This window comes from Ruegeria sp. AA6 (genome assembly GCF_056542865.1).
This window is the reverse complement of the sequence record NZ_JBQGAN010000025.1, coordinates 1-50,560: the sequence shown is the minus strand read 5'-3', so window position 1 is coordinate 50,560 and position 50,560 is coordinate 1. Positions and strand designations below refer to the sequence as shown.

At 56.9% G+C, this 50,560-nt stretch carries 44 protein-coding genes; 16 read left to right on the top strand and 28 right to left on the bottom strand.

Annotated features, from left to right (window positions below; translation table 11 throughout):
* Positions 1–106: 106 nt before the first annotated feature.
* Complete coding sequence (locus ACR0LN_RS20165) at positions 107–1,084, top strand: HpcH/HpaI aldolase/citrate lyase family protein (RefSeq protein WP_480432187.1); 978 nt, start codon at positions 107–109, stop codon at positions 1,082–1,084.
* A gap of 123 nt (positions 1,085–1,207) precedes the next feature.
* Here the strand turns inward: ACR0LN_RS20165 and ACR0LN_RS20160 are convergent, their stop codons facing one another.
* Positions 1,208–3,643, bottom strand: a complete 2,436-nt coding sequence (locus ACR0LN_RS20160) for a GcvT family protein (RefSeq protein ID WP_480432186.1) — start codon at positions 3,641–3,643, stop codon at positions 1,208–1,210.
* A 190-nt stretch (positions 3,644–3,833) separates the two neighbouring features.
* On the opposite strand from ACR0LN_RS20160, the gene ACR0LN_RS20155 reads away from it, so the two are divergent.
* Positions 3,834–5,357 (top strand): trimethylamine methyltransferase family protein, encoded by a 1,524-nt coding sequence (locus ACR0LN_RS20155; RefSeq protein ID WP_480432184.1) that lies wholly within the window; start codon positions 3,834–3,836, stop codon positions 5,355–5,357.
* A gap of 28 nt (positions 5,358–5,385) precedes the next feature.
* On the opposite strand, the gene ACR0LN_RS20150 is transcribed toward ACR0LN_RS20155, so the two are convergent.
* The 6 genes from ACR0LN_RS20150 to ACR0LN_RS20125 all read right to left on the bottom strand — a co-directional run bounded on the left by ACR0LN_RS20150 (position 5,386) and on the right by ACR0LN_RS20125 (position 12,554).
* A complete protein-coding gene (locus tag ACR0LN_RS20150; protein WP_480432182.1) occupies positions 5,386–6,360 on the bottom strand; it encodes a LysR family transcriptional regulator in 975 nt (324 codons plus the stop codon).
* A gap of 161 nt (positions 6,361–6,521) precedes the next feature.
* Positions 6,522–7,529 carry an Ldh family oxidoreductase gene (locus tag ACR0LN_RS20145; protein WP_480432181.1) on the bottom strand — a complete coding sequence of 336 codons (1,008 nt, stop codon included), beginning with the start codon at positions 7,527–7,529 and terminating at the stop codon, positions 6,522–6,524.
* Between the two features lie 52 nt (positions 7,530–7,581).
* Complete coding sequence (locus ACR0LN_RS20140; protein ID WP_480432180.1) at positions 7,582–8,232, bottom strand: DUF3726 domain-containing protein; 651 nt, start codon at positions 8,230–8,232, stop codon at positions 7,582–7,584.
* Positions 8,229–9,920 (bottom strand): hypothetical protein, encoded by a 1,692-nt coding sequence (locus ACR0LN_RS20135; RefSeq protein WP_480432178.1) that lies wholly within the window; start codon positions 9,918–9,920, stop codon positions 8,229–8,231. Before ACR0LN_RS20135 ends, ACR0LN_RS20140 begins: the two co-directional genes overlap by 4 nt.
* Positions 9,921–10,131: 211 nt before the next feature.
* Positions 10,132–11,106, bottom strand: a complete 975-nt coding sequence (locus ACR0LN_RS20130) for a membrane dipeptidase (RefSeq protein WP_480432176.1) — start codon at positions 11,104–11,106, stop codon at positions 10,132–10,134.
* Positions 11,106–12,554, bottom strand: a complete 1,449-nt coding sequence (locus ACR0LN_RS20125) for an aldehyde dehydrogenase family protein (protein ID WP_480432174.1) — start codon at positions 12,552–12,554, stop codon at positions 11,106–11,108. Before ACR0LN_RS20125 ends, ACR0LN_RS20130 begins: the two co-directional genes overlap by 1 nt.
* 106 nt (positions 12,555–12,660) lie before the next feature.
* Here ACR0LN_RS20125 and ACR0LN_RS20120 point away from each other — a divergent pair, with 106 nt between their 5' ends.
* Both ACR0LN_RS20120 and ACR0LN_RS20115 read left to right on the top strand, forming a co-directional pair.
* A complete protein-coding gene (locus ACR0LN_RS20120; RefSeq protein ID WP_480432172.1) occupies positions 12,661–13,557 on the top strand; it encodes a LysR family transcriptional regulator in 897 nt (298 codons plus the stop codon).
* Positions 13,554–14,561 (top strand): GlxA family transcriptional regulator, encoded by a 1,008-nt coding sequence (locus ACR0LN_RS20115; protein WP_480432170.1) that lies wholly within the window; start codon positions 13,554–13,556, stop codon positions 14,559–14,561. Before ACR0LN_RS20120 ends, ACR0LN_RS20115 begins: the two co-directional genes overlap by 4 nt.
* A gap of 3 nt (positions 14,562–14,564) precedes the next feature.
* Here ACR0LN_RS20115 and ACR0LN_RS20110 read toward each other — a convergent pair whose 3' ends face one another.
* The 5 genes from ACR0LN_RS20110 to ACR0LN_RS20090 are packed head-to-tail and all read right to left on the bottom strand — an operon-like array spanning position 14,565 to position 20,104.
* Positions 14,565–15,128: a sarcosine oxidase subunit gamma gene (locus ACR0LN_RS20110; protein ID WP_480432169.1), complete on the bottom strand. Its 564-nt coding sequence runs from the start codon at positions 15,126–15,128 to the stop codon at positions 14,565–14,567.
* Positions 15,121–18,075, bottom strand: a complete 2,955-nt coding sequence (locus ACR0LN_RS20105; protein WP_480432167.1) for a sarcosine oxidase subunit alpha family protein — start codon at positions 18,073–18,075, stop codon at positions 15,121–15,123. The genes ACR0LN_RS20110 and ACR0LN_RS20105 overlap by 8 nt, the downstream gene beginning before the upstream one ends.
* On the bottom strand, positions 18,072–18,362 hold the full coding sequence (locus ACR0LN_RS20100; RefSeq protein ID WP_480432165.1) for a sarcosine oxidase subunit delta: 291 nt from the start codon (positions 18,360–18,362) through the stop codon (positions 18,072–18,074). Before ACR0LN_RS20100 ends, ACR0LN_RS20105 begins: the two co-directional genes overlap by 4 nt.
* Positions 18,356–18,841: a pyridoxamine 5'-phosphate oxidase family protein gene (locus tag ACR0LN_RS20095; RefSeq protein WP_480432163.1), complete on the bottom strand. Its 486-nt coding sequence runs from the start codon at positions 18,839–18,841 to the stop codon at positions 18,356–18,358. Before ACR0LN_RS20095 ends, ACR0LN_RS20100 begins: the two co-directional genes overlap by 7 nt.
* Positions 18,842–18,853: 12 nt before the next feature.
* On the bottom strand, positions 18,854–20,104 hold the full coding sequence (locus tag ACR0LN_RS20090; RefSeq protein ID WP_480432161.1) for a sarcosine oxidase subunit beta family protein: 1,251 nt from the start codon (positions 20,102–20,104) through the stop codon (positions 18,854–18,856).
* 264 nt (positions 20,105–20,368) lie between these two features.
* On the opposite strand from ACR0LN_RS20090, the gene glmS reads away from it, so the two are divergent.
* Genes glmS through ACR0LN_RS20065 form a run of 5 tightly spaced genes read left to right on the top strand, consistent with a single transcriptional unit; the run spans position 20,369 to position 25,609 of the window.
* Positions 20,369–20,860 (top strand): methylaspartate mutase subunit S, encoded by a 492-nt coding sequence (gene glmS / locus ACR0LN_RS20085; protein ID WP_480432160.1) that lies wholly within the window; start codon positions 20,369–20,371, stop codon positions 20,858–20,860.
* A gap of 17 nt (positions 20,861–20,877) precedes the next feature.
* Positions 20,878–22,344, top strand: a complete 1,467-nt coding sequence (locus ACR0LN_RS20080; RefSeq protein WP_480432158.1) for a methylaspartate mutase subunit E — start codon at positions 20,878–20,880, stop codon at positions 22,342–22,344.
* Between the two features lie 15 nt (positions 22,345–22,359).
* On the top strand, positions 22,360–23,607 hold the full coding sequence (locus ACR0LN_RS20075; RefSeq protein ID WP_480432156.1) for a methylaspartate ammonia-lyase: 1,248 nt from the start codon (positions 22,360–22,362) through the stop codon (positions 23,605–23,607).
* The gene (locus ACR0LN_RS20070; protein ID WP_480432154.1) at positions 23,604–24,761 is read left to right on the top strand and encodes a CaiB/BaiF CoA transferase family protein; all 1,158 of its coding nucleotides are present in this window, start codon (positions 23,604–23,606) and stop codon (positions 24,759–24,761) included. Before ACR0LN_RS20075 ends, ACR0LN_RS20070 begins: the two co-directional genes overlap by 4 nt.
* Complete coding sequence (locus ACR0LN_RS20065; RefSeq protein WP_480432153.1) at positions 24,758–25,609, top strand: HpcH/HpaI aldolase/citrate lyase family protein; 852 nt, start codon at positions 24,758–24,760, stop codon at positions 25,607–25,609. Before ACR0LN_RS20070 ends, ACR0LN_RS20065 begins: the two co-directional genes overlap by 4 nt.
* Here ACR0LN_RS20065 and ACR0LN_RS20060 read toward each other — a convergent pair.
* The 7 genes from ACR0LN_RS20060 to ACR0LN_RS20030 form a co-directional block, all read right to left on the bottom strand.
* On the bottom strand, positions 25,584–26,528 hold the full coding sequence (locus ACR0LN_RS20060; protein ID WP_480432151.1) for a LysR family transcriptional regulator: 945 nt from the start codon (positions 26,526–26,528) through the stop codon (positions 25,584–25,586). The two genes, ACR0LN_RS20065 and ACR0LN_RS20060, sit on opposite strands and share 26 nt — an antisense overlap.
* A 15-nt stretch (positions 26,529–26,543) precedes the next feature.
* Positions 26,544–28,139, bottom strand: a complete 1,596-nt coding sequence (locus ACR0LN_RS20055) for a FumA C-terminus/TtdB family hydratase beta subunit (RefSeq protein WP_480432149.1) — start codon at positions 28,137–28,139, stop codon at positions 26,544–26,546.
* A gap of 233 nt (positions 28,140–28,372) precedes the next feature.
* Positions 28,373–29,461 (bottom strand): ABC transporter ATP-binding protein, encoded by a 1,089-nt coding sequence (locus tag ACR0LN_RS20050; RefSeq protein WP_480432147.1) that lies wholly within the window; start codon positions 29,459–29,461, stop codon positions 28,373–28,375.
* A gap of 3 nt (positions 29,462–29,464) precedes the next feature.
* Entirely contained in the window at positions 29,465–31,120 is a 1,656-nt protein-coding gene (locus ACR0LN_RS20045) for an alpha-amylase family glycosyl hydrolase (protein ID WP_480432145.1), read from the bottom strand.
* Between the two features lie 9 nt (positions 31,121–31,129).
* Positions 31,130–32,278 carry a carbohydrate ABC transporter permease gene (locus tag ACR0LN_RS20040; protein WP_480432143.1) on the bottom strand — a complete coding sequence of 383 codons (1,149 nt, stop codon included), beginning with the start codon at positions 32,276–32,278 and terminating at the stop codon, positions 31,130–31,132.
* A gap of 3 nt (positions 32,279–32,281) precedes the next feature.
* Entirely contained in the window at positions 32,282–33,289 is a 1,008-nt protein-coding gene (locus ACR0LN_RS20035; protein ID WP_480432140.1) for a carbohydrate ABC transporter permease, read from the bottom strand.
* A gap of 55 nt (positions 33,290–33,344) precedes the next feature.
* On the bottom strand, positions 33,345–34,703 hold the full coding sequence (locus tag ACR0LN_RS20030; RefSeq protein ID WP_480432138.1) for an ABC transporter substrate-binding protein: 1,359 nt from the start codon (positions 34,701–34,703) through the stop codon (positions 33,345–33,347).
* A gap of 208 nt (positions 34,704–34,911) precedes the next feature.
* Here ACR0LN_RS20030 and ACR0LN_RS20025 point away from each other — a divergent pair, with 208 nt between their 5' ends.
* Together ACR0LN_RS20025 and ACR0LN_RS20020 are read left to right on the top strand one after the other, a co-directional pair.
* A complete protein-coding gene (locus ACR0LN_RS20025; RefSeq protein WP_480432136.1) occupies positions 34,912–35,943 on the top strand; it encodes a LacI family DNA-binding transcriptional regulator in 1,032 nt (343 codons plus the stop codon).
* A 2-nt stretch (positions 35,944–35,945) separates the two neighbouring features.
* Positions 35,946–37,250 carry a GH1 family beta-glucosidase gene (locus ACR0LN_RS20020; RefSeq protein WP_480432134.1) on the top strand — a complete coding sequence of 435 codons (1,305 nt, stop codon included), beginning with the start codon at positions 35,946–35,948 and terminating at the stop codon, positions 37,248–37,250.
* Between the two features lie 52 nt (positions 37,251–37,302).
* Here the strand turns inward: ACR0LN_RS20020 and ACR0LN_RS20015 are convergent, their stop codons facing one another.
* The 5 genes from ACR0LN_RS20015 to ACR0LN_RS19995 all read right to left on the bottom strand — a co-directional run bounded on the left by ACR0LN_RS20015 (position 37,303) and on the right by ACR0LN_RS19995 (position 41,784).
* On the bottom strand, positions 37,303–38,448 hold the full coding sequence (locus ACR0LN_RS20015) for an ABC transporter permease (protein WP_480432131.1): 1,146 nt from the start codon (positions 38,446–38,448) through the stop codon (positions 37,303–37,305).
* On the bottom strand, positions 38,445–39,371 hold the full coding sequence (locus ACR0LN_RS20010; RefSeq protein WP_480432129.1) for an ABC transporter ATP-binding protein: 927 nt from the start codon (positions 39,369–39,371) through the stop codon (positions 38,445–38,447). The genes ACR0LN_RS20015 and ACR0LN_RS20010 overlap by 4 nt, the downstream gene beginning before the upstream one ends.
* Complete coding sequence (locus tag ACR0LN_RS20005) at positions 39,368–40,243, bottom strand: HlyD family secretion protein (protein ID WP_480432127.1); 876 nt, start codon at positions 40,241–40,243, stop codon at positions 39,368–39,370. Before ACR0LN_RS20005 ends, ACR0LN_RS20010 begins: the two co-directional genes overlap by 4 nt.
* A gap of 198 nt (positions 40,244–40,441) precedes the next feature.
* Entirely contained in the window at positions 40,442–41,332 is an 891-nt protein-coding gene (locus tag ACR0LN_RS20000; RefSeq protein ID WP_480432125.1) for a haloalkane dehalogenase, read from the bottom strand.
* A gap of 74 nt (positions 41,333–41,406) precedes the next feature.
* Positions 41,407–41,784 (bottom strand): hypothetical protein, encoded by a 378-nt coding sequence (locus ACR0LN_RS19995; protein WP_480432124.1) that lies wholly within the window; start codon positions 41,782–41,784, stop codon positions 41,407–41,409.
* A 126-nt stretch (positions 41,785–41,910) separates the two neighbouring features.
* On the opposite strand from ACR0LN_RS19995, the gene ACR0LN_RS19990 reads away from it, so the two are divergent.
* Positions 41,911–42,504, top strand: coding sequence for a TetR/AcrR family transcriptional regulator (locus tag ACR0LN_RS19990; protein ID WP_480432122.1), 594 nt, complete (start codon positions 41,911–41,913; stop codon positions 42,502–42,504).
* 245 nt (positions 42,505–42,749) lie between these two features.
* On the opposite strand, the gene ACR0LN_RS19985 is transcribed toward ACR0LN_RS19990, so the two are convergent.
* The 3 genes from ACR0LN_RS19985 to ACR0LN_RS19975 all read right to left on the bottom strand — a co-directional run bounded on the left by ACR0LN_RS19985 (position 42,750) and on the right by ACR0LN_RS19975 (position 46,523).
* A complete protein-coding gene (locus tag ACR0LN_RS19985; RefSeq protein WP_480432120.1) occupies positions 42,750–44,426 on the bottom strand; it encodes a BCCT family transporter in 1,677 nt (558 codons plus the stop codon).
* An 84-nt stretch (positions 44,427–44,510) separates the two neighbouring features.
* Positions 44,511–45,569, bottom strand: a complete 1,059-nt coding sequence (locus ACR0LN_RS19980) for an FAD-binding oxidoreductase (protein ID WP_480432118.1) — start codon at positions 45,567–45,569, stop codon at positions 44,511–44,513.
* A gap of 78 nt (positions 45,570–45,647) precedes the next feature.
* On the bottom strand, positions 45,648–46,523 hold the full coding sequence (locus ACR0LN_RS19975; RefSeq protein WP_480432116.1) for a LysR family transcriptional regulator: 876 nt from the start codon (positions 46,521–46,523) through the stop codon (positions 45,648–45,650).
* A gap of 126 nt (positions 46,524–46,649) precedes the next feature.
* On the opposite strand from ACR0LN_RS19975, the gene ACR0LN_RS19970 reads away from it, so the two are divergent.
* The 4 genes from ACR0LN_RS19970 to speB all read left to right on the top strand — a co-directional run bounded on the left by ACR0LN_RS19970 (position 46,650) and on the right by speB (position 50,314).
* Positions 46,650–47,732, top strand: coding sequence for an amidohydrolase family protein (locus tag ACR0LN_RS19970; protein WP_480432115.1), 1,083 nt, complete (start codon positions 46,650–46,652; stop codon positions 47,730–47,732).
* Positions 47,733–47,749: 17 nt separating this feature from the next.
* On the top strand, positions 47,750–48,103 hold the full coding sequence (locus ACR0LN_RS19965) for a Rieske (2Fe-2S) protein (protein ID WP_480432113.1): 354 nt from the start codon (positions 47,750–47,752) through the stop codon (positions 48,101–48,103).
* A 205-nt stretch (positions 48,104–48,308) separates the two neighbouring features.
* Positions 48,309–49,151, top strand: a complete 843-nt coding sequence (locus ACR0LN_RS19960) for a Rossmann-like and DUF2520 domain-containing protein (protein ID WP_480432110.1) — start codon at positions 48,309–48,311, stop codon at positions 49,149–49,151.
* Between the two features lie 197 nt (positions 49,152–49,348).
* On the top strand, positions 49,349–50,314 hold the full coding sequence (gene speB, locus ACR0LN_RS19955) for an agmatinase (RefSeq protein ID WP_480432108.1): 966 nt from the start codon (positions 49,349–49,351) through the stop codon (positions 50,312–50,314).
* Here speB and ACR0LN_RS19950 read toward each other — a convergent pair.
* A partial coding sequence (locus tag ACR0LN_RS19950) for a hypothetical protein (RefSeq protein WP_480432106.1) occupies positions 50,292–50,560 on the bottom strand: 269 nt, incomplete at its 5' end. The two genes, speB and ACR0LN_RS19950, sit on opposite strands and share 23 nt — an antisense overlap.

The window sequence follows — 50,560 nt, the reverse complement described above, 5'->3', positions numbered from 1 at the left end:
GGCGAAGACGGCAACGGCGAAGTCGAAGCCAAGGTCAAAGCCGAAGTCGCAGACCTCTGCGCCAAGTTTCCAATCTATCCGAACCTGTAAGTTGAAGGACAAACCTATGAGCTTTCATTCTATCGACCAAGCCCCTGCCCGCCTGAACCGCAGCGAGCTGGCCGTTCCCGGCAGCCAGCCCGGAATGTTCGAGAAGGCCGCCGCGTCTGACGTGGATGTCATCTTCCTCGATCTGGAAGATGCCGTCGCACCCGACGAAAAGGAACAGGCGCGCAAGAATATCATCGAGGCACTGAACGACATCGACTGGGGCAACAAGACCATGTCGGTGCGGATCAACGGTCTGGACACCCACTATATGTATCGCGATGTTGTGGATGTGGTCGAACAGGCTGGTGAGCGGCTGGACCTGATCATGATCCCCAAAGTCGGCACCGCCGCTGACGTCTATGCCGTCGATATGCTGGTCACCCAGATCGAGGACGCCAAGGGCTACAAGAAAAAGATCGGGTTCGAACACATCATCGAAACTGCACTGGGCATGCAGAACGTTAGTGAGATCGCAGCAGCCTCGAAACGCAATGAAAGCCTGCACTTTGGTGTTGCCGACTATGCCGCATCCACCCGCGCTCGGACAACAATCATCGGTGGCGTGAACCCGGACTATTCGGTTCTGACTGATGCGGATTTCGAAGGTGGGCGCATGACACATTGGGGCGATATGTGGCATTACGCGCTGGCTCGCATGGTGGTTGCAGCCCGCGCAAACGGCTTGCGCCCAATTGACGGACCGTTCGGCGATTTTCAGGACCCCGACGGTTATCGCGCCGCCGCCAAACGCGCTGCTGTTCTGGGCTGTGAAGGCAAATGGGCCATCCACCCCAGCCAGATTGCGCTGGCGAACGAAGTCATGTCCCCGTCCGAAGCCGAAGTCACCAAGGCCCAGCGTATTCTGGTCGCGATGTCCGAGGCTGAAGCTGCGGGTAAAGGCGCGGTTTCTCTGGACGGTCGCCTGATCGACTATGCGTCTATCCGTCAGGCAGAAGTGCTGGTGGAAAAAGCAACCCAAATTGCTGCCGCGTAACGGCGTCACAAAACATATATTGAAGTTCCCCCGCCATCACCGAATGCAATCCATTCAACGTGGCGGGGATTAGGGCATCATCATTACTTTCCCTGCAACGCGATAGTGATGGATATAGCCTTCTCAGCCACGCATGAGAGAGTGGCTCGGATCGTAGGGGGACGGCGCGATGACCTCAGCTGTGACCAGATCTCCGTACATATCCAGCTGCATCCTGGTGCCCTCAGCCGCCAGATCGGGGTTCACGAAGGCATAGGCGAGGTTCCTGCCTACCCGGTGCCCCCAATCGCCCGAAGTGATAGTGCCGACCACCCTATCGCCCCGCATCAGCGAGGCACCGCCATGCGCCGGGGCGTGGGTAGCATCAACCTGCAGCGTCACCAGTTTCTTCGTAGGGCCGTTGGCATGGCGTCTTTGCAGCGCCGCCTTGCCGATGAAGTCGCCTTTGTCCAGCTTGACGAAACGGTCCAGCGCGGTTTCGAACGGGTCGAACTCGGTCAGCAGATCGGCCTTCCAGTGCAGGAAGCCTTTCTCCATCCGCATCGATTCCACCGCGCGGGCTCCAAAGAGTTTCAGGCCGTGGGCCTCACCGGCGGCGCGCAGTGCCAGGTAAGCGGCATAGAGCGAGGCGTTAGGCACGTGAATCTCATAGGCCAGCTCGCCCGAGAAGCTGACGCCCATCACTGTGGCTGGGGCAAACCCGACAAAGCACTCGCGGACCGACAGCCATGGGAAGGCCTCTTTCGACCAGTCGCCGCGCGCACAGGTCGACAGCACGGCGCGCGCCTTGGGTCCGGCCAGAACCAGAATCGTCTGTTCGTTGGCCAGGCTACGGATTTGCACGTCTTCGTCGTCGTGCAAATGCTGGGTTAACCAGTCCATGTCGTGATATTCACTGGCAGCTGCCGAACCGTACCAGACCCGCTCGGGTCCACGGTCACTAGCGGGCAAGTTGGCGATGGTGGCCTCGCCCTTAATCATGCCGAAATGGTTCAGCAGATAACCCAAACCGACCCGGCCCGCGCGTTTGGTGACGTTGCCGCAGAACATGCGGTCGAGGAAGGCATGACGGTCGGCGCCAGTGATCTCGAACCGGTTAAAACCGTTGACCTCGCACAGGCCGACATTTTCTTGCACATTCCTGATCTCGTTCGCGACCACGTCGAAGGCTTCGTCAAAGTCGAAAGTGAGGCTGGGGTGGAAGTCGGGCGACGGCTTGATGTAGTCGACCCGTTCCCAGCCGTTCACCACGGTGAACTCGGCACCCTCGGCGGCCAAAACCGGGGTCAGTGGCGTGGTCTTGGCCAGCCGGCCTGCAGGGCGGTGTTCGTGTGGGAAGTGGAAGCGGAATTCGTTCTGATAATCCTCGATGGCCTTCAGCGAGGTCAGTTCCACATTGGCATGTCCGGTAAAGCGGCGCGGATCGAGGCACCAGGTGTCATAGCACGCCTCGCCATGTACGATCTGTTGCGCCAGCAGCCAGCCGTGGCCGCCACCTTCACCCAGACCGGCGCGCAGGCCGATGATACAGAACGCGTTACGCTTGCCAGGGATCGGCCCGACCAGCGGCGCGCCGTCAATCGTGTAGGTAATCGGGCCGTTGACGATGGAGCGAATGCCCGTCTCTTCCAGTGCGGGCATGCGTTCAAAAGCACCGGCCAGCACATCCATCACGCGGTCCAGATCATCCGGGCACAGCGCGTTAACAAAGTTCGGGTCAATCCCGTCCATGCCCCAAGGCTTACAATCCTGTTCATAAAATCCGACCAGAAGCCCACCCTTTTCCTGACGGCTGTAGTAATCGCTGATCGGGCAGCGAAGCAGCGGCATGCGGTGGCCGGCCTCGGCAATGCCAGGAATGTCTTCGGTCAGGAAATATTGATGCTCCATTGAGGCGACCGGGTGATGCACCCCCATCATCGCTCCTACTTCGTTGACACGGTAACCGCAGGCGTTGACCACGATGTCACAGCCGATGTCGCCGTGTTCAGTATGCACGGTCCAGGTGTCATCTTTGTGCTGGGTCAGCGCCGTCACCGGCGTGTTGCGATAGACTTCGGCCCCGGCTTTGCGCGCGTGATAGGCCAGCGCCTGACACAACTGCGCCGGGTCGATATCTCCATCCAGCGGGTCCCATAGTCCCCCTAGCAGGTTGGTGGTTGAGATCAGCGGGTGACGGCGGGCGCATTCCTCGGCGTCGATCACCTCGAATTCGACCCCCATGCCGCGCGCCATCGAGGCAAAATGGCGGTAGCCCTGCATCTGTGCTTCGGTATTGGCAAGGCGAATGCCGCCATCCGCGTGGTGGTAATTGATCGGGTATTCGAGGTTTTCCGACAGTTCTTTATACAGATTGATCGAATGCGTTTTCAGCCCGACCATGGTCTGGTTCATGCCAAAATTGGTGACTTGCGCAGCCGAATGCCATGTTGTGCCACTGGTCAGCTCATTGCGCTCTACCAGAACAACATCGCTCCACCCCTCTTGGGTCAGATGATAGAGCGTCGAGCATCCGGCAATACCACCGCCGATGACGACAACTTTGGTGCGGGATTTCATGTGAAGCGTGCCTCCGACAGTGCTTTGGTCGAGATTGACCTGCACATTGGCTTGGTTCGCAATGAATTGCTTATTAGTCTCATGAAATCGAACTCTAATTTCGAATTTTTCGACCTAAGGTAGAGAGCCGTTGAAATTGTGTCGTCCAGGCTTCTTCAATCACGCCAAAATCTGAACAAAAGGAACGCAGATGACTGGGCAGCGTGGAAAAAGGGGAGGGCGCCGCGAGCGGCTGGCACAGCGCGCTGCAAAGCCTGTCTTTGACCCTTGTCCACCTGGTCAGATTGGCGGCACATACAAACCGCTCAGCGATGCCGACTTGAGACGAATTTATGATACTGCGCTGGATCTGCTGGAAAAGTTGGGTGTGGGTGAAGTGCCCGAGCGTCTGCAAAAGGATCTGCTGGGCATTGGAGCCATCGACAATGGCAATGGACGCGTCCTGTTCCCACCTGCACTGGTGGAAGAGGCAATCGATCAAGCGGCCAAAACCTTTACGCTGCACGGTCGAGACCCTGCGCGTTCGATAGAGGTTGGGGGGAACAAGGTTTATTTCGGCACCGGCGGAGCCGCGGTACAGACGTTGGATATGGACAGCGGAGTTTACCGGCCCTCGACGCTGGACGACCTGCACAACCTGACCCGGCTTCAGGATACGCTTGCCAATGTCAGTTGGTATACGCGCTGTTGTGTCGCCACTGATGTAGAGGATAATTACGATCTGGACGTCAATACCGTCTTTGCGTTGCTTAAAAACACGACTAAACCAACGGCAACCTCGTTCACACTGGCCGAATACGTAGCCCCGATTGTCGAAATGCTGGACATTGCCGCCGGTGGGCCGGGCGAGTTTTCCAAACGTCCCTTCATGAAGGCGCATATCAGTCCGATGATCTCGCCCATGCGCTATGGCGAAGACGCGGTGGACGTCGTTTATGAATGCATCCGGCACAACATTCCGATCTCGTGCATTACCGCCGCGCAGGCTGGGGCCACCGCACCAGCCACGCTTGCCGGGTTTCTGGCGCAATCACTGGCCGAGACTCTGGCCAGTCTGCTGATGGTTCACGCTATCCAACCGGGCTTTCCAATGGTTTTTTCAAACTGGCCACTGGTGATTGACCTGCGCACCGGAGCGTTTTCCGGCGGCAGCGGAGAAACCGCGGTGCTCAATGCCGCGTCGGCGCAATTGTCGAACTGGCTCGGGCTGCCCTCAGGGGTTGCCTGTTCAATGACAGACGCCAAAGCAATTGATGCGCAATACGGTATGGAAAAAGGCATCACCTCAATGGCGGCGGCACTGGCCGGAGGCAACCTGATCTACGAAAGTTCGGGCATGACCGCCTCACTCTTGGGTGTAAGTTTCGAAGGCTTTGTGCTGGATGACGAAATGCACTCGAACACCTACCGCGCCTTGCGAGGGATTGAGGTGACGGAAGAGAACCTCGGTTTCGATGCCATCTGCGATGCGGTATTGGGCGAGGGGCATTTTCTGGGCGGTCAGCATACTTATGCCGCGATGGAGCGGGATTATTTCTACCCCACACTCGCCGACCGGGATGAACCACACACATGGGCGCAAAAAGGGGCGCAAGACGCTTGGGGCCGGGCGCGGGCCCGGGCGCAGGAAATATTGGCCGAACACAAGCCGCAATACCTGACGCCCGAGCAGGAAAAGGAAATTCGCGCGCGGTTCAATATCCTTCAACCGTAAGGGCATCAGCGTGCCCGGCAACGGTCGTTCAGGTGATCAGCTGAAAGCTTTCCCCAAGCCAGGGGTTGCTTTGCGTTTGCTGTGAAATCGCATGTTGCGTGATCAGAACGCGCATCTTGCCTTCTACCAGCTCCAGGATGGACCGGGAGCAATCCGGTGTCGCGACAATGGCCAATGTGCGTGAAAAACTCTTGCCCGGAAAGCGATGCATCCTGAGCTTGCTTTGAAAACGCTGTGCGCGGGAAAACAGCAATGGGGTCGTTATGGTCCATCCAGCCCCTGACGCAACCATAGCCATCAAGGTCTGGTTGTTGCTGCATTCGAAATTGGACAGGGGCGACAGGCCCAGTCGGCGCATCTGTGACTCGATCTGCCGGGCAATGATCAGATTGCCTGAGAATTTCAGGAACGGCAGATTGCTGCGGCCCTCGACGATATCGGCCAGAGGATGCTCGCAGCCGCGCGGCAGAACCACAACGAAAGGGTCGCGCAGCAACGGGCGCTCTTGCAGATCGCGCATTCGCTCACTTGGTGTGGTCGTGATCCCCAGATCAAGGTGTCGACTGCGCAGCATGTCGATGATCGTATGGCTCGAATCCGTCTGGTACATGAAATCGCAACTTGGCATGTACTGTGACAGGAAAACGGCCAGCTCGGGTATGATATCGCTGTCAAAATCTTCTATCGTCCCCACACGCAGCAGGCTCGCCTCAGAGATGCTTCCGGCTGAAGCCTCGGCTTTGGCTTTGCGGATCGCGAAAAGTGCATCATCAATGTTGCGCAGAAAGACCTGCCCTTTGGGGGTCAGCACCATTGGCCTGCGTGAATGGTTGAAAAGCTCGATCCCCAGATGATCTTCGAGGTTACGTAAATGATGCGACACAGTGCTAATTGTCAGACCCGTTTCTTTGGACGCCGCCTGAAGTGATCCCTTGTGAGCGCAGATCTGAAAAAGCTCCAACCACTTGAGGCTCAGGTCCTTCGCATTCGAGTGTCGAGGCATTGGTTTCTTTCATTTCCTTGAGGCTGGAAGCACGTTAATTCGAAAGAATGAAAGTTTTAATGCCAATTTGTCGAATAAAGAGACTAAGTGTCAGGTGATGGAAAAACCGTTCAAACCCTCACCCGCATCTCAGTTCACTAATTGGTAACGCGCTTCTTGTTTCAAAGAAGCGCGCGGACCTTTTCAAGAACGGCCGCGTTAACCGCGACCCCCTCAGTAGCCGCGCGCTCACGGCATTTCTGACGACCGTCGCCCGGCAGACGAGCACCATCCTGCGAGCGGAACGACTCGATCAATTCGGCAAGCTTGTCCCGGAAAACCCCGCCAGCTGTTGCCTGCGGGTCAATTGCAATAAAGAACTGACCGGTTTTGGGCGGACCACCCGCAGTCCCTGAAAACGGACTGGCAACGGAGCCAAGCGTGGCACCAGTCATAGCTGCGGCCATCAACTCAACAGTCAGGGCAATACCTACGCCCTTGTACCCGCCCGACGGCACCATCGAACCTTTCAGGCCAGCCTCGGGGTCTGTGGTGGGTTGACCGTCGGCATCCAGCACCCAGCCTTCGGGCACAGACTTACCCTCGCGCGCGTGTTTCATGACTTCGCTTTTAGCGATTGTGCTGGCGGACTGATCAATTAACAGTGCTGCATTCCCGTCTGTATCAGGTGCGGAAATCGAAAACGGGTTGGTTCCAAGGACCGGCTTCGCTCCACCCGATGGCGCGATCGACGCAGGGGCGTTGGTAAATCCGATTCCTAGCAAACCAGCTTGCGCCAGACGCTGAGTATGCACGCCCAGAACACCGCAGTTATACGAGTTGTTGATGGCCAGAACCGCAACGCCTTGCTCGCGGGCAAGTGGGATCAGTTTCTCAAAACCCAGATCAATCGCGCTGTGGGCAAAGCCGGTGGCTGCGTCTACTGTCACGACCGCTGGGCGTGGTTGCGCCACCACCGGTTTGGCCGCGCCGTCCACTTTGCCGCATTCAACGTGCTGCGCGTAGATCGGGATATAAGCCAGCCCGTGCGACGCCACGCCGTCCGCTTCGGTCATCGCCGTAGCAACGGCCAGAGGTCGAGCGTTTTCCTCGGATGTTCCGGCTTTAACAAGCACGCGAAAGGACAGATCTTCGATCTCGGACAGAGACAGAACTTCAGTGGCGGTCATAGTATGTTCCCGTTCGTACTTTTTATGCGCCCCTACAAACGGGGGCAGCGTTTCAGTCGTTGTCGCTCAGGCCTGCGCCCGCACCACGAAGGCGACTTTCTTCGGTTGCGGGTGCGAATGTGCGGTGGGCAAAGACGCCGAGCCTGTTCCAGTTCTCATCAGAAACATCGGCACGCATGACCGGTTCACGGCGGCCAGTCATATTGGCAGGCGCGCTAAACACCAGCTTGTCCGCGTGGCGTGCCTCAAGAGCCTCGGGCGAGGCTTGGACGCAAACTTGCTGCCCGTCGGTTGCCAACCGCGCGCCTTCCCATTCGGCTGCAACCGGTACACCCAGACGCAATGCTGCGCCCCCCATGAAAGGCACGGCCAATAACGGGAGGCTCACGTTTTCCATGGTGATTGACCCCCGATCCATCAAACGCACAGCGCAATCGCTGAGAGACGCCCCCGCGATCAGCGGGCTCATACGACGCGTGGGGGCGTGCCAGACTTCGGCGCTGAGCGAGACGGGCGCGACGTCAATCGATGGGATGCGGTCGTTCATTTCCAGCAGGTCGGCCAGCAACCCGGCCCCTGAAAACCCAAACGCCGACAACCATCGCGTGCCTTTGGCGGCCTCTTCGGCCAGACCCCACGACAGGCCCGCACCGCGTGCGGCGCGTTTGCTCATGGCCTCGATTTCATTCAGCGAATGGCTCATGTAGCGGCCTCTTCAAGTTCGGGGAAGACCCAGTAATCTGCGTTCTCGGAATTCAGTTCGTGCGGCAGAGGCGCATTTCCATACATGCAGATCCGAACCCAGCGATCCGAACGGGGATCGAATTTGGTCGCGCCAAAGAACGACAATTTGCAACGCAACATGTCGATGGGCAGCACCCGGTCCGAGATCGTATTGTCTCGGATTTCGGCATAAGGCGCGCGACCTACGATCTGAACGCGGCGCAGGGCGTGGCGGTGTTCGGGGTGACGCAGCAGGAAATCCGCAACCTGCGCCTCGTCCGACCAATGGGCCAAAGCCTGAAATAACAACGCTGCGTCCCGACCGGGGGCCAGAGGTTGCTCGTACTCCTCGATGGGTTCCTCAAAGCGTTCGCCCAAACGCGGCTCCAGCTTCTCTTCCGAGACATACCAAGCGCGTGCATTGCTGGCTGGCGTTGACCAGTCCGTTTCCAGCGCCCAGCCATAGATATCTTTCAACAGTACCCTTAGATCGCCAATCTTCATCGCGCCAGAGATGCGGAAAGTGGCGGTATTGTCCGCCGCCATACCTTCGGCAAACGTATCAACCAGCGCCCCGTATGGTTCAAGCATCAACGAGGCAATCCACTCCTGCCCTTCAAGGGTCAGGTTCTGCTCGGCCCAGGAATAAAGCGTATCCCATGGGTGATCTGCGCCAAGGTCGGCGGTTGCCAGATAGTCATTAACCTTGGCGATATCTGCCCTCAGGGCAGCAAGTTTCTCAACCTGGATTGGGTGTTCGGAATGCCAAGTTTCGACAATCAGCAGATTACGCGACAGCACGTCCCGGAACAGAGCTATTTCCTCTTCGCTTGCCTTCTCGACCCCGCGCACAGCTTGAATTGCGCTTTCGCGTGCCGCCATCCAGTTGTTGAACAAAACCGGGTGGTTCAGCAAAAACGGCGCCATACCCAAACCCGTCGAATTGCCGATCCCCATCGAGCGAGCAATCCCAGCATCCAATTTGGCGGCTTGGGTCCCGTCGCTCGCCGCGCGCGCATTGGCCATGTGTTGCACCAACTCGGTTACGAACCAACGTGTCAGGTAGACCGACAGCATCTCAACCTGGAACGGTGCGCGGAATTCGGGGCGGTCGGCAATCATCTCACGGTCAGCCGCACCCAACTTGCCCGAGCCGTAAACGGCCGTGGTGCGCATCAGATAGCCCACGGCGTCGATTTTTTCAGCCGACGGCTGGCGGCCATCGGCGAGTTCGATGACAACATGTTCCCAAAGACGTACAGAGCGGTTGGCGCGAGATACCGATAATTCCCTTCCGGTCACTCGTCCGGCTTCCTGCACCGGGATGTTATGCGACAGGCGTTCGATGTCATCTGCGGTTGGGACACCATCAAACAGGGTAAAGGTAGCATCCCACGCCTCGGCGATTACCCGATCCGAGCGTTGCTCGGGTGGCAGGTCATGAGCGTATGCGATCAGGGAGTAGGACCGTTCGGGTCCGTGGGCAGTAAAGACCGCATGGCCTACGCCGTTGGCATCAATCTCAAACGCGGTTTTCTCGAACCGCCAGTTCTCCCGGGCCAGCCGTCGCGTAAGGATGCGCATGAATGAAAGGCGCGATTGATGCATTGAGCCAAGACGAGCAAGGCGCATTACCAAGTTTGGGTCACGACGGGGAACGTCAATCATTCGGTGCCTCCTCCTCAGGTCTTTTTCAGTATTACCTGAAATCGTCAGACGTTTTGATGATCCGGTCAGGCCAGCCCAACTTGGCGCATTCAGCTTCCCTTGCCTTTTGTGCGGTGTTTAAAGATGCTTCAGACATCTCTCCTCCGATCAAAGTAGTTGAGCCGTACCATAAGGGAAGGCGGTGATCGCATTCTTGTTTTGCTGGCCTGCCTCAGCCGAGCGGTTTGAAGTTGTGGTCAAAGAAACGGTACCAGTTGCCACCCATTATCCCGGCGACCTCGTCGTCATTCATGCCTGTGGCGCGCAGGCCAGCTTTGATGTTTCCGAAATCGCGGTTGTCCTGAAACCAATGCGGCATAGGCGGAAAACCGGGGGCCGAGGCCGAGCCTTCGCCATAGTCGATCTCTTTCGTCCAGCGCCCCACACGCATCCATTCCACGATGCTGTCCGGTTGATCCTGACACAGGTCCGTGCCGATCCCCAGATGCTGCGCGCCATATTTGTCTGCCGTGCGGGCAATCATCTCGCAGAAGCTTTCCAGAGTGCAATCGGACTTGTCTTTCAGGTGGTGGGGATAGACTGAAAAACCCAACATCCCGCCGTTTTCAGTCACCGCGCGGATCACCGCTTCGCGCTTATTGCGCAGGGCTGGCGACCATTCGTGCGGGTTGGCATGTGTGATCGCGATGGGTCGTTCGGAAATCTCAGCCGCCTCGATGGTCGAACGGTCCGCCGAATGGCTCATGTCTACGACAAGGCCCACCCTGTTCATTTCCTTGATGACCTGTTTGCCCATACGGGTGATGCCGGTGTCTTCGGCCTCATAACAGCCGGTCGCCAGCAGCGACTGGTTGTTATAGGTCAACTGCATAAACCGGGCGCCCAGATCGTGCAGAATCTCGACTAGGCCGATGTCGTCCTCGATCGGAGACGGGTTCTGGAACCCAAAAAACACAGCCGTCCTGCCCGTTTCCCGCGCGATATCGATGTCACCGGCCCACCGGCCTTTCATGATCAGGTCCGGGTATTGCTCAAACCACCGGTTCCATTTCTCGAAATTCAGAACCGTTTCGCGGAAGTTCTCATGATAGGCGATGGTGACATGGATCGCGTCCACGCCCCCTTCGCGCAACTGGCGGAACACCTTTTCCGACCAGTTGACGTATTGCAGGCAATCGATCAACATCAGACAGGACCCGCGCTGATATAGGCGGTTTTGACCGTGGTGTAGAACTCGGCCGCGGCCTTGCCCTGTTCACGCGGACCATACGAGCTGTCGCCGCGACCGCCAAAGGGCACGTGATAGTCGGTGCCCGCGGTGGGCAGATTGACGGTGACAACACCGGTGCGCGCATTGCGACGGAAATGGGTGGCGCGTGCCAGTGATTTGGTCACGATGCCCGACGTGAGGCCAAAGTTGGTGTCGTTGACGACGCTCAGTGCTTCGTCATAGCTGCCGACCTTGATGACGCTGGTAAGCGGCGCGAACATTTCCTCGCGGTTGATGCGCATGTCGTTGGTGGTGTTCAGGAACACGCCGGGCGACATGTAGAAGCCTTCATGCGGCATCTCCAGACGCTGACCACCGCAGGCCAGTTCTGCGCCTTCGGATTTGCCCAGATCGACATAGGCAAGGTTTTCGGTCAGCTGTTGCTGGCTGACGACTGGGCCCATCTGAACGCCCTCTTCCAAAGCGTGGCCAACTTTCATCGCCTGCGCACCCGCGACCAGCTTTTCTACGAAAGCGTCGTGAATACCCGCGTGCACCACGAGCCGCGAGGATGCCGTACATTTCTGACCGGTGCCACCAAACGCGCCACCCAGTGCCAACGTCACCGCCAGATCCAGATCAGCGTCGTCCATAACAGCCAGAGCGTTTTTAGACCCCATTTCCATCTGAACCTTGGTCAGATTCTGGATCGCGGCGGACGCGATGCCTTTGCCCACCGGAACCGATCCGGTGAACGAAATCGCGTTGACCTTGGGGCTTTCCACGAGGCGTTGTCCGATGGAACGCCCCGAGCCCATGACAAGGCTGAACAGCCCTTTGGGGATGTCCTGACGGTTGATGATCTCGGTCAGAGCGACAGCCGACGCCGGAGTGATGTTGGCAGGCTTCCAGACCACCGCGTTGCCATAGCACAGGGCGGGCGCAATCTTCCACGAGGCGGTCGCCGTCGGGAAGTTCCAAGGGCTGATGATGGCGACAACACCCACAGCTTCGCGGCGCACGTCAATTTCGATGTCAGGGCGCACAGAGTCCGCGTTCTCACCGATCTGACGCAAGCACTCGGCGGCGTAATAGGTGAAGAACTGACCAGCGCGGTAGACCTCGCCCTTGCCTTCGGCCAGCGGTTTGCCCTCTTCCCGGCTGAGCAGCGTGCCCAGTTCTTCGGCGCGGGCCATCAATTTGTTACCGATAGCGTTCAGAACGGCCTGCTTACGCTCTAGCCCGTAAGCCGCCCACTCGCGCTGTGCCATGCGTGCCTGATCCAGCGTTGCTTCAAGCTGATCCGCGCTCGCTTGGGCAAACATACCGACGAGGTCGCTCAAATCCGACGGGTTGCGGTTTTCGATCTCACCTTCACCGGTGACCCACTCACCAGCAATCAGGTTCTTTTGAATGTCAGCCATAGCCGTCGCCCCATATAGAATATTCTTGTCGGATATGGACTCTTTCCCAGCAATCAATCAAACTAAAATTATTGAATAGTATTTCAGTTAAATTGAAGCTCTCACGATGACACTCAAGATCGAAATGCTTCGTGGTTTTGTCGCGGTCGCCCGCAGTGGCAATCTGACTGACGCGGCCATGGTCCTGAAACGAACTCCTTCGGCCGTGTCAATGATGCTGAAGCAACTCGAAACGCATCTTGGCGAACCACTGTTTGAAACAGATCGAAAAAACAAACTTACCGCACTGGGAGAGTTCGTTTTCGAGCAATCGGAACAGGAATTACAGCATTTCGATAACACGGTTCGCGCCATCGAAAATTTTGCTGATGCCAGCATGGGGCACGTCAGAATCGCGACGGTTCCTTCGATCGCCGGGACGATAATTCCACGCGTTATTTCAAAAAATTTAACAACTTACGACAAAGTTCGAATTGATCTGCGGGACATGGACTCAAAGTCAGTCCTGCACGAGTTATCGCGGGGTCGAATTGATATCGGCATTGCAACATTGGGTGTCGCGGTTCCTAGCCTGCACAGCCAACTGTTGCTGACCGACAGGTTTGGCGTTCTGCTCACACCTGAGCATCCATTGGCACACGACGTTGGTCCCATCGGGTGGAACGCGCTGCAAAACGAGAACCTGATCGCCAACAGCCTGTCCGAGAGCATACCCGGAACAGAGGCAGAAGAACTGCATGCAGCATCCCGCTTTTCAGCGCACAATCTCACCTCTATTCTCGGGATGGTTCGGGCTGGAATCGGCATCACGATCCTGCCGGAAATGGCCGCTATTTCTGCTGGACACTCCGATCTGGTGTTTCGCCCACTGGCAGATGAGACCGCTAAACGGCAAATTCATCTATTGCGAAGGGCCGATTCGGCGCTTTCGCCGGCAGCACGAAAGCTAGAGAATGATATCCTTGAAACAGTCGGCGAACTCATGAAAGAGCAGCGACAATGACGGATCAGCTAGACCAGATATCGCTTGGGATTTTGATCTTCCCCGGCTTCCCCATGGCGTGCCTGACCTCTTGTATCGAGCCTTTGCGCGCGGCAAACGAGATCTCAGGTCAGGACGCCTTCAGTTGGCTCGTCGTTGCTGAACATGACGAACCGGTTCAATCCTCGGCTGGCGTAACCTTTTTTCCCGACAGTACATTGGCGCAAACCAAGGCGTTGACGCATCTTCTGTTCGCATCCAGTCCAAACAGTGTATTCGATAACCCGTCAAAGGCGAATGCCGCACTTCAGCGTCTGATGCGTTCCAAGACACGGATCGGCGCGATTAGCGGTGGAGTCTTTCCGCTGGCCCGAACACGGTTGACTGGCGAAAATCCATTGTCGGTGCACTGGTGTTACGAGGCCGCATTTCAGGCCGAGTTTCCCGAAATACCGATACACGGGACCGTCATTTGCGAAGAAGGGTCTATTACCACGATCTCAGGCGCATCAGCCGTGTTCGATCACATGCTGGCCCTTATCGAAAATCGATTGGGTGGCGACGTCATGACCGAAGTGGCCTGTTGGTTTCAGCACCCGTTCATTCGCAGCGGGACCGTGACCCAAAAGGTGCCTGCGATCTCGACCGCGCAAAGCCAGGACCTGTTGCCGAAACAGGTTGCAAAGGCCATTCAGCATTTTGCCGAGCATATAGAAAACCCGATCCAGATCAGCGAAGTGGCCGAAGCCGTGGGTCTTTCAGCAAGGTCTCTGGAACGCAGTTTCAAAAAGGCCACCGGGCACAGCCCACTGACCTATTACCGCAGGATGCGAATGAATCAGGCCCGGCAGTTGGTGCTTTATACAAATGACCCCATCGCCGAGGTTGCCTATATGGTCGGCTACGCTACGCCCGGTGCGTTCATGCGACACTACCGTGAGACATTTGGCCTCACGCCGATCAGTGACCGGCGTGCCAAAAATTCGATGCGCGTGAGTAGCGACGATGTGCTGCCATCGGGCTGACGCTCAGGCAACGGATTTCGCTGCTGCCACCAAACCGTGATGCAGTGATCCGGCCGAAGACCGGGGGCCGATAACGGCCATGCGATCCTCGGCCAACCGCCACAGGAAGACACCCAGATGTTCAGCTGTGGTCCGGATTGCTGCGCCCGGCTGCATCGCTCTAACTGGGGCATTGCTCAGCCGTTCGAACAGATCGCACAGGGCCAGCCCCTGTACGTCGAACCGGCACCAACCGTCGGTCTGTTCGGCAACAGACGCTGCATCTCCTACAATCTGTTTCAGTTCAGCGGCCAGCAGCTCGTGGCTGTCATGTGGCGCTGTGATCATCCACTGATCCGGCCCTGTCCAAAACGCGGCAAAGGGCGCGGCCTCGGCGGATTGACCAGCCTCGGGCAAGGCCAGACCGATCTTGCCAGCCAGTGCTGTTCGCACGGCGTCCGACTGATCCGTCCGCGCCGCGATCGAGGCCAGCGCCTTATCCACGACTTCGGTGATGGTAATCGTGCCGATGGTGTCGGTACGGGGTGCGTCGCCGCCCAGCGGGGTGGTGGGTTTCAGTTTATGCACGAAGCTTCTCCCCTTCCGGGTCCACGAAATGAGCGCTGACGATTTCGACCAAGATCTCCTGACCTTCCAACGGGTTCACCAGACGCAACTTTTCACCCTTGCGGTCGAACCCGCCTTTGACAAAGCCAAGCCCGATCGAACTTTCGAGGATCGGTGAGTAAGCCGCCGAGGTGACGTAGCCCTGATCATGAGCCGCATCGACAGGCCCGTTGGCGTTCATAAGATGGCCGCCTGCAGTAACTGTATCTTTGGCGTCTACCGGCTTCAGCCCGACCAGCGCCAGCGCATCCGGGCTGTTCAGCCCCTCGCGGCAGCTGAGTACATTGCCGATGCAGTCTTTTTTGGTGCTGACCATGCGGCCCATGCCAAGGTTCAGCGCTGTGGTCGTGCCGTTCAGTTCATTGCCGGTTGCATGACCCTTTTCGATCCGCATGACACCCAATGCCTCAATCCCGTAAGGAACTACGTCGAACTCTTCGCCCGCCTCCATAAGCGCGCGCATCATCGCGTCGCCATAGCGTGTGGGCACCGCAATCTCATAGGCCAGCTCACCCGAAAATGAGATGCGGAACAGCCGTGCCCGAAGGCCGCCGCAAACAGAGATCTCGCCGCAGGCCATGAACGGGAACGCCTCGTTCGAGATGTCGAATTCGGAGTCCACGATCTTTTGCAGCAACTTGCGGCTGTTTGGACCAGCCACGGCGTATTGCGCCCAGGCCTCGGTGGTCGATATCAGTTGAACGTCCATCTCGGGGCACAGACATTGGCGCACGAATTCCATGTTGCGGTAGACCAGAACCGCGTTGGCCGTGGTGGTGGTCACAACAAAATGGTCCTCGGCAAGACGCGCGGCAGTGCCGTCGTCATAAACAATGCCGTCCTCGCGCAGCATCAGGCCATACCGGACCTTGCCCACAGGCAGTTTGCCAAACGCATTGGCGTAGATCATGTTTAGGAATGCTGCGGCATCTGCGCCCTGCACGTCGATCTTACCCAACGTGGTCACATCGCAGACACCGACCGAGTTGCGGGTTTGCAAAACTTCTCGGTCCACCGATTGCCGCCAATGGGTTTCGCCCGTGCGCGGGAACCATTGCGCGCGCAGCCAATTGCCGACTTCGACAAACACTGCACCCTGTTCCTCAGCCCATTTATGGCTCGGGGTCAGACGGGTCGGGTGGAAATCTTTGCCGACCGCACGACCGCTGAAGGCACCCATCGCTACTGGTGTATAAGGGGGGCGGAAAATGGTCGTGCCGGTTTCCGGGATGGACTTGCCGGTCAGCTCCGCCATCACCGCCAGTGCACCCACGTTTGAAGTTTTGCCCTGATCCGTCGCCATGCCCAGCGTGGTGTAGCGCTTGAGGTGTTCGACCGAGGTGAAGTTCTCCTGATGGGCCAGCTTGACGTCCTTGACGGTGACGTCGTTCTGATAATCCAGCCACGCGCGTTTTGCGCCTTTAACGTGCCAGAACGGAGTAATCGATACTGGCGCGTCTGCGGCGGCAGGCAGATCGCCAAGCGACGCCGTGATCCCCAGATCAGCAAGCGCTGACATCGCCGCAGTTGCACCGCCTTGCAGCGCCGCATTTGTGGTTAGTTCGCCGTTGGCCGCACCAGCAACGAGCTGGCCAACGGGCAGCCCTTCGCCCGGAACAAACGCATGAATATCGGCGTTCCACACAGGGCGGCCGCGCTGATGGCATGTCAGGCCCAGATTCGGGTTCCAACCACCAGACATCGCCAGCGCCTCACAATGCAGATCGCGGGTATAGCCCTTGTCGGTACGCACCTGAACCGAGGTCAGGCCAAGCCGACCCGAAGTGTTGATGATTTCGGCACCTTTCAGAACCTCGATGCCGTCAACATCCGCCGCATCCGGGCGCGTATCGACAATGGCCGGAACCTTGACACCTTGCGCCATCAGATCGCGTGCTGTCTGGTGTGCATCATCGTTATTGGCAAACACCACGACCGATTGCGCAGGCGTTGTAGCCCAGCGGTTGGCAAAGGAGCGCACCGCGCCGGCAAGCAAGATACCGGGTCGATCGTTGTTTTCAAACGCGATGGGGCGTTCAATTGCACCGGTCGCGATCAGTGCGCGTTTTGAATAAATCCGCCACAAGGTCTGACGTGGCTTGTCCGCCTCGGGCGCAATCAAGTGATCCGCGTTGCGCTCAACCGCGCCATAAATGCCGTGATCATAAGCACCAAAAACGGTTGTGCGCGGCATGACACGCACATTCTTCATCGACGCCAACTCGGCCAGCGCCTGCGATACCCAATCTGCGCCAGACATATCAGCCAGCGCACCAGTCTCGGCAATCAGACGACCACCCATGCTGAAATCTTCATCCGCCAGAATGACCTGTGCGCCTGCACGTCCAGCGGTCAGTGCAGCCGCCAAACCTGTCGGGCCTGCACCAACGATCAGCAGATCACAATGTAGGAACCCTTTGTCATAGAGGTCGGGATCGTCCTCTCCGGTTAAACTGCCCAAACCGGCGGCCTTGCGGATGATTGGCTCATACAGCTTTTCCCAGAACGCCTTGGGCCACATGAACGTCTTGTAATAGAAACCCGCCGTCAGAAAATTAGAAAACCGGTCGTTTATCGCCATAAAGTCGCGTTCCAGCGACGGCCAGCGGTTCTGTGAATTCGCGTTTAGCCCGTCATACAGCTCAGCCACGGTGGCGCGGGTGTTGGGCTCTTGCCGCCCACCCGAGCGCAGCTCGACCAGCGCGTTTGGCTCTTCACTGCCTGCTGTCAGCGGCCCACGCGGCCGGTGATACTTGAAAGACCGCCCCATTAGCCGGACGCCGTTGGCCAGCAGGGCCGAAGCCAGGGTGTCGCCTTCAAACCCCTGATAGGACCTACCGTCAAAGGTGAAATTCAGTCTGGCGTCACGGTTGATCAACCCGCCCTTCAGACGATTGCTTTGGGTCATCGTGCAACCTTTCCTGCCGCCTTGGCCACGTCGCGTGCCAGTTCGACTTTCAGAATTTCATGCGTGAGCGTGTTGCGCGTCACGACCAGCCACGACCGGTCGCCTTGTTCATGGAACCACAATTCGCGGTGTTCGCCCGCCGGGTTGTCACGCAGGTAGAGATAGTCGTGAAACGCCTGCACCGCGTCATCAGCCTGCCAGTCAGGTCGGTTGATCAACGAGGCATCGCCCATATAGGTGAACTCCTGCGCGTCGCGCGGGCCAAGCAAAGGGTGATTGATCAGCATTCTTCAACCTCCAACCCCTTATGAATGATGTTTATATCGCGAACCCGCTGCATCCACTTGGCGCGCAGTTCTTCGCTGGTGACACCCATGTCATACGCAGGTGTCGCCAGTGGTTTGCAGGCCGTCACGTCGATGACCACAAAGCCAGAGAACATTGGCTCCATTTCGGGCCAGCGATTGGTATACGCAGGGCGCAGCGACGGGTATCGCGCGTCGTCACGCGGAACAAAGCCGGCCTTACCTTGAACCAGAACGCCTCGGCGCGTCAGAATGTCAATGAAGTTGACCTCGACTTGCGGACGGATCGCGATGTTCGACAAAGTGTCAGGCGACCGCATTTCGGCAAAGCCAATTGTGGTGTCGTCGTGGACAACAAATGTCCCTTTCGGCGAGACGTTCGGATTCCCATCCGCATCTGCAGTGGCAACAAAGCCAAGATGCCAATGCTCAATCAGATCGCGAGCAAACTTGTTTAGCATGTACCTTGTTCCTCAATGCAGGTTGGGTTGGGGACCCGCCCCTTTTTCGTCAATCACGTGCCCGGTCATGAACCGGTCAAGCCGGTATGCAGTGGCCGTCTCATGGGGGCAGTCGGTTTTTAGAAGATGGGCAAAACAGTACCCGGATGCAGGCGTCGCCTTGAACCCGCCGTAACACCAGCCGCCATTGAAATAGAGCCCGTCGATATGCGTCTTGTCGATAAACGGAGAACCATCCATCGACATATCCATAATCCCGCCCCAGCTGCGTAGCAGCCGCGCACGACCCAGCGCCGGGATCAGGGACATACCGCTTTCGATCACATCCTCGACCACGGGCAAATTTCCGCGTTGGGCGTAGGTGTTGTACATGTCGATGTCACCGCCAAACACCAGACCACCCTTGTCAGACTGACTGCAATAGAAATGACCTGCTCCATAGGTTATGACGCCGTCGATGATCGGCTTCAGCCCCTCGGACACGAACGCCTGCAACACGTGGCTTTCGATCGGAAGACGCATCCCCGCCTTCTCCATCACACGGCTTGAGCTGCCCGCGACAGAAACGCCGACCTTTTTGGCACCTATAAACCCGCGCGTCGTATCGACACCCAGAACCTTGCCGTTTTCAATGCGGAAACCGGTCACTTCGCAGTTCTGAATAATATCCACACCGCGCATATCTGCCCCGCGCGCATAGCCCCACGCCACCGCGTCGTGGCGTACCGTGCCGCCGCGACGATGCAGCAGGCCACCCTTGATCGGAAACCGCGCGTCGCTGAAATTCAGGAATGGATACATCGCGCGCACGCCTTCGGTATCCAGCAACTCGGCATCCGACCCGTTCAGGATCATGGCGTTACCCCGCCGCCGCGCCGCGTCGCGCTGCGCATCTGTATGGACCAGGTTCAGAATCCCGCGCTGGCTAACCATCGCGTTGTAATTGAAATCCTGCTCAAGGTTTTCCCACAGCTTCAGCGAAAATTCGTAAAACGGCTCATTTCCGTCCAGTAAGTAGTTCGAACGGATGATTGTTGTGTTCCGCCCGACATTGCCGCCACCAATCCAACCTTTTTCCAGGACCGCAATGCGCGCGGCGCCGAATTCTTTGGCCAGATAATACGCCGTGGCAAGGCCGTGCCCCCCACCACCCACGATGACATAGTCATAGGCATCCGCAGGCGCGGGGTCGCGCCATTGCGGACCCCAGCCCTTGTGGCCGGTTACGGCCTCTTTGAAAAGTCGCAGCGCCGAGAATCGCATGAAGGCTCCTATTCGTTGCAGCCTTTAGTCTGCGCAGTCTGATGCAAGTTTTTCAGCATCAATTTCGGACAGAAGGGTGCTCAGATGCGACATCTGAGACCAGGGCAACCGCAATAGCACCGAGATGGTCTGAATCTGACGGTTCACGCCATCATGATTTTTAGTAAGCTTCCCTTATCTTTTTTGCATTGTTCATCATTAACGTTTACTGAAAAAAGAATCATCGCTACGAACCGTGAAAGCGCGACAGAGGAGTAGCGAGAAATGTTCGACGCCAGCACGACATATAAAATTGTATTGGGAGTGATCGGCGCAGATTGCCACGCGGTAGGGAACAAGATCTTGGACAGCCTGCTGACTCGGGCCGGGATCGAGGTCGTGAATCTGGGTGTGATGGTCAGTCAGGCCGAATTCGTGGCCGCCGCTTTGGCAGAAAACGCGGATGCGATCCTGGTTTCATCTATCTACGGGCACGGTGAAATTGACTGCCAGGGCCTGCGCGACCGCTGCCAAGCTGCCGGGATCGGCAATGTCCTGCTTTATGTTGGCGGAAATCTGGTGATCGGCAAACAAGATTTCGCAACGGTCGTCACCCGATTTGAAGACATGGGCTATGACCGTGTCTTCCCAGCTTCGGTAAATATCGACGAGGTCGTAGTGCTGTTGAAAGACGATATCGACATGCGGCGCCTTTCGAATATCGGCCACAACTCGGGCGCTTTTGCCTCGGGCTTCGCCGACTGGGCCGCAATCTAGCGAAGGCAGATGGTGACATGACCGGCACGCCAGAAATCACGAATTCCAAGCTGCCCGACGCCGTTTTCGATGCCGAGCGCGAAGGCGTATTGCAATCGTGGCACACCGGAGCCGACGTAGAATTCAACGCGGGTGTGACCCGCCAGTTGGAACTGCCCGTGGAAAAACGCTTTTCCGCGGCACTGGCTAATGCCGACGAGACTGGAAAAACGCTGCTGCAACCGCGCGCCGGTGTCGCTTTGCTGCGCGAACACACCGCGCTGATGCAGGGCCTGACCCCTTATTGCGACGTGCTACCCACAACGATTGACGCCTACACCCGGCACAACCGCTATGACGAAGCACAGGACGGCATCGACCGATCTCGTAAGGCAGGCAAATCTCTGCTGAACGGTTTTCCGGCCGTGAACCACGGTGTCCGCAGTTGCAAACAACTGGTGGACACGGTCGAAAAACCGATACAAGTGCGCCATGGCACACCTGACGCGCGCCTGCTGGCCGAAGTCACCCTCTGCTCGGGCTATTCATCCTACGAGGGCGGCGGGATTTCGTATAACATCCCCTACGCAAAAAACATCCCGCTGGAGCAGTCGATCCGCCACTGGCAGTACTGCGACCGACTTGTGGGCCGCTTTGAAGAACATGGCGTACGCATCAACCGCGAGCCGTTTGGCCCGCTGACCGGGACTCTTGTACCGCCGTTTGTATCCCATGTTGTTGCGATCATCGAAGGTCTACTGGCTTTGGAACAGGGTGTCCGCTGCATCACGCTGGGCTACGGTCAGGCGGGCAATCTGGTTCAGGACGTTGCAGCGCTGCGGTCTCTGCGGCGACTGGGGCACCACTATTTCCAAAATGCAGGCTACCACGATTATCAGCTGTCCACCGTGTTCCATCAGTGGATGGGCGGCTTTCCCGCGGATGAGGCCAAGGCAACAGCCGTGATCTGTCTGGGCGCGTTGGCAGCCAAACAGGCGCGGGCAACCAAGATTATCGTCAAAACACCGCACGAGGCCAGCGGCATCCCCTCGCTTGAGGCGAACCAGGCCGGGCTGAAGGCGACCCGCCAGATGGTCAACATGATCGCCGACCAGAACCGCAATGACGGCAACGAAATCCTGACTGAGGTCGAAGTGATCGAGTCCGAGGTGCACGCGGTCATGCGCGCCGTTTTAAAGCTGGGCAAAGGCGACATCGCGCGCGGAGCCGTTCTGGCTTTTGAATCCGGCGTTATGGACGTTCCCTTCGCCCCCGCCATCGGAAACGCCGGCAAGCTGACACCCGTGCGCGACAATCACGGCGCATTGCGGATCTTCGAGACCGGAAACGTACCGCTACCCAAAGATGTCATGGCCTTCCACCGTGATCGTATCGCCGAACGCGCGCGCTCGGAAGGGCGAGAGGTCTCCTTCGACATGGTGGTTGATGACGTCCGCGCCATTTCCGCAAGCAAACTCATCGGTCGGCCCACAGCCGCAGCCTAACGCACAGAGACTGTCATGAAGATCAAGAATGTTGTTTTCGCACCGGGGCTTGCCTCGTATTATTTCGACGATCAGGCGGCGATCAAGCAAGGCGCAAAGCAGGATGGCTTTGTGTACTGCGGGAAAGCCGTGACCGATGGGTTCGCACGCGTCCGGCAATATGGAGAGAGTGTTTCGATCCTGCTGGAACTGGAAAACGGCCAAATCGCCGAAGGAGATTGTGCCGCCGTGCAGTATTCCGGTGCCGCCGGGCGTGATCCGTTATTTCTGGCCTCATCCGTCATCCCCTTCCTGCAGGAACATCTGGGCCCCGTTCTGATCGGGCATGACGTAACCAGTTTCCGCGAAAGCGCAGCATTCTTTGACAAGCTTATTGTGGATGGCGAACCTCTTCATACGGCTGTTCGCTATGGTCTGTCGCAGGCATTGTTGTCGGCGGCGTCTATTGCCTCGGGTAAAATGAAATTTGAGGTCATCTGCGACGAATGGGAACTGCCAGCCGTGGCCTCCCCCCTGCACCTATTCGGGCAGAGCGGTGATAACCGCTATGAAGCCGTGGACAAGATGGTGCTGAAAAAAGTCGACGCCCTGCCCCATGGCCTGATCAACAACATCCCGCAAAAGCTGGGCGAAAATGGCGGCAAACTGGCCGAATACATCACCTGGCTGTCGCGCCGCATTCAGGATCTGCGCACGGATGAATGCTATCACCCGGTGCTGCATATCGACGTCTACGGCACGATCGGGATGATCTTTGACAATGACGCGATCAAGATCGCCAACTATCTCGCAACGCTGGAACGCCGCGCGGCCCCCTTTGATCTGTATATCGAAGGGCCCGCGGATGCAGGGTCCAAAGACGGGCAAATCACGTTGCTTCGCGATATTCGAGCTTCATTGCGGGCGCTTGGTAGCAAAGTGAAAATCGTGGCCGACGAATGGTGCAACACGTTCGAGGACGTGGTCGATTTCGCCAACGCCGATTGCTGTGACATGGTGCAAATCAAGACCCCCGATCTGGGCTCGTTGCACAACACAGTCGACGCGGTTCTCTACTGCAAGGCCAACGGCGTCGCCGCGTATCAGGGTGGCACCTGTAACGAGACCGACATTTCCGCCCGCGCCTGTCTACACGCAGCAATGGCCACCAGACCTGATCGCGTTCTGGTCAAGCCCGGCATGGGCTTTGACGAAGGCATGACCATTGTCGCCAACGAAATGCACCGCACCCTCGCGCTTTTGAACACACGAGCTGCCGCATGACCGATACCTCTTTCAAACCCTATGACGGCCTGCTGGTCGTTTCTCTGGAACAGGCCGTCGCTGCGCCGTTGGCGTCATGTCACTTCGCCCAAGGGGGTGCTCGGGTCATCAAGGTCGAGCGCGACACCGGCGATTTTGCCCGCAAATACGATGGCGCCGTCAAGGGATCGGCCTCGTATTTCGTCTGGGCAAATCACGGCAAGGAAAGTCTGTGCCTGGACATCAAAAACCCGGACGATGCCGCACTGTTGCACCGCATTCTGGACAAGGCGGACGTGTTCATCCAGAACCTCGCGCCCGGAGCCATCGCCCGCGCAGGTTTTGGCGAGGACGTTCTGCGCAAACGCAACCCGCGCCTGATCACCTGCGATATCAGCGGATATGGCGAGGATGGGCGGTATAGTGACATGAAGGCCTATGACTTTCTGGTGCAATGCGAAAGTGGGTTGGTTGCGGTCAATGGCGCGCCCGGTCATCCCGGTCGGGTTGGCGTCTCGGTGTGCGATATTGGGGCCAGCATGAACGCGATCATCGGCATCCAGAAGGCCTTGATTGCGCGTGGGATCAACGACAAGGGTAGCGCGGTCAAGCTGTCCTTGTTCGACACCGCCGCGGATTGGATGACAGTGCCGCTGATGCATACGGACTATGCGGGCAAAGCCCCGCAACCGGTTGGCCTGCACCATCCCTCCATCGCGCCTTATGGCGGCTTTACAACCGCAGATGATGAGATTCTGGCGATCTCAATCCAGAACGAGCGGGAATGGAAGCGCCTGTGCGCCGATGTGATTGACCAGCCCGAGCTGGCCTCTGATCCCCGGTTCTGCGATGCCGCCAAGCGGGTCGCCAACCGGACCGAGCTGGATGTCATCGTGGCCGCATACTTTGCGCGCTACAACCGGTCTGAACTGGAAACGAAACTATTTGCTGCAGCCATCGCATATGGGGCCGTGAACTCGGTCGGTACTTTTGCGAAACACCCGCAGCTGCGCCGAACGCCAGTAACGTTGGAAACCGGGGAAGAGGCACATCTGGTTGCCGCCCCGGTGCGTCACAGCTTTGACCCCCATACCCCGCGATTTGGCCGAGTGCCCGCATTGGGTGAACACACATGCTCTATCCGATCCGAGTTTACCCAAACGGTTGCCGCATGATCCGATCCTACCTGTTCACCCCGGCACACCGGCCTGAGCTCATATCCAGAGCGCATGAACGTGATGCGGATGCGATCTTGCTGGATCTGGAAGACAGCGTGCCGCGCGACCACAAACAAGCTGCACGTGAAGGGCTGGCGCAAGCCGTTGCCGGTTTGAAAGAGAATGGAATGTCGGTCGCGATCCGGGTGAATGCTGATCTGGGCGAATGCGTTCGCGACCTCGAGGCCGCTGTTTTACCCGGTGTTGATGCAATCATGTTGCCCAAGGTCATCGGCGCTGATCACCTGCGTCTGGTAAACGAATATTTGTCGATGCTGGAACGGCAGGCTAGACGGCCTGCGGATCAAATCAAACTCATCGCATTGATCGAAACGGCCCAAGGGTTGCTGAATGCATCTACCGTTGCAAAGGCGACCCCGCGCCTGACTGCTCTGGCCTTCGGGACCGAAGATTTTTCCACGGATTGCGGTCATGAGCCCACGGTTGACGCATTGAAAGGCCCTGCGCAAACTTTGATCCACGCAGCCCAAGCAGGCGGGCTTATGTCCATCGGGCTTCCGGGCAGCATCGCCGAAATCAATGACATGGACAGTTTCCAAGCCAGCGTCGAACTTGGGCGCGCAATCGGTTTTGACGCCGTCATGTGCATACATCCGCGTCAGGTCGGAGTGGTGAACGCCGTGTTCACGCCCAGCCCTGCAGAAATCGAGCACGCCACAAGTGTCGTCGCAGCCTTCGATCAGGCTGTTGAGCAAGGTCTGGCCGCAGTCTTGCTGAACGGAAAGATGATAGACCCACCCATCGTGACTCGGGCGAAAGCTATGTTGCAATCCCAGCGTCTTTAAAGAATCCCGCCATGAATGCAGGACCTTTCTGATCGACAAAGTCTCGAAAGGACCGCGCCGCCGGACGCAGGGGTTTGTTCCGCATATGCAGGACAAACCAATCGCGGTACTCCGGCATGCCCTCGACATTCAGAATTTTCAGCTTCCCGGCCATGGTTTCCAATGCAATCGTGTGCGCCGAGATAAAGGCCAGCCCCATATTCGCCATGACCGCCTGTTTGATATTGGCATTGCTGTCCATTTCTTGCGCCTTGGGCTGCGGCAGGTCGGATTCCGAGAAGAAATGCTCGTGCACCATTCTTGTCCCCGACCCACGCTCTCGCACCAAAAACTGGTGGTGGGACAAGTCCGACCGGCGAATCCGGCTGGACCGAACCAAGGGATGATCCGGGTGACCGATCAAAACATAAGGGTGTTTGGCAAACTGGTGCGAGGTTGTCTCAAGCCGGCGCGGCGGTCGCCCCATCAGCGCAAGATCAATCTGATCAGTATCCAGCATCTCAATCACGCTGCGGCGGTTGGCGATCTTGAATTGCAGATCACATTCCGGGTGCTCCTGTTGAAACTGCGCAAGCAGATGCGGCCCAAAGTTCCGTGCCGTCGACACCATCGCCACACGAACCCGGTGATCCAGCTTACCTTGCAGGATCTGAACCACATCCACCGCTTCGGCCAGCGTTTCTGTCATGCGTTCCGCATAAGGAACCAGTGCGGTGGCAACCTCGGTCGGGATCACGGAACGACCGGACTTTTCGAATAGGGCTGCACCGAATTCCTCGCTTAGCCGGCTCATCTGCATCGATACCGCAGGCGGGGTCAGGGATAACCGCTCTGCCGCACGCACAAAGCTGCGCGTCTCTATCGCCACCAGAAAAATCTGCAGCTGCCGCAGAGTGATTTTGTCTGAGGATGGCGGCATTTCTGCTCCTTTGACCTAGAACGTGGGTTTGCGGGTAAAGAAGTCTTCTCCCTTGTCGTCAATAATCACAAATGCCGGAAAATCCACGACTTTAATGCGGAAAACGGCCTCCATTCCGAAATGAGAGAAGTCCAGCGTTTCGATGCTTTTGATGACATCCTTGCCCAGAACCGCAGCCGCGCCGCCAACTGAGCCCAGAAAGAACCCGCCATGGTTCTTGCAGCTCTGCACGACCGACGGCGCGCGGTTGCCCTTGGCGATCATCACACGCGACGCGCCGAGCGCCTGCAACTCGGGCACATAGGGGTCCATCCGCGCCGCAGTCGTGGGGCCGAAGGATCCCGAAGCATAGCCTTCTGGCGTCTTGGCAGGACCCGCGTAATAGACCGGGTGGTTGTGGATGTATTCAGGCAAGTCCCTGCCTTCACGGATCATCCGGCCCAGTTCCGCATGGACCAGGTCCCGCGCGACGATCATGGTGCCGGACAGCAGGACCGGGCTGGAAACCGGCAGCGCAGACAGTTCGGCGCAGATATCGTCCATCGGTTGATCCAGATTGATCCGGGTCGCGGATTTCGCTGCGACATCCTGCGAGGGCAGGTACTGGGCCGGGTCATGTTCCAACTGCTCAACCCAAATGCCATCCCGGTCGATACGCCCCTTGATCTGACGATCCGCAGAACAGCTGACCCCCATACCAACAGGCAGGCTTCCCCCGTGGCGTGGCAGGCGGATGACACGCACGTCATGGCAGAAATACTTGCCGCCGAACTGAGCACCCAGCGACATATTGCGAGTCAGCTCCAGTATCTGCGCCTCAAGCTCAAGATCACGAAAGGCGCGGCCATCGGGACTGCCCGTTGTGGGCAGTTCATCCAGCTCCCTCGCCGAGGCCTGTTTGACGGCTTTCAGGCAGTGCTCGGCTGACAAACCTCCAATCACAATGGCCAGGTGATAAGGTGGGCATGCCGTGGTTCCCAGCGTGCGTATCTTTTCGTCAAAGAAGGCCAATATGCGCTTAGGCTCTAACAGACGTCGGGTTTCCTGATACAGGAACGTCTTGTTCGCTGACCCACCCCCTTTGGCCATGAACAGGAACTCCAGCGCATCGCCGCTGCGCGCCTCGATGTCAATTTGTGCTGGTAGGTTGGTGCCGGTGTTTTGCTCTTGATACATGCTTAGCGGGGCCATCTGCGAAAAGCGCAGGTTGCGCGTTTCCCAAGTATCTTTCACGCCCTGTTCGACAGCTTCGTGCAAATCACCCTGCACCAGCACGTTCTGACCCTTTTTGCCGTGGATGATAGCCGTGCCAGTGTCCTGACAGCTTGGAAACTCCCGCTCGGCTGAAATCACAGCATTCTTCAGCAGTTCCAGCGCCACATAGTGATCATTGGCCGAAGCATCAGGATCATCCAGAATGCCGCGCAACTGCGCCAGATGACTTGGGCGCAATAAATGTGAGACATCCGCAAAGGCGGTCGAGGTCAAAGTGCTGACCGCATCAGACGACACCCGAAGAAAGGTTTCCTCGCCAAAATTGGCTGTTGCAAGACCATTCTTGCCGAGATTTCGATAGCACGTTGTGCCGAAAGTTTTCGTTCTCTGGGTCATGCGCGGACCCTAGTGACCCTCGTAAGTTAATTCAATAGGTCTTATTTTTTGTGACCGTATGTTAAATTCTTCTTACTGTACTTGGTTTTCCCAAGTAGGCCCGTTTCACGCTAACCTTAATTCTAATGCAATAAAAACCATAAGGTTCGGCTAAGAGAAGTTTGACGTTCCGCATGGTTGGCTGCGCGCAAAAATATGTCCGTCGCCCAGCCAATTTGCTTTGATCACCTAGCCTATGAACGTTTCCGTATCGACAGACCATTGTGGAAAAGATGTACTTTGCTCGGGTCCGCGTTGAGCTTGACATCTTGCCCGCGCAGGTTTCGTTCGACACCGGGGAACTTGGCCACAATCCCCTCGGCGCCGGCCCGGCTGGCGAGATAAAGTAGAGTGACCTCTCCCAAGGCTTCGATGAAATCGACATTGCCTTCAAGGAACCCCGTGGCGTCGTCAGCAAAGAAATCTTCTGGGCGCACACCTACATTAACCTGCAAACCCATCTGTTCAGGGTCGGTTGGAATGGAAGAAACAACCGTACCGCCCGCGTCAAGAGTGACCGAGGTCTGCTCACCCGTTTTGGATATTTTCCCTGGCATCAAGTTCATCGAGGGAGAACCAATAAACTGCGCCACAAATTCGTTGTCCGGTGTTTCGTACAATTCCAGCGGCGTCCCGACCTGCGCGATGCCTTTATCGGCCAGAACGACGATCCGACTGGCCAGCGTCATGGCTTCGACCTGATCGTGGGTCACGTAGATCATGGTGCTGTCAGGCATCGCCTCTTTCAGACGGGCGATCTCGATACGGGTCGCAACGCGCAGCGCGGCGTCCAAGTTCGAAAGCGGTTCATCAAAAAGATAAACCTTGGGGTCACGCACAATCGCTCGACCGATGGCAACGCGCTGACGTTGACCACCGGAAAGGGCCTTGGGCAAACGGTCCAAGAACGGATCCAGTTGCAGGATCTGAGCGGCGCGTTCAACAGCACTGTTGATCTCTGCAGCGGGCATCTTTGCGATCTTCAGCGCAAAGGCCATGTTCTCGCGCACTGTCATATGCGGATAAAGCGCGTATGACTGAAACACCATCGCAATGCCCCGTTGGGCGGGGGGCACGTCATTCATGACCTGCCCTTCAATCTCTAGCGTACCACCAGTGATCTTTTCCAGCCCAGCGATCATCCGCAGCAAGGTAGATTTGCCACAACCTGATGGACCGACAAAGACGATCAGCTCACCCTTTTCGATGTCCAGATCGATATGCTTCAATACATCGACAGGACCATAGGATTTCGCCACATCCGTGAGCTTGAGTTCCGACATGGTTTACCCCTCGTCTCTGGCCATCAGACAGAATTGCGCGGGGTGCAGCATCACGCTGCCCTCGCCTTCGACGCCGCCGAGGTCTTGCCCGATGATACGCCAGTTGCCCTCGGGCAGATTGACCTGCTGCGCTTCTGCACCCAGATTGAAGGCGCAAAAAACAGTTTCAGACCCGTTTTCTCTTTTGAACGTCAAGACAGATCCGGCTTGCTCCATCTCGGATTGCGCGCCCGAGGCAAGTGCCGGATGGGCGTGGCGCAACGCAATCGCGCGGCGGTAGTGGTGAAGCAGCGACTGGCCGTCCGCCTCCAGCCGATCCACGGCCAGTTCGGATTGCGCGGCGCTGACCGGCAACCAAGGCTCACCCGTGCTGAAACCCGACTGTTCGTCCTGCGCCGTCCAGACCATGGGCGTGCGGCAGCCGTCACGGCCTTTGAACTCGGGCCAGAACTCGATGCCGTAGGGGTCTTGCAGGCGTTCGAAGGGGACATCTGCTTCGTGCAAGCCCAGTTCCTCACCTTGGTAAAGACAGGCGGAACCGCGCAGACACATCATCAATACCGCGTGTTGACGCGTTGCGACCTCGCTTAACTCCCAACGTGAGGCGTGGCGTTGCACGTCGTGGTTCGAAAACGCCCAGCATGGCCAAGCATCGCCAGCCTTGGATTCGAGCTGATCGAAGACCTGTTTTGCATAACTGGCTGTCAGCGCGCGCTTTTCGAGGAATTCGAAGGCATAGCACATATGCATCCGCTTATCGCCCGACGTGTACTCACCCATGATCTCCAGCCCGCGCTGCGCGTCGCCGACCTCGCCCAGACAAGCGCGGTCTTCGTATTCGTCCGTCAGGGCACGCAGCCGTTCAAGGAAGGCAATGTTTTCGGGCTGACTTTTCGAATACAGGTGGTTTTGGTGGTTATACGGGTTAACCGCTGGCGCGATTGAGGCGTTACGCTCTTCGACCGGCAGGGCGGGATTGTCGCGCAGCTGTTTGTCGTGGAAATAGAAGTTGATGGTGTCCAGACGGAACCCGTCCACACCCATATCCAGCCAGAACCGGGCAACATCCAGCAACGCGTTCTGAACGTCTGGATTGTGAAAGTTCAGATCCGGCTGCGAAGTCAGGAAGTTGTGCAAATAGTATTGCAGGCGGCGCGGGTCCCACTGCCAAGCCGAGCCACCAAAGATCGCCAACCAGTTGTTGGGCGGTGTACCGTCCGGCTTTGGATCGGCCCAGACGTACCAATCGGATTTGGGGTTGTCCCGGCTGGTGCGGCTTTCGGCGAACCACGGATGTTGATCTGAGGTGTGCGACATTACCAGATCAATCATCACTTTCAGACCCTTGGCATGGGCCTGATCCAGCATTTCGCGAAAATCCTCCAACGAGCCGAACATCGGATCAACGTCGCGGTAATCGCTGACGTCATAACCGAAATCCTTCATCGGAGATTTGAAGAAGGGCGAAATCCAGATCGCATCGACCCCCAGCGCGGCGATATAATCCAGACGTTGGGTGATCCCCTTCAGGTCACCGATCCCGTCGCCATTGCTGTCCTGAAAGCTGCGCGGGTAAATCTGATAGATCACGCCGCCACGCCACCAGTCAGACGCTGCTTTGGTTGATTTGGAAAGTTCCACAGTATTCTGCACGTTCATCAGACGCCTCTATTTGACGGACCCGGCCAACAGGCCCCGGACCAGGTATTTTTGCATTGCGAAGAAGACGACCAGCGGCACGAAGATCGACACAAAGGCCGCGGTTGCCAGAATTTCCCAGTTGCCGCCGCGTGTCCCCAAAAGCTCGACTATGCGGTTGGTCATCACGGTGGTCTGGCCGGTTGCGTCGATCAGAAAGACCTTGGCCACCAGAAGATCGTTCCACGTCCACAGGAACTGGAAAATCGCGAAGGACGCGAGCGCCGGGAAGCTGAGCGGCAGGATCAGCTTGGTGAAAATCTGGAACTCGGTCGCACCATCGACGCGGGCGTTCTCGATAAGGTCGCGCGGCAGCCCGGCCATGTAGTTGCGCAACAAATAGATCGCCAGGGGCATCCCAAAGCCCGTATGGGCCAGCCAGACGCCAAGATAGCCTTTCCCGATCCCTATATTCAGGTGGAACTTCAGCAGCGGGATCAAAGCCAGTTGCAGCGGGACAACCAGCAGGCCAACCACGGCCGCGATCAGCAAAGCACGACCCGGAAACTCCATCCACGCTAAAGCATAGGCCGCGAAGGCAGCAACAAGGATCGGGATGATCGTGGCGGGGATCGTAACCGTCAGCGTGTTAAAGAACGCCTTGGCCATACTGTCCGTGCTGCTCTGATCCAGAAGAACCTTTTTGTAATTGTCCAGCGTGAACTCGGGCGGCAGCTCTGCCGTCACGAACACACGCGCGCCGCGTTTTCCTGTGAACTCTTCGGCGCTCTCCATGCGGTAGTTGCCGTCCGCATCGACGGTGATCGTGCCGCCTCGGCGCAGTTCGGCTGTTTCACCGGGTGCAAAGGCGCCGATATCGCGCGCGCTGATGCCCCATGTGGAGATATTGATTTGCTCGTCATCGCCAAACAGCTGACCCTCGATGACATAGATCTCACCCTCCAGCACCTGCGTGTCGGGTGCCGCGCTGCGTAGGGTCAGGTTTTGTTCGGACGGGAACAGTGATCGCCACCACCCGCTGTTGGAAATCTGGTCCGCCGTGCGAAAAGACGAGATCAAAAGCCCCAGAGTTGGAATGATCCATAAGACCACAAGAAAAACGACCGAGGCATGGACGACCCAGCGTAGAGCTGGTTTGGTTCCGGCAATATCGTTCATGGCCTACTCCATTTCCTTGCGCGCATTGCGCACATTCCAAATCAGGATTGGGGTGACCAGCAGCATGATCACCATGGCCGAAGCCGAACCCACCCCCCAGTCATTGGCGCGAAACAGCTTGTCATACATGTAATTGGCCAGAACCTGCGTCTCCCACTGGCCGTTGGTCATGGCAAAGACGATGTCGAAGACCTTGAGAACAGTGATCGTGATTGTCGTCCAGACCACCAGTATAGTGGTCTTGATCTGCGGCACCTTGATCTTGAAGAAAATCTGAAACGGGTTGGCGCCGTCCAGAATGGCAGCCTCGATGGTTTCCTCGGGGATACCGCGCAGAGCCGCCGACAGGATCACCATGGCAAAGCCTGTTTGAATCCAGACCAGAACGATCATCAGGAAGAAGCTGTTCCAAAAAGGAACCGTCAGCCAAGTTTGCGGCTCGGCCCCACCAAAGAAGATATAAAGCGCGTTCAGGATGCCAATTTGGTCCTGCTCTGCGGGGCGGGCATCGTAGACCAGTTTCCAGATCACCGAAGCGCCGACGAATGAGATCGCCATTGGCATAAAGATCAGCGACTTGGCGAAGTTGCCCCAGCGGATGCGGTCGGTCAGCTGCGCCACCAACAGCCCGAAAGCGGTGGACATGGCTGGCACCACGATCAGCCAGAACATGTTGTTGCGCATGGCCTCCCAGAATTTCGGCTCAGCCGCCATCTGGGTGTAATTGTCCAATCCGACCCACTTGTACCCGCCACCGGGCACGCGTTCGGTTAGCGACAGACGCAACGTTTCAACCACCGGATAAGCCAGGTACAGGCCCAACGCAGCGAGCGCCGGGAACAAGAACAGCCAGGGCCGGATCATGTTCGCCCGGTTGATGTTCCGCCCGGCGTTTGGTCCGCGCGGCGGAAACAGGACTTTGTCCAAGAACTGGTTCGAAAGGTAGAAGTAGCCCACGCAACCCGACACACCAATTATGATGGTCAGCAGGCCCTGAAGTGCCGGTGTCATGATGCCCTCGTCGGTTTGGAAACGGGGCGGTCGTGGAACCGCCCCACCGTCTCACTTACTTCGCAGCATCCCACGAAGACTGGATTTCACCGGCAACCGTGGCCGCATCCTTCGCACCCGAGGAATAGTCGACCATGCCCGTCCAGAAGGTGCCTGCACCAACCGCGCCCGGCATCAGGTCGGATCCGTCAAAGCGGAACGTGGTGGCATTGGTCAGAATTTCGCCCTGCCCCCGCTGGGTGTCGTTGGCGTAATTCTCAGGATTTGCGCCAAGATGCGGTGTCAGGAATCCGTCCTGAGACATCATGATCTCATGCGCGAAGGGGGTTTTGAGGAATTCCATGAAAACCTCAGCCGCTGGGCTTGGGTTTGTCACGGTGAACAAAGTGCCCGCACCCAGAACCGGAGTACCCAGATCTTTTTCGGCGTATGCCGGGAAGTAGAAGAAATCCGCATCCACACCCAGCTCGGTTCCTTCCGGGAAGTAAGCAGGAATGAATGATGCCTGACGGTGCATCATGCAGGCAGGCGGGCTGTCGAACAGACCCTTGGGGCTGTCGCGGAAGTCAATTGCGGCTGTGTCATCGGCGTCGCCCACGACATAGTCGTCATTGCGGGTAAAGCTGCCGTACTCCTCAATCACCTCAATCACGCGCGGATCGTCGAACTTCATTTCATTCGACACCCATTGGTCATAAACTTCGGGCGGTTGAGTGCGCAGCATCAGGTCTTCGACCCAGTCGGTCGCAGGCCAGCCAGTGGCGCCACCCGACGCAAGACCCACGCAAAGCGGTGTCTCGCCATCTTCGACCATCTGATCCATCAGAGCCTTGAACTCTTCCATGGTCTGCGGAACTTCGTAACCAAAGTCCTCGAAATTCTCGGGGATGTACCAGACCAGCGACTTGACGTTCACATTGAAAAAGAAGCCGTAAAAGTCCTTGGCCCCTTCGGCGTTTTCAAAAGTACCCAGATCGACCCAGGACTGCCCGGCGGCAAAATTATCCTTGATCCAGTCCGCAGACCCTTCGGCAAGAGGTGTCAGATATCCGTTCTTCGCCATGTTCGCGGCCAGACCCGGCTGTGGGAAAACCGTCAGGTTTGGCGCCGAACCAGCGGCAGCGTCGATTAGAATCTGCTGCTCAAGAGAATCCGATCCGACGTAGCTGGAATTCGCTCCGGTGGCCTGATCAAAATAGGCGACCAGATTTTCAAACGACTTCCCCTCGCCTGCAAGCCACGGACCGAAAATGGTCAGGTCCTGGCCGCTCAGATCATGAGCGTCGGCAAATGCCTGAAAACCGTCCCAGTCAAAGCCGCCTTCGCCAACGGGGTGGATCAGCTCACCCTGTGCCTGGGCCGCCCCAGCCACCAAGGCAAATGTGGCCGCACCTGCATAAAGCGCGTTTCTCATGAATCTTCCTCCCAAAAATTTCTAGCGCCTAAGAGACTCAGCATTCAAAGCGCTTTGGATTTGCCGTTTATCCGTTAACATCTTCCCTCTGTCAATAACCCCGTTGCAAACTTAAAAACTAAAGAAGCTTGCGGAAACAGGTTGACGGAAAGGGTATTTGCCCACACAACAGGGAACAAACAGAAACTTGAAAGCGCTTTGAATCACCATGAACCTAAAGCAGCTCTCAGAAATCCTTGCCCTTTCGCAGACGACCGTCAGCCGCGCGCTGAACGGCTATCCCGAAGTGAGCGAGGAAACCCGGATGCGCGTTCAGGCGGCCGCTGCGAAGCATGGCTATCGCCCGAACAGTCGCGCCAAAGGGCTGGCGACTGGCAAATCCATGGTGATCGGGCACGTGATTCCCAGTTCGTCCCAACACGAGATGGTCAATCCGATCTTTGGTGACTTCGTTGCCGGCGCTGCGCGAACATACGGCGTGCATGGCTATGACATGATGTTCACTACGGCCGATGATACCTCGCTCGAAGGGACTTATCGCAGCCTGTTTCAACGCGGCGCCGTGGATGGTGTCGTATTGCAAGGCCCAAAGGTCAACGAGCGGCGCATCGAGTTGCTAAACCAGATGGCGGTGCCGTTTATCGTACACGGACGTTCCACCGGGATAGATGCAGAGTATGACTGGATTGATGTGAACAACAAAAGTTCATTCCAGCGCGCGACGCAGTTTCTGATCGATCTGGGGCATCGACAGATTGCTCTGATTAACGGGCTTGAGGATATGGATTTCGCACAGCGCCGCCGCGCCGGGTACCTTCAGGCCCTGGAACAGGCAGGCTTGACGCCGGACCCGCAACTGATGCGCAGCGCCGAGATGACCGAGGTCTACGGACATCAGGAAACCCGCAATATGCTGCAGCTGGATACTCCGCCGACAGCCATTCTGGCATCTTCGATGATTTCAGCGATCGGTGTGCGGCGAGCATTGGACGAGGCCGGGCTTCGGATTGGCCGGGATGTCTCGGTCATTGCTCATGACGATGACCTTTCGTACCTAAAAAACGGGCAGGATGTGCCGATTTTCACAGCAACGCGGTCCTCGGTCAGACAGGCAGGAGAGTTGGCCGCGGAAATGCTGATCGAGCGGATCAAGTCGCCCAACGACCCGGTTAAAACCAAATTGCTTGAGGCGGAGCTGGTCGTCGGCACGTCCACTGGCCCTGCGCCCAACAGGATGTGACGATGCAGTATAAACGCAGTGATTTTCCGTCGGATTTTGTCTTTGGAGTCGCCACCTCGGCCTATCAGATCGAAGGGCACGCCCAAGGCGGGGCCGGTTCGACGCACTGGGATACGTTTGCGGCGACGCCGGGCAACGTGGTGCGTGGGGAAAACGGCGATCTGGCCTGTGATCACCTCAACCGGTTTGAACAGGACCTCGATCTTGTGCGCGACGCAGGGTTTGACTGCTATCGCTTCTCGACCAGTTGGGCACGCGTGATGCCCGAAGGGCGCGGGGCCATCAATCAAGCAGGTTTGGATTTTTACGACCGCTTGGCTGACGCGCTATTGGAACGTGGCATCCGCCCCTGCGCGACGCTTTACCACTGGGAACTGCCATCGGCTTTGGCTGATCTGGGCGGTTGGCGCAACCGGGATATCGCCGGTTGGTTCGCAGATTTCACCGAGGTCATCATGGGCCGGATCGGTGACCGGATGCACAGCGTTGCCCCGATCAATGAACCGTGGTGTGTCAGCTGGCTGAGCCATTTCGAAGGACACCACGCCCCTGGACTACGGGACATACGAGCAACAGCGCGCGCCATGCACCACGTCCTGCTGGCCCATGGCAACGCCATTCAGACAATGCGTGGGTTGGACATGTCCAATCTTGGCGGCGTGTTCAATCTGGAATGGGCCGAACCCGCTGACGACAGTCCCGAGGCCCAACAGGCCGCTGCGCTTTACGATGGTATCTACAACCGGTTCTTTCTGGGCGGCGTGTTTCACAAAGCCTATCCGCAGAACGTGCTGGAAGGGCTGGAACCCCACCTTCCGTCCGGTTGGCAGGATGATTTCGACACCATCGGCACCCCCGTCGACTGGTGCGGGATCAATTATTACACCCGCAAACTGATCGCCCCTGCGGACACGGCCTGGCCCGGTCTGACCGAAGTGCCGGGCCCCTTACCTAAAACCCAAATGGGATGGGAGATAGACCCCGCCGCCCTAAGTCGGTTCCTGGTCCGAACAGCGCGCGAATATACCGGAGACCTGCCGATCTACGTGACCGAGAACGGCATGGCCAGCCCGGAACGTCGACAAGACGAAGATCGCATCAGCTATCTTGACCAACACTTTTCCGCTGTTCAGGACGCCCTTAACCAAGGTGCGCCGGTCAAAGGGTATTTTGTGTGGTCCCTGTTGGACAATTACGAATGGGCCTTGGGATACGAAAAGCGCTTTGGCTTGGTGGATGTGGATTTCGACACGATGAAACGCACCCCCAAAGCTTCGTACCTTGCGTTGAAAGAAATGCTGGCCTGAGACCGCACTGATGCATCAGGGAAACTGGCCGACACTCGATTTCAACCCAGTCTTAACCCAAACGTTTCTTGAATCTAAGCGTTGCAGCCAACAATCCGAAAACGGCAAAGCCTATCATCCAAAGGATTTCCCAGCGCAATTCGTATAGTGAAGCGTCACGCAGGACGACGCCGCGGATCATGTCCATGAAATGCGTTGCTGGCAGGACTTGCGCGATGATCTGGACCGTTTGCGGCATACCGTCAAAGGGAAACATGAACCCTGACATCAGGATCGACGGCAAAAGGATAAAGATGGTCATCTGCATCGACTGAAGCTGATTTTGGGCGAGTGTCGAGATGACCAGCCCCAGAGAGAGGCTGGCAATGATGAACAGCAGCGTCACCACCAGCAAAGTGCCCAGCCCGCCATTTATAGGGACATCAAACAGAACGTGCCCAAGGCCCAGGATGATCACCACCTGAATAAGACCAAGAAAAATGTAAGGGATGATCTTGCCGACCATCAGTTCGATCGACTTGATCGGAGTGTTGATCAGCATCTCCATATTGCCACGCTCACGCTCGCGCACGATGGCTGCCGAGGTGAACAAGATCATCGTCATGGTCAGGATAACACCCACAAGGCCCGGCACGATGTTTACGGCGGATCTCTGTTCGGGGTTGAAGTACAGCGTCACCTCGAATGTAGGAACCTGCCGGTTCGGTGGCAGTTTCAGCAGTTCGGTTAAAGGCATCGTCCGCAGGGATTTGATCGCGCTTGCGACCATCGTGTCCGAGCCGTCAACGATCCAATGGGCGACAGGCCGGCTGCTGGTCAGATCGGTTGAATCGGGCAGACCAAGCCCGACAGAAGGGCTGCGCGCAAGTCGCTGGCTGACATCCGGTGGGATGATCAGCGCGGCACGCACGCGGGACTCGGTGATCGCGCGCTCCGCCTCTTGCGGGGTCGTCAGTTCTTCGGTGATCGTCACGACCTGCGTGGCTTGAACGATTTGTGCCAAAGTGCGGGACAGCTCGGTTCTGGACTGATCCACCAGCGCAACCGGAACATGACGCAGGTTGGTGTTGATCGCATAGCCAAACAACAGCAACTGGATCAGAGGGATCATGATCACCATCGCAAAGGTCATCTTGTCCCGACGCAGTTGGAGCAATTCTTTCTTCAAAACGGCGGCAATTCGGCGCGGCGAGATCATTGTTCCGGCTCCCTCGTCGCACTTACAAAGACGTCTTCCAGATTTGGTCGTTGTGGCGTCAGCGACAGGCCCTGAAACGCGCCAAGTTGGCCGCGCAACATGTCCACTGGCTGAGGTTCGGACTTGTCCACCAACACGCGCAGGCGTGAGCCAACTTGCGCGGTCGACAGGATTTTGGGCTTGCCGTCCAGCGCATGTTTGACCTTTCTCAGATCCGGCCCCTCAACCTCGACGACATCGGCTTGCAGATCATCCATCAACTGGCGCGGAGACCCATCCGCCTTTTTTACTCCGTGCTGCAGGATCGCCAAACGGTGGCAGCGCTCTGCCTCATCCATGAAATGCGTGGATACGATCATCGTCGCGCCCTGATCGACCAGATCGAATAATTGTTCCCAGAATGTCCGGCGTGTTTCGGGATCAACGGCAGAGGTCGGTTCGTCCAGAAACAGCAGCTTTGGTCGGTGCATGACAGTTGCCGCAAGAGCCAGCTTTTGCCGCTGACCACCGCTCATGCTGCCGCTGAGCTGATGGACATTCGTCGTCAGATCATAGGTGTGCAGCAACTCGTCAATCCGGTCTTTCGCCGACCTAACGGGAATGCCATAGATTTCTGCCGCGAACCTCAGATTTTCCAGCACTGTCAGGTCGCGGTAATAGGAAAAAATCTGGGTCATGTACCCGATTTCATTCTTCAGCGGCTCTGCTGCTTCGGGCATGGACTGACCCAGAACAGAGATCGCGCCGCTGCTGGGCGTCAGCAACCCGGTCAACATGCGCATAGTCGTTGTTTTGCCACAGCCATTAGGGCCTAGAAACCCGTAGATCTGGCCTGTTCGTATCTCAAGATCCAGATTGTTGACCGCTGTATTCTCACCAAAACGCCGGGTCAGCCCCTGCGTCGAGACGACGACATCATTCATGGCATGGGAACCTGCACTGGCACTCCGGCAGGTAAGTCAGGCGATGCGTTGGGCAGGTCAATCTCGGCCAGATACACAAGCCGCGTCCGGTCATCCTTGTTCAAACCGTAATAGGGCGTGAACGATGCGTCGTCGCTGATCCATCGGATGACGCCATCCAGTGGATGGTCGAGCCCATCAACGCGCACTTCCAGCGTGTCGCCGGGCTTTAGATTAACGCGATGCGGTTCGGGCAGATAGACGCGCGCATAGGGTGTTTGGCCTGTCACCATCACGGCGACCGGGCTGCCATACGTCACACGTTCCCCAAGGTTCCAGGGCAGCGAATCCAACACCCCATCGCGGGTCGCAACAACCGTCAGGTCATCCAGAACCGTCTGTTCGGCTTCGACCGAAGCCCTTGCCGCCCTTACATTGGCCTCGGCAACCGCCAGGTCTTCGGGACGGGTGCCGTTTTGAAGTTCGTTCAGGGATTCCTGAGCGCTGGCCAATTCGGCCCGTGCAGAATCTCGCAGAGCCAGATCATTTGCAACCTGCGCCTCTGTTACAACCGAGTTTTCGACCAGCCGGGCGTTTCGGTCATAAATGGCCTCAGCATCGGCCAGCCGCGCGACAGCACCGGCGACCTTGGCTTCAGCAATCGCAATCTCTTCTTCTCGCGGCCCAACCTGTAACTTCAAAAGTGTGGCCTCTGCTTTTTCAAGCTCGGCCTGCGCCAGATTCAGTTTCGCGGTTTGCAAAGTCGGATCAAGCTGAACCAGTGTGTCGCCCGCCTTGACGACGGTCCCCTCGGTAACAGGCAAATCGACAACGATTTCGTTGGCGGTTGCGGTCAAAGCCACCCGGTCCCGGGCCAATACGCCCAGGGCCACACTGGTATCGGAACCAGAGCACCGATCAAGAAACGCCGGCAATATTGCCGCGAATATCAAAGGTATAGGGATCGACATATTCAGCAAGGCATTCCTCCCTTCACTTGCCCGCGCACGCGTCGGGACTGCCCTCAAAGCATACAGTCAGGAAATCCAATTTGTATATACCGCCCACCGGCCACATTTGGCTGAACATAGTCATCTGGGCAGTCGGCCCAGCCATTCCTCCAACTTTTGTCCGATCAGATGCGGATTGTCTTCCTGAAGGAAATGAATGCCTTCACCGATATCCACCACTTTGAGGTTTTGGATGGTCTGACGGCACCAGGACACCTCGGCCGGGCCAATGGTGCCTCCGGGCGTGGCATGGAACATAAGCATCGGGGTCTGGGTTTTGCCCAGCCAGCGGCTGTAACCGCTAACGATATCATGAACATCCGTAGGTTTTCCGTCGATTGGTATTTCACACGGCCAGACCCGCACCGGTTTTCGACTGCGCGCTGTGGGGAAAGGCGCGCGGTAGTGCGCCATCTCTTGCGGTGTCAAATCGCGCACGATGGCGCTTGGCAGGATTTTCTCGACGAACATGTTGAGCCCCGAGATCATCATCCACCCCAAACCGGGCGTTCGCATCATCCGAAACCCGGCGCGGAAATCGGGCGGGAATCCGGCCCAACTCATCGGGCGAACGACGCCTTCCATGAACGCGATACCGCGAATGTTCTCGGGATGCCGGTGGGCATAGTGAAAACCCAGCCCCGAGCCCCAGTCATGGATAACCAGCGTGACTTCCTTCAACCCCAGCGCCTTGATGAACCCGTCCACGAAAGGGACGTGATCGACAAAGCGATACGGGATGTCGGGCTTGTCTGATTTACCCATCCCGATCAGATCCATGGCGACGGCGCGGCCCCGCCTGGCAGCATAGGGGATTATGTTGCGCCACAAATAAGACGAGGTCGGATTGCCATGCAGAAACAGAACCGGCGGGCCTTCGCCCTCGTCGACATAGTGGATGCGCTGCCCATTCACCTCGACATATTTCGATTCAAATGGGAAGTCGGAAGAAATCGCCTTTTGGGTGGTCATTGAGCGGTCCTCACTGACTTGATCGTCAAATTCAATTATATGGTTCATCAGAATACCTGCGCGCTGAAAGTACTTCAGCCGCGATAGGCGAAATACGCGCGGACCGATGTGGTAAAGGTCAGGCACATGCTGATGATCGCTATGATAAAGCCAATAACCGCGGTCGCCGGTATCGACACCAGAAAATCAAGGGCGATCGCTGCACGGATTCCGATCATGCTTCGCTTGAGGATAGAAACGACGATACCTGCGAAAGTCAGCATGTAACCCAGCATCGTATAGAGCATCAGGTTGGCAGCTTGCGGACCGACCAGTTCTCCGACTTGAAGCCCAAAAAATTTGAAGGCCGCGAAAAACCCAAAGGCCAGCAGGATTTTGAGCGCGTTCAAAATGAAGATCACGCGCAAGGTAACAGGCTTTGAAGCCCCGAATGCCGGGTCGATGGTGGTCATTTCATATCTCCCTTTTCTGATCTGGTTGCGCAGTCGACACGGTAATTGCGGCTGCACTCCAGCAATGCTATCCATGCGGATAGAAATATTACTATCCGCGCGGATAGAAAAGGCAAGGAGAAATCTGTGGCGCGAAAACGCAAGGCGGATCACGACAGTGCTGTGGCGGGTGCGCTCGACCTGTTTTGGCGGCGGGGATACCACGGCGCCAGCACGCGGGAGCTGGAGCAGGAGACGGGCCTGACCCGCTTTACCCTGCAAACCACCTATGGTGGGAAAGAGAAGTTTTTCCTAAAGACTTTAGACACTTATCTGGACAATGCCGAGGCCGGGCATTTTCCCGACCCGAACACTTTTACACTGGATGATCTGGGGGATTGGTTCAGGGGTATTGCTTCGGACGAACGCATGCCGAAGATTGAGGATTCAGGCTGCCTTGCCTTCAATTCGATCAGTTCATTTGACAGAACCGATCAAGAAGTGAATGCCAGAATCGAGAGGTATCTACGTGCGCTGGAGGACCGGTTTTCAGCAATACTTAGCCGTGCCAAGGCGGAAGGGGTCGCGCGAAAAGACCTAGACCCGGATGAAGCCGCGCGGTTGTTGATCGGCTTGTTGCTGGGGCTACACACAATCATGAAAGCGAGGACATCAGACCAGTTCCCGCAAAGCTACGCCGAGGCGGCAGTTGGACTGATCGAGGGGTGGAAAACGCGATAGGCAATGGATCGGGTCGCCGCTGAGTGCCGAAAACCAAGTATGAACGGGCTTTTTTGATTAGAATGCGACACTGGCGGTGCGCATATTCACCCTAATAAATTTGCCATGAGTAAGACCTAAGATCTTTAACGCCTTCCAATTGTAAACGTTTCCAAAACAGAAATTGCGTGGGCATAATGCCCACGCATTTTTTTGATTGGCCGCAATGTTTGGTTTGCCAGCTTCTTAGCGTAGATCGACTTTCGTCAGTTGGCTTCTTCGGCTTCCCCAAAGGTGCTCTGCACTCCGTGCGACGATCGGATGCTGTCGCGCCAGATCGCTTTGATCAGGGCGATACACATCAGCACCATCACCAGAGAGAAAGGCAGCGCCCCGATTACCATCGCGGTTTGGATCGCCTTTAGGCCACCGACCAGCAAAAGAGCAGCCACAACCAAACCCAGCGCAACACCCCAGAAAATGATATGGGGACGCGCCTTTGGACCTTCGTCTCCCGCCGCATTGATTGTGTTGACGATAAGCACCGCCGAGTCCGCCGATGTCACCAGATACGTCATCAGCAGAACAACGATGACGATAGCCATCATCCAGCCCAGCAATTCGCCCAACATGAAGCCGGTCATCGCAAAGATTTTGTCACCATCGGAAGCGCCAAAGATGATGCCGTCAGCGCCGCCATTAAGCTCCAGATCAATCGCGGTTCCACCAGCGAACGCGAACCAGATAAAGCACATCAGCGCGGGCACGATCACAGCACCCAACACAAACTCTCGAATGGTGCGACCACGCGAGATGCGGGCTAGGAACAGTCCAACAAATGGCGCAAATGCGACCCACCAAGCCCAGTAGAATACCGACCAACTGCCTTGCCAGCCTTCCAGGCTGTCCGCGACTCCGCCGGTTCCGTCACCGCGGAAAACGGTAAACAGCATTCCCGGCAGTGCGAGAAGATACTCCCATACACCGATGAACAGAGCGTGTAGCCCAAAGAAGGTCGCTCCGAAGATCAGGAAGAAGGACAGCAGGAAAATCGACAGGGCCATGTTCAGGTTCGACAGCCATTTGATGCCTTTGCCCACACCTGACAGGGCCGACAGGGTCGACGCGCCCATGATCACAACGATCGCAAAGATGATCCCGACCGAGGATGCTGTACCTTCATCATTCAGCAACCATTCACCGATCCCGATCCGGGCCATACCTGCAACGAATTGTTCGACTCCGAAACCCAAAGTCTGCGCAACACCCAGGATGGTCGCAATCACCGCAACGATGTCGATGGCGTGGCCCAACCAGCCCGACAGACTGGAACCAAACAATGGTGTCAGGGACGAACGAATGGTCAGCGGCAATCCGCGGCGATAAGCAAAATAGCCAAGACCCAAGCCGGCTATGGCGTAGGAAGCCCAGGCCGAGAAACCCCAATGCAGGTAAGACCACTTATAAGCGTTCAGAACGTTGTCAGCCGAAGCTCCGGTCGCAAGACCCTGCAGAACCTCGGGGTTGTTCTTGAAATGGTAGACTGGCTCTGCCACGGCCCAGGTCAACATCCCAACACCGATCCCAGCCCCGAACATCATGGAAAACCACGAGAAGTTCGAAAACTCGGGCACGTCGTCTTCCATGCCAATTTTTAAACGCCCTGCTGCGGGCCAGATCGCCAGTCCGATACAAACCAGAACGAAAAGGGCCATGACGTAGATGTACCAACTAGCAAAGTTGGAAAGGATAAAGCTGTTGAAACCGGACAGAACCGTTCCGGCCTGCTCGGGGAAGGCGACCGCCCATATCACAAGGCCGCCTACCGCGAGCTTTGCCGTTACGGTTACGTCGACACTGAATCCCGAATAAAATCCGCTATCTGCAGTTTTAATCGGCAGGTCCGTCAACGGCTCTGGTATTTTTGTGTCATCATTTGACATCTTAGTCCTCCCATTGGATTGCCAGAATTTTTTTTGGTGAAACGGTTCCTCCGTTTTCTTTTGTTTTGTCGAATTTCGCGCCAGTCACGCGTCCAGCGCGACCGGACCTTTTGGCCAACTGCAACAGGCCAGCACATACCCTTGCTCGGTGTCGCCAGGCAGCAAACCACCCATGTCCTGCATGTCGACTTCGCCTTGGGTCAGGCGCACCTTGCAGTTGCCACACACCCCCTGCTGACAGGCGGAATCGATCCAGACCCCAGCGTTGAGCGCAGCCTCAAGCAGGGTTTCCCCTTCATTGGCGTGACCGTGCAGGCCACTAAGCGAGAAATAGACCTCGCCCCCGGTGCCTGCGCTTTCTTCGATCGTGATCTTCTCGCCAAAGCTTTCCTCATAGAAGCCGGCAAACGGAATGACCGAGGCCGCGTCGCGTGCGGCTTTCATGAAGCCTTCGGGGCCACACATGAAAATGCTGCGCTCGGCGTGATCCGGGACAAGACGCTTTAGAAGCTCTGCGGATATCTGACCGGTTTCGCCTTTGAACTCGTTGTCCGCTTCATCGACGACGGTAACGACAGTCACGTTGGCGAACCGACGGTTCAGAAACTCAAGCTGATCGCGGAAGATGATGTCTTTCGGCGAGCGCGCGAAATGCACAAAAACGATGTCATTGGGCAAGGTCACATCGGTGACATACTGCAGCATCGACATAACCGGTGTGACACCTGATCCCCCGGATAGAAACAGTGGTTTGTCGCTGGGAATATCCACCCAGTTGAAGCCCCCGGTGATGTCGGCAATCTCAACTTCGGTTCCAGGGGTCATCTGATCGTTCAGATAGTTGGACACTACCCCGCCGGGCACCCGCTTGACGGTGACCTGAATGTTGTGGGGCCGCGTTGGCGTGGACGAGATCGAATAAGCGCGCACCTGTTGTGTGCCGTCGATGTCAAAGCAAAACGTCACATACTGACCAGGCTTGAAATCGAAGCTGCGGCTTTGGGTGTCTTCAAATACGAAGGTCTTGCTGTCATGCGTTTCGTCGATCACAGCTTTGCAGATCAAAGTGGCTGGCCCACCCGAGTAGCAGGGTTGGTTATTGGCTGAACTCAGTGAAAACGGACTGTCCGTTGCGACGAGCATCTTGCGGAAACCTCCAGAATAGGGTTCGCGCGAGAATAATTATGGGGAAACTCGAGGAAACGGCCCAGAATTGCGGTATCAATCGGTTAAACCGATTGATCGCTGTTGCACCAATTCTTTGAATAGCGCCACCGCTTGCGCCACCAGCGGGTCGTGCCGTTTCCGCATATGAACTATTGAATAGATGGGCTGCGGCATGACCGGCGCATCTTCAACGCGTCGCAAGCCCGAACCGTTCTCTAACAGACCCGGGGCAGCAAAACCGGGAAAATATGCCGTTCCACCATTTTTTTTCAAAAAGTCCAACGCCAGATCATCGCTACCTACAACTGTCGAGCTTTGAGGTTGGTCCGAAAAAGCCTCATCATGCTGGCGATCAAAATAGGATGTGTAGGCCACATTAATGTAGCGGGACCAATTCACATCGCCGAAGTGATCGCAATCGGTCGACAACATCACATAGTTTTCGCTACCCAGTTCGGCGACGTGCATGTCAGGCACCCGCTGCGGTACAAAAACAATTCCGATGTCGGTCTCGCCCGTCAGGACATCGCGCTGTATTTGCTGCGAAAAGTTGGCCTCTAGATAAAGGTCAAGGCGCGCGGTCCGTTCCCGGACTTTATGCGCCCAGTCAATCAGAACGGATCGCGCAAGACTGAACTGAACCGAAATTCGCAGGCGCTGTCTGTTGCCTGCGGTACCAGCCTCAACATCGCGCCGCGCCAGGCTCCAAGCGGCCAGCAGCGACCGGCAATGGGTTTCAAAGCGCCGCCCGGCGGCTGTCGGCTCGGCCCCGCCGCGACCACGTTCAAACAAGCGCGTGTCGAGTTCCTGTTCCAACTGTCGGATACGGGCGCTGACCGTGGATTGGGTCACGTTGAGACGTTCGGCCGTCCGGTTGAAGTTCCGTGTTTCCAGAACGTCCAAATAAGTGATCAAGAGGTGGCGATTCATTTAATCGATATTATCGATTGATACGCAATTTTCAATTGTATTTATTTGCCTAATTATCGCCGATATCAATCGCCTTTGAACAAGAAAAAACGCCCGCGCATTCGGCGCCAGCAACAGGAGAAGTTCATGTTCATCGTTGATTGCGACTGCCACAATTACTGGTGCAGTGCCACGGTTCTGGAACCTTATATGGAGGGTCTTTTCAAAGACATGTTCGTCCGGGGAGAGCGCACAGGGCCGCGCGGTGCGTTTCCTCATGGCCACCGTCCCTGGTTCCACCCCGAAGGCTTTGCCCGGCATGACGTGAACCCGATCGAAGAAGACGACAACTATTTGATCATGAAGGAAAAGCACCTCGATAAATACAAAATCGACGCAGCGATTCTAACCGGGGACGAACCTATCGAGGCTTCGACGCTGGCCAACCCCTATTATGCCAACGCGCTGTGCAAAGCGTACAACGATTACATGATCGACTATTGGCTACCCAAGGATGAACGGTTCTGGGGTTCCATTGTGGTGGCACCGCAGGATCCGCACCTAGCCGCTGCTGAAATTCGCCGGGTTGGCGGGCATCCTCGCATTGTTCAGGTTCTGGTAAGCCACGGCGCAGCACGCCCATACGGCGATCCCTTCTACCATCCGATCTATGAAGCCTGTGCCGAAATGGGTCTGCCATTCGCCATGCATCTTGGCGGACAGGGTGGCATCAACTCGACACCCATCGGGGCCGGGCCTTCGACCTTCTTCTGGGAAACTCACGCGATCCTACCGCAGACAGCAATGACCCACATGGCCAGCCTGATCGCACACGGCGTGTTCGAGAAATGGCCCGAGCTGAAGGTGGTGATCATCGAATGTGGCGTCGCCTGGGTGCCTTCGGTCCTGTGGCGTCTGGACGCCAACTACAAGGCGCTGCGCAAGGAAACGCCATGGCTCAAACGTCTGCCATCCGAATACTTCAAGTCCAACATCCGCATGTCGACCCAACCCTTGGAGCAACCGGCAAACATCCAACATCTGTGGGCCACGCTTGAGGCTATGGATGGCGAGAACACCCTGATGTTTGCGTCAGACTATCCGCACTGGGATTACGACGACGTCAACAAACTGCACGTTCCACCCGCATGGCGCGAGAAGATCTTCGGGCTCAACGCGCTGGACGTCTACACCCGCCTGCCGCGCCCAATGGCGCATGCCGCTGAATAACGAAGGTACCTGCGACCATGGCAAACAAGCATTTCGCCTGCAAAACTGACGAAGTTCCCAGCGATGCAGCAAAAATCGTAACTGTTTCGAACATGCCCATCGGCGTCTTCAGACTGGAAGATGGCTACCACGCCCTGCTCAATATCTGCCCTCACAAAGGCGCTGCTCTATGTGAAGGCCCGGTCTGCGGCACGACCCGTGAAACCGACGCGACCGAGTTCGTATATGACCGCGTCGGTGAGATCGTCCGCTGTGCCTGGCACGGCTGGGAATTCGATATTCGCAGCGGCGAGTTCCTGGTGGACTCGTCCATCAAGACCCGCCGCTTTGACGTATCGCAAGAAGGCGACGAGCTTTACGTCCACATCTGACGACCCTTACCGGAGCTCCCTCCGATGTGAACAACTGATCCGTGTCCGTTGTGACCAACTGGCGCTGCCCAATATACCGGGTAGCGCCTTTTTTCCCGGCTGCTGCTATTCTTAGATAAACCTTTATGGGCAGGCATGTGCTACATGTCCTAGAGACAGATTCAGAAAGCCAAGGAAAAGCTGTACCCCGATTGTTGGACGTGTAATGCACCGGAATAATGTAAACCTGATTGGCGCTGGAAAAGTCGGGAAGACATTCCTGGCTTTGCTGAACGATTCAGAAACTTTCCAAATACAGGACGTTCTGAGTGCAAGTTTTGCTTCCGCTCAAGAGGCCGTCAAAGAAGTTGGAACAGGCCGCGCCGTGGAACATTTGTCGGATCTTCGGCCCGCAGATCTTTGGATCCTTGCAGTCCCTGATACCAAAATATCTACGGTTGCGTCTGACTTGTCCGCTGAACTCTCTGGGGCGGATGCGACCCAAAAATCAGTTGTTTTTCATTGCAGTGGGTTTTTCCCGGCCGATGAGATGGCACCATTGCGCCAATTGAACTGGAGTCTGGCAAGCATGCATCCGGTCCTGTCTTTCGCTGATCCCGCTAAGGCCAAGGAGCAATTCAACGGTGCGCTTTGTGGCCTGGAAGGAGACGAAGACGCCTTGACCTTCCTGCGACCTGTACTGGAATCCTTGGGGGCTGAGTGTTTCTCGATCCGCTCTGAGGGCAAAAGCCTTTATCATGCTGCGGCCGTGATTTCGAACAACTTCGCCGTCGTTTTGCAGGCGATTGCGCGAGAAGCCTGGACCGAAGCTGGTGTGACCAGTGATGTCGTTGAACGTCTGAATGCAAAACTGCTGGATAGCACAGTTGAAAACGTAAATGCCCTTGGACCACAACATGCGCTTACGGGCCCCGCGGCCCGGGGTGACGAAAATGTTGTTACATCTCAAGGTGAAGATGTCGCGCGCTGGCATCCCGTCGCAGGCGAAGTTTACCAAACACTAAGCGATCTGGCGCGCGCACTTAAGCTATATGGTTCGACCAGATAGTACCTGCCCCCGGTGCGTCCACTCCACCCTTCGACCGCAACCCGTTCACAACCATCGCCGTATTCTGGAAATGGTCTGTGACGCACCGCCTTCCTGATCATTTTGTTGATCGTAACTGGGTTGCTGATAGCCTACCCAAAATCGCACTGTTCCTGCCGGAACTGGCCTATCGCTGAACCAAAAGAAACGGAGAAATCATGTCGGGACATGGTTATGAATCTGGTCGTCTGAACCTGCCTTTTGTTGGTATCTCAACCTTTGGCAAAAAACCCTATGTTGAAAACTGGGACGAGATTGACGCCGATGTGGCCATCTTAGGTGCGCCATACGACTTCGGCTGCCAATTCCGCTCGGGCGCACGGTTTGGTCCGCGTTCGGTACGCGAAGCTTCAACCTTGTTCAGCTTCGGCCATGCCGGAGCCTATGATCACGAAGATGACGCCACATATTTGGGCGAAGACGTACGCATCGTCGATCTGGGCGATGCCGACATTATTCACACCAAGACCGAAGAAAGCCACGCCAACATCGAATATGGCGTCAGGAAGATCCTCGACGCGGGTGCGATCCCTGTCACCATCGGCGGTGATCATTCGGTCAACATCCCCTGTATCAATGCCTATTCCGAGGATTGCGCCAAGAACGGCCCGATCCACGTGATCCAGATCGATGCACATCTGGATTTTGTGGACGAGCGCCACGGAGTCACTGTCGGCCACGGCAACCCAATGCGCCGCGCAATCGAGAAAGACTACGTATCCGGCATGACCCAATTGGGAATACGCAACGTGTCGTCCACCGCAAAAGAAGGCTACGATGACGCCCGCGCCCGCGGGTCAGACATTCTGTCCGTTAGGCAGGTTCGCAAGCTTGGTACCCAAGGCGTACTGGATCGCATCCCAGAAGGCAGCCGCTACTACGTTACCATCGACATTGACGCCTTCTGCCCCTCGATTGCTCCGGGTACAGGAACGCCCAGTCACGGTGGGTTCCTGTACTATGACGTGTTGGAAATCCTGCAGGGGCTGAGCAAACGTGGAGACGTGGTCGGCATCGATCTGGTCGAGGTGGCCCCGGCCTATGACCCCTCGGAAAGCACTCAAATCCTGGCAGCGCAGCTACTGCTGAACTTTATCGGCTTTATCTTTCACAATAGAAATTAGTTTTTCTTCCGGCGGCTATTTCCTCGCGAAATTTAGCTGCAAACTGACATGCATCAACCGTGCATGCTGGGTGTTCTGCTGCAAAGAATTGCTTAGGCCAAACCATACTATATGGATGATGGTGTTGCGTCGTCAGCCCCAAGAGGTGACGAAACCTGAGAACGGCGGTGAGAAAGTCGACCACGGTAGCGGCGGGATAACCCTGCTGCGGGCGGCGTAAAAGTCGTCCATCTTTGCCCTTCTTTT

What these genes read in the sequence shown, in the direction of transcription:
- ACR0LN_RS20165 (WP_480432187.1), top strand. Translation starts at nt 107, where the DNA reads ATGAGCTTTCATTCTATCGACCAAGCCCCTGCCCGCCTGAACCGCAGC.
- ACR0LN_RS20160 (WP_480432186.1), bottom strand. Translation starts at nt 3,643, where the DNA reads ATGAAATCCCGCACCAAAGTTGTCGTCATCGGCGGTGGTATTGCCGGA.
- ACR0LN_RS20155 (WP_480432184.1), top strand. Translation starts at nt 3,834, where the DNA reads ATGACTGGGCAGCGTGGAAAAAGGGGAGGGCGCCGCGAGCGGCTGGCA.
- ACR0LN_RS20150 (WP_480432182.1), bottom strand. Translation starts at nt 6,360, where the DNA reads ATGCCTCGACACTCGAATGCGAAGGACCTGAGCCTCAAGTGGTTGGAG.
- ACR0LN_RS20145 (WP_480432181.1), bottom strand. Translation starts at nt 7,529, where the DNA reads ATGACCGCCACTGAAGTTCTGTCTCTGTCCGAGATCGAAGATCTGTCC.
- ACR0LN_RS20140 (WP_480432180.1), bottom strand. Translation starts at nt 8,232, where the DNA reads ATGAGCCATTCGCTGAATGAAATCGAGGCCATGAGCAAACGCGCCGCA.
- ACR0LN_RS20135 (WP_480432178.1), bottom strand. Translation starts at nt 9,920, where the DNA reads ATGATTGACGTTCCCCGTCGTGACCCAAACTTGGTAATGCGCCTTGCT.
- ACR0LN_RS20130 (WP_480432176.1), bottom strand. Translation starts at nt 11,106, where the DNA reads ATGTTGATCGATTGCCTGCAATACGTCAACTGGTCGGAAAAGGTGTTC.
- ACR0LN_RS20125 (WP_480432174.1), bottom strand. Translation starts at nt 12,554, where the DNA reads ATGGCTGACATTCAAAAGAACCTGATTGCTGGTGAGTGGGTCACCGGT.
- ACR0LN_RS20120 (WP_480432172.1), top strand. Translation starts at nt 12,661, where the DNA reads ATGACACTCAAGATCGAAATGCTTCGTGGTTTTGTCGCGGTCGCCCGC.
- ACR0LN_RS20115 (WP_480432170.1), top strand. Translation starts at nt 13,554, where the DNA reads ATGACGGATCAGCTAGACCAGATATCGCTTGGGATTTTGATCTTCCCC.
- ACR0LN_RS20105 (WP_480432167.1), bottom strand. Translation starts at nt 18,075, where the DNA reads ATGACCCAAAGCAATCGTCTGAAGGGCGGGTTGATCAACCGTGACGCC.
- ACR0LN_RS20100 (WP_480432165.1), bottom strand. Translation starts at nt 18,362, where the DNA reads ATGCTGATCAATCACCCTTTGCTTGGCCCGCGCGACGCGCAGGAGTTC.
- ACR0LN_RS20095 (WP_480432163.1), bottom strand. Translation starts at nt 18,841, where the DNA reads ATGCTAAACAAGTTTGCTCGCGATCTGATTGAGCATTGGCATCTTGGC.
- ACR0LN_RS20090 (WP_480432161.1), bottom strand. Translation starts at nt 20,104, where the DNA reads ATGCGATTCTCGGCGCTGCGACTTTTCAAAGAGGCCGTAACCGGCCAC.
- glmS (WP_480432160.1), top strand. Translation starts at nt 20,369, where the DNA reads ATGTTCGACGCCAGCACGACATATAAAATTGTATTGGGAGTGATCGGC.
- ACR0LN_RS20080 (WP_480432158.1), top strand. Translation starts at nt 20,878, where the DNA reads ATGACCGGCACGCCAGAAATCACGAATTCCAAGCTGCCCGACGCCGTT.
- ACR0LN_RS20075 (WP_480432156.1), top strand. Translation starts at nt 22,360, where the DNA reads ATGAAGATCAAGAATGTTGTTTTCGCACCGGGGCTTGCCTCGTATTAT.
- ACR0LN_RS20070 (WP_480432154.1), top strand. Translation starts at nt 23,604, where the DNA reads ATGACCGATACCTCTTTCAAACCCTATGACGGCCTGCTGGTCGTTTCT.
- ACR0LN_RS20065 (WP_480432153.1), top strand. Translation starts at nt 24,758, where the DNA reads ATGATCCGATCCTACCTGTTCACCCCGGCACACCGGCCTGAGCTCATA.
- ACR0LN_RS20060 (WP_480432151.1), bottom strand. Translation starts at nt 26,528, where the DNA reads ATGCCGCCATCCTCAGACAAAATCACTCTGCGGCAGCTGCAGATTTTT.
- ACR0LN_RS20055 (WP_480432149.1), bottom strand. Translation starts at nt 28,139, where the DNA reads ATGACCCAGAGAACGAAAACTTTCGGCACAACGTGCTATCGAAATCTC.
- ACR0LN_RS20050 (WP_480432147.1), bottom strand. Translation starts at nt 29,461, where the DNA reads ATGTCGGAACTCAAGCTCACGGATGTGGCGAAATCCTATGGTCCTGTC.
- ACR0LN_RS20045 (WP_480432145.1), bottom strand. Translation starts at nt 31,120, where the DNA reads ATGAACGTGCAGAATACTGTGGAACTTTCCAAATCAACCAAAGCAGCG.
- ACR0LN_RS20040 (WP_480432143.1), bottom strand. Translation starts at nt 32,278, where the DNA reads ATGAACGATATTGCCGGAACCAAACCAGCTCTACGCTGGGTCGTCCAT.
- ACR0LN_RS20035 (WP_480432140.1), bottom strand. Translation starts at nt 33,289, where the DNA reads ATGACACCGGCACTTCAGGGCCTGCTGACCATCATAATTGGTGTGTCG.
- ACR0LN_RS20030 (WP_480432138.1), bottom strand. Translation starts at nt 34,703, where the DNA reads ATGAGAAACGCGCTTTATGCAGGTGCGGCCACATTTGCCTTGGTGGCT.
- ACR0LN_RS20025 (WP_480432136.1), top strand. Translation starts at nt 34,912, where the DNA reads ATGAACCTAAAGCAGCTCTCAGAAATCCTTGCCCTTTCGCAGACGACC.
- ACR0LN_RS20020 (WP_480432134.1), top strand. Translation starts at nt 35,946, where the DNA reads ATGCAGTATAAACGCAGTGATTTTCCGTCGGATTTTGTCTTTGGAGTC.
- ACR0LN_RS20015 (WP_480432131.1), bottom strand. Translation starts at nt 38,448, where the DNA reads ATGATCTCGCCGCGCCGAATTGCCGCCGTTTTGAAGAAAGAATTGCTC.
- ACR0LN_RS20010 (WP_480432129.1), bottom strand. Translation starts at nt 39,371, where the DNA reads ATGAATGATGTCGTCGTCTCGACGCAGGGGCTGACCCGGCGTTTTGGT.
- ACR0LN_RS20000 (WP_480432125.1), bottom strand. Translation starts at nt 41,332, where the DNA reads ATGACCACCCAAAAGGCGATTTCTTCCGACTTCCCATTTGAATCGAAA.
- ACR0LN_RS19995 (WP_480432124.1), bottom strand. Translation starts at nt 41,784, where the DNA reads ATGACCACCATCGACCCGGCATTCGGGGCTTCAAAGCCTGTTACCTTG.
- ACR0LN_RS19985 (WP_480432120.1), bottom strand. Translation starts at nt 44,426, where the DNA reads ATGTCAAATGATGACACAAAAATACCAGAGCCGTTGACGGACCTGCCG.
- ACR0LN_RS19980 (WP_480432118.1), bottom strand. Translation starts at nt 45,569, where the DNA reads ATGCTCGTCGCAACGGACAGTCCGTTTTCACTGAGTTCAGCCAATAAC.
- ACR0LN_RS19975 (WP_480432116.1), bottom strand. Translation starts at nt 46,523, where the DNA reads ATGAATCGCCACCTCTTGATCACTTATTTGGACGTTCTGGAAACACGG.
- ACR0LN_RS19970 (WP_480432115.1), top strand. Translation starts at nt 46,650, where the DNA reads ATGTTCATCGTTGATTGCGACTGCCACAATTACTGGTGCAGTGCCACG.
- ACR0LN_RS19965 (WP_480432113.1), top strand. Translation starts at nt 47,750, where the DNA reads ATGGCAAACAAGCATTTCGCCTGCAAAACTGACGAAGTTCCCAGCGAT.
- ACR0LN_RS19960 (WP_480432110.1), top strand. Translation starts at nt 48,309, where the DNA reads ATGCACCGGAATAATGTAAACCTGATTGGCGCTGGAAAAGTCGGGAAG.
- speB (WP_480432108.1), top strand. Translation starts at nt 49,349, where the DNA reads ATGTCGGGACATGGTTATGAATCTGGTCGTCTGAACCTGCCTTTTGTT.